At 25.9% G+C, this 57,671-nt stretch carries 51 protein-coding genes (1 of these 51 only partly in view); 17 read left to right on the forward strand and 34 right to left on the reverse strand.

Annotated features, from left to right (window positions below; translation table 11 throughout):
* Nucleotides 1-172: 172 nt before the first annotated feature.
* Both aroF and deoD read right to left on the reverse strand, forming a co-directional pair.
* Nucleotides 173-1,216 carry a 3-deoxy-7-phosphoheptulonate synthase gene (gene aroF / locus T324_RS0100565; RefSeq protein WP_028328493.1) on the reverse strand — a complete coding sequence of 348 codons (1,044 nt, stop codon included), beginning with the start codon at nt 1,214-1,216 and terminating at the stop codon, nt 173-175.
* Between the two features lie 341 nt (nt 1,217-1,557).
* A complete protein-coding gene (gene deoD, locus T324_RS0100570) occupies nt 1,558-2,256 on the reverse strand; it encodes a purine-nucleoside phosphorylase (protein ID WP_028328494.1) in 699 nt (232 codons plus the stop codon).
* A gap of 111 nt (nt 2,257-2,367) precedes the next feature.
* On the opposite strand from deoD, the gene T324_RS0100575 reads away from it, so the two are divergent.
* Entirely contained in the window at nt 2,368-2,928 is a 561-nt protein-coding gene (locus T324_RS0100575) for a DUF4416 family protein (protein ID WP_028328495.1), read from the forward strand.
* Nucleotides 2,929-2,935: 7 nt separating this feature from the next.
* Here the strand turns inward: T324_RS0100575 and T324_RS0100580 are convergent, their stop codons facing one another.
* Together T324_RS0100580 and T324_RS0100585 are read right to left on the reverse strand one after the other, a co-directional pair.
* Nucleotides 2,936-5,194 (reverse strand): methyl-accepting chemotaxis protein, encoded by a 2,259-nt coding sequence (locus T324_RS0100580; RefSeq protein WP_028328496.1) that lies wholly within the window; start codon nt 5,192-5,194, stop codon nt 2,936-2,938.
* Between the two features lie 265 nt (nt 5,195-5,459).
* Nucleotides 5,460-7,709 (reverse strand): methyl-accepting chemotaxis protein, encoded by a 2,250-nt coding sequence (locus tag T324_RS0100585; RefSeq protein WP_028328497.1) that lies wholly within the window; start codon nt 7,707-7,709, stop codon nt 5,460-5,462.
* A 163-nt stretch (nt 7,710-7,872) separates the two neighbouring features.
* Here T324_RS0100585 and T324_RS0100590 point away from each other — a divergent pair, with 163 nt between their 5' ends.
* Both T324_RS0100590 and T324_RS0100595 read left to right on the forward strand, forming a co-directional pair.
* Entirely contained in the window at nt 7,873-9,360 is a 1,488-nt protein-coding gene (locus T324_RS0100590) for a hypothetical protein (RefSeq protein WP_028328498.1), read from the forward strand.
* 10 nt (nt 9,361-9,370) lie between these two features.
* Nucleotides 9,371-10,267 (forward strand): patatin-like phospholipase family protein, encoded by an 897-nt coding sequence (locus T324_RS0100595; RefSeq protein WP_028328499.1) that lies wholly within the window; start codon nt 9,371-9,373, stop codon nt 10,265-10,267.
* A 56-nt stretch (nt 10,268-10,323) separates the two neighbouring features.
* On the opposite strand, the gene T324_RS16380 is transcribed toward T324_RS0100595, so the two are convergent.
* The 4 genes from T324_RS16380 to T324_RS0100615 form a co-directional block, all read right to left on the reverse strand.
* Complete coding sequence (locus T324_RS16380; protein ID WP_051436759.1) at nt 10,324-10,926, reverse strand: DUF3226 domain-containing protein; 603 nt, start codon at nt 10,924-10,926, stop codon at nt 10,324-10,326.
* Nucleotides 10,919-11,896, reverse strand: coding sequence for an AAA family ATPase (locus T324_RS0100605; protein WP_028328500.1), 978 nt, complete (start codon nt 11,894-11,896; stop codon nt 10,919-10,921). Before T324_RS0100605 ends, T324_RS16380 begins: the two co-directional genes overlap by 8 nt.
* Nucleotides 11,897-11,998: 102 nt before the next feature.
* Nucleotides 11,999-13,213: an HsdM family class I SAM-dependent methyltransferase gene (locus T324_RS0100610; protein WP_028328501.1), complete on the reverse strand. Its 1,215-nt coding sequence runs from the start codon at nt 13,211-13,213 to the stop codon at nt 11,999-12,001.
* Nucleotides 13,214-13,224: 11 nt separating this feature from the next.
* The gene (locus tag T324_RS0100615) at nt 13,225-13,938 is read right to left on the reverse strand and encodes a hypothetical protein (RefSeq protein ID WP_028328502.1); all 714 of its coding nucleotides are present in this window, start codon (nt 13,936-13,938) and stop codon (nt 13,225-13,227) included.
* A gap of 148 nt (nt 13,939-14,086) precedes the next feature.
* Between T324_RS0100615 and trxA the strand changes: the two genes are divergently transcribed.
* Nucleotides 14,087-14,404: a thioredoxin TrxA gene (gene trxA, locus T324_RS0100620; RefSeq protein WP_028328503.1), complete on the forward strand. Its 318-nt coding sequence runs from the start codon at nt 14,087-14,089 to the stop codon at nt 14,402-14,404.
* Between the two features lie 58 nt (nt 14,405-14,462).
* Here the strand turns inward: trxA and T324_RS0100625 are convergent, their stop codons facing one another.
* Complete coding sequence (locus T324_RS0100625) at nt 14,463-14,978, reverse strand: GNAT family N-acetyltransferase (protein ID WP_028328504.1); 516 nt, start codon at nt 14,976-14,978, stop codon at nt 14,463-14,465.
* Nucleotides 14,979-15,065: 87 nt separating this feature from the next.
* Between T324_RS0100625 and T324_RS0100630 the strand changes: the two genes are divergently transcribed.
* From T324_RS0100630 to T324_RS0100655, 6 genes are all read left to right on the forward strand, one after another.
* Nucleotides 15,066-16,883 (forward strand): glycoside hydrolase family 10-like protein, encoded by a 1,818-nt coding sequence (locus tag T324_RS0100630; protein ID WP_028328505.1) that lies wholly within the window; start codon nt 15,066-15,068, stop codon nt 16,881-16,883.
* Between the two features lie 62 nt (nt 16,884-16,945).
* Complete coding sequence (locus tag T324_RS0100635) at nt 16,946-17,653, forward strand: hypothetical protein (RefSeq protein WP_028328506.1); 708 nt, start codon at nt 16,946-16,948, stop codon at nt 17,651-17,653.
* A gap of 11 nt (nt 17,654-17,664) precedes the next feature.
* Nucleotides 17,665-18,852 (forward strand): cyclic nucleotide-binding domain-containing protein, encoded by a 1,188-nt coding sequence (locus T324_RS0100640; protein ID WP_028328507.1) that lies wholly within the window; start codon nt 17,665-17,667, stop codon nt 18,850-18,852.
* Nucleotides 18,853-19,001: 149 nt separating this feature from the next.
* Nucleotides 19,002-20,147 (forward strand): cyclic nucleotide-binding domain-containing protein, encoded by a 1,146-nt coding sequence (locus tag T324_RS0100645; RefSeq protein ID WP_028328508.1) that lies wholly within the window; start codon nt 19,002-19,004, stop codon nt 20,145-20,147.
* An 89-nt stretch (nt 20,148-20,236) separates the two neighbouring features.
* Entirely contained in the window at nt 20,237-21,394 is a 1,158-nt protein-coding gene (locus tag T324_RS0100650; RefSeq protein WP_028328509.1) for a cyclic nucleotide-binding domain-containing protein, read from the forward strand.
* Nucleotides 21,395-21,417: 23 nt separating this feature from the next.
* Nucleotides 21,418-22,617 carry a cyclic nucleotide-binding domain-containing protein gene (locus T324_RS0100655; RefSeq protein ID WP_028328510.1) on the forward strand — a complete coding sequence of 400 codons (1,200 nt, stop codon included), beginning with the start codon at nt 21,418-21,420 and terminating at the stop codon, nt 22,615-22,617.
* 3 nt (nt 22,618-22,620) lie between these two features.
* Here T324_RS0100655 and T324_RS0100660 read toward each other — a convergent pair whose 3' ends face one another.
* Both T324_RS0100660 and T324_RS0100665 read right to left on the reverse strand, forming a co-directional pair.
* Nucleotides 22,621-23,343, reverse strand: a complete 723-nt coding sequence (locus T324_RS0100660; RefSeq protein WP_028328511.1) for a TlyA family RNA methyltransferase — start codon at nt 23,341-23,343, stop codon at nt 22,621-22,623.
* Nucleotides 23,340-24,851 (reverse strand): hypothetical protein, encoded by a 1,512-nt coding sequence (locus T324_RS0100665; protein ID WP_028328512.1) that lies wholly within the window; start codon nt 24,849-24,851, stop codon nt 23,340-23,342. The genes T324_RS0100660 and T324_RS0100665 overlap by 4 nt, the downstream gene beginning before the upstream one ends.
* A 155-nt stretch (nt 24,852-25,006) precedes the next feature.
* Here T324_RS0100665 and T324_RS0100670 point away from each other — a divergent pair, with 155 nt between their 5' ends.
* A complete protein-coding gene (locus tag T324_RS0100670; RefSeq protein ID WP_028328513.1) occupies nt 25,007-27,304 on the forward strand; it encodes a DUF3536 domain-containing protein in 2,298 nt (765 codons plus the stop codon).
* Between the two features lie 5 nt (nt 27,305-27,309).
* On the opposite strand, the gene T324_RS0100675 is transcribed toward T324_RS0100670, so the two are convergent.
* From T324_RS0100675 to T324_RS0100695, 5 genes are all read right to left on the reverse strand, one after another.
* On the reverse strand, nt 27,310-27,765 hold the full coding sequence (locus T324_RS0100675) for a hypothetical protein (protein ID WP_028328514.1): 456 nt from the start codon (nt 27,763-27,765) through the stop codon (nt 27,310-27,312).
* A 3-nt stretch (nt 27,766-27,768) separates the two neighbouring features.
* Nucleotides 27,769-28,197, reverse strand: a complete 429-nt coding sequence (locus T324_RS0100680; RefSeq protein WP_028328515.1) for a SoxR reducing system RseC family protein — start codon at nt 28,195-28,197, stop codon at nt 27,769-27,771.
* A gap of 13 nt (nt 28,198-28,210) precedes the next feature.
* Nucleotides 28,211-28,795 carry an SAM-dependent methyltransferase gene (locus T324_RS0100685; protein ID WP_028328516.1) on the reverse strand — a complete coding sequence of 195 codons (585 nt, stop codon included), beginning with the start codon at nt 28,793-28,795 and terminating at the stop codon, nt 28,211-28,213.
* A gap of 96 nt (nt 28,796-28,891) precedes the next feature.
* Entirely contained in the window at nt 28,892-30,295 is a 1,404-nt protein-coding gene (locus T324_RS0100690; protein ID WP_028328517.1) for a tetratricopeptide repeat protein, read from the reverse strand.
* 82 nt (nt 30,296-30,377) lie between these two features.
* Complete coding sequence (locus T324_RS0100695; RefSeq protein WP_028328518.1) at nt 30,378-33,017, reverse strand: calcium-translocating P-type ATPase, PMCA-type; 2,640 nt, start codon at nt 33,015-33,017, stop codon at nt 30,378-30,380.
* Between the two features lie 521 nt (nt 33,018-33,538).
* On the opposite strand from T324_RS0100695, the gene T324_RS0100700 reads away from it, so the two are divergent.
* The 3 genes from T324_RS0100700 (at nt 33,539) to T324_RS0100710 (ending at nt 35,701) form a co-directional block, all read left to right on the forward strand.
* Nucleotides 33,539-34,531, forward strand: coding sequence for a hypothetical protein (locus T324_RS0100700; RefSeq protein ID WP_028328519.1), 993 nt, complete (start codon nt 33,539-33,541; stop codon nt 34,529-34,531).
* A 121-nt stretch (nt 34,532-34,652) separates the two neighbouring features.
* Nucleotides 34,653-34,877, forward strand: coding sequence for a hypothetical protein (locus T324_RS0100705; RefSeq protein ID WP_028328520.1), 225 nt, complete (start codon nt 34,653-34,655; stop codon nt 34,875-34,877).
* Nucleotides 34,878-34,891: 14 nt separating this feature from the next.
* The gene (locus tag T324_RS0100710; RefSeq protein WP_028328521.1) at nt 34,892-35,701 is read left to right on the forward strand and encodes a pyridoxamine kinase; all 810 of its coding nucleotides are present in this window, start codon (nt 34,892-34,894) and stop codon (nt 35,699-35,701) included.
* A gap of 10 nt (nt 35,702-35,711) precedes the next feature.
* Here T324_RS0100710 and T324_RS0100715 read toward each other — a convergent pair whose 3' ends face one another.
* A complete protein-coding gene (locus T324_RS0100715; RefSeq protein ID WP_028328522.1) occupies nt 35,712-38,453 on the reverse strand; it encodes a tetratricopeptide repeat protein in 2,742 nt (913 codons plus the stop codon).
* A gap of 88 nt (nt 38,454-38,541) precedes the next feature.
* On the opposite strand from T324_RS0100715, the gene T324_RS0100720 reads away from it, so the two are divergent.
* Nucleotides 38,542-39,630, forward strand: a complete 1,089-nt coding sequence (locus tag T324_RS0100720) for a glycosyltransferase (protein ID WP_028328523.1) — start codon at nt 38,542-38,544, stop codon at nt 39,628-39,630.
* A 4-nt stretch (nt 39,631-39,634) separates the two neighbouring features.
* Here the strand turns inward: T324_RS0100720 and dnaJ are convergent, their stop codons facing one another.
* The 12 genes from dnaJ to dnaA form a co-directional block, all read right to left on the reverse strand.
* Entirely contained in the window at nt 39,635-40,765 is a 1,131-nt protein-coding gene (gene dnaJ, locus T324_RS0100725) for a molecular chaperone DnaJ (protein ID WP_028328524.1), read from the reverse strand.
* Between the two features lie 64 nt (nt 40,766-40,829).
* Nucleotides 40,830-41,126 carry a DnaJ domain-containing protein gene (locus T324_RS0100730; RefSeq protein WP_038374911.1) on the reverse strand — a complete coding sequence of 99 codons (297 nt, stop codon included), beginning with the start codon at nt 41,124-41,126 and terminating at the stop codon, nt 40,830-40,832.
* A gap of 11 nt (nt 41,127-41,137) precedes the next feature.
* Nucleotides 41,138-41,827 (reverse strand): YoaK family protein, encoded by a 690-nt coding sequence (locus T324_RS0100735; protein WP_028328526.1) that lies wholly within the window; start codon nt 41,825-41,827, stop codon nt 41,138-41,140.
* 225 nt (nt 41,828-42,052) lie between these two features.
* Entirely contained in the window at nt 42,053-42,874 is an 822-nt protein-coding gene (locus T324_RS0100740; RefSeq protein ID WP_028328527.1) for an ankyrin repeat domain-containing protein, read from the reverse strand.
* Nucleotides 42,875-42,897: 23 nt separating this feature from the next.
* Nucleotides 42,898-43,530, reverse strand: a complete 633-nt coding sequence (locus T324_RS0100745) for an ankyrin repeat domain-containing protein (RefSeq protein WP_028328528.1) — start codon at nt 43,528-43,530, stop codon at nt 42,898-42,900.
* Between the two features lie 27 nt (nt 43,531-43,557).
* On the reverse strand, nt 43,558-44,463 hold the full coding sequence (locus tag T324_RS0100750) for an Rpn family recombination-promoting nuclease/putative transposase (protein ID WP_028328529.1): 906 nt from the start codon (nt 44,461-44,463) through the stop codon (nt 43,558-43,560).
* A 58-nt stretch (nt 44,464-44,521) separates the two neighbouring features.
* Nucleotides 44,522-45,370, reverse strand: coding sequence for an ankyrin repeat domain-containing protein (locus T324_RS0100755; RefSeq protein ID WP_028328530.1), 849 nt, complete (start codon nt 45,368-45,370; stop codon nt 44,522-44,524).
* Nucleotides 45,367-45,780 (reverse strand): ankyrin repeat domain-containing protein, encoded by a 414-nt coding sequence (locus T324_RS0100760; protein ID WP_028328531.1) that lies wholly within the window; start codon nt 45,778-45,780, stop codon nt 45,367-45,369. Before T324_RS0100760 ends, T324_RS0100755 begins: the two co-directional genes overlap by 4 nt.
* Before the next feature lie 111 nt (nt 45,781-45,891).
* A complete protein-coding gene (gene dnaK / locus T324_RS0100765) occupies nt 45,892-47,796 on the reverse strand; it encodes a molecular chaperone DnaK (RefSeq protein WP_028328532.1) in 1,905 nt (634 codons plus the stop codon).
* An 81-nt stretch (nt 47,797-47,877) separates the two neighbouring features.
* A complete protein-coding gene (locus tag T324_RS0100770; RefSeq protein ID WP_028328533.1) occupies nt 47,878-48,087 on the reverse strand; it encodes a hypothetical protein in 210 nt (69 codons plus the stop codon).
* A 24-nt stretch (nt 48,088-48,111) separates the two neighbouring features.
* Nucleotides 48,112-48,726, reverse strand: a complete 615-nt coding sequence (locus tag T324_RS0100775) for a nucleotide exchange factor GrpE (RefSeq protein ID WP_028328534.1) — start codon at nt 48,724-48,726, stop codon at nt 48,112-48,114.
* A gap of 607 nt (nt 48,727-49,333) precedes the next feature.
* Nucleotides 49,334-50,725: a chromosomal replication initiator protein DnaA gene (gene dnaA / locus T324_RS0100780; protein ID WP_028328535.1), complete on the reverse strand. Its 1,392-nt coding sequence runs from the start codon at nt 50,723-50,725 to the stop codon at nt 49,334-49,336.
* A gap of 1,218 nt (nt 50,726-51,943) precedes the next feature.
* Here dnaA and T324_RS0100785 point away from each other — a divergent pair.
* Nucleotides 51,944-53,296: a UDP-N-acetylmuramoyl-tripeptide--D-alanyl-D-alanine ligase gene (locus tag T324_RS0100785; protein WP_028328536.1), complete on the forward strand. Its 1,353-nt coding sequence runs from the start codon at nt 51,944-51,946 to the stop codon at nt 53,294-53,296.
* Between the two features lie 10 nt (nt 53,297-53,306).
* Nucleotides 53,307-54,065 (forward strand): DUF4261 domain-containing protein, encoded by a 759-nt coding sequence (locus tag T324_RS0100790; protein WP_028328537.1) that lies wholly within the window; start codon nt 53,307-53,309, stop codon nt 54,063-54,065.
* Nucleotides 54,066-54,086: 21 nt separating this feature from the next.
* On the opposite strand, the gene T324_RS0100795 is transcribed toward T324_RS0100790, so the two are convergent.
* From T324_RS0100795 to T324_RS0100815, 5 genes are all read right to left on the reverse strand, one after another.
* Entirely contained in the window at nt 54,087-54,539 is a 453-nt protein-coding gene (locus tag T324_RS0100795) for a hypothetical protein (RefSeq protein WP_028328538.1), read from the reverse strand.
* 60 nt (nt 54,540-54,599) lie between these two features.
* On the reverse strand, nt 54,600-56,000 hold the full coding sequence (locus T324_RS0100800; RefSeq protein ID WP_028328539.1) for an ABC transporter permease: 1,401 nt from the start codon (nt 55,998-56,000) through the stop codon (nt 54,600-54,602).
* Complete coding sequence (locus T324_RS0100805) at nt 56,000-57,040, reverse strand: ABC transporter permease (RefSeq protein WP_028328540.1); 1,041 nt, start codon at nt 57,038-57,040, stop codon at nt 56,000-56,002. Before T324_RS0100805 ends, T324_RS0100800 begins: the two co-directional genes overlap by 1 nt.
* A gap of 121 nt (nt 57,041-57,161) precedes the next feature.
* A complete protein-coding gene (locus T324_RS0100810; RefSeq protein ID WP_028328541.1) occupies nt 57,162-57,590 on the reverse strand; it encodes a hypothetical protein in 429 nt (142 codons plus the stop codon).
* A gap of 67 nt (nt 57,591-57,657) precedes the next feature.
* Nucleotides 57,658-57,671: the 3' end of a sialidase family protein gene (locus T324_RS0100815; protein WP_028328542.1), read on the reverse strand. It continues 1,111 nt past the right edge of the window; 14 of the gene's 1,125 nt are visible here — the last part of the coding sequence; its start codon lies off the right edge, out of view; the stop codon is at nt 57,658-57,660.

Consider the following 57,671-nt stretch of genomic DNA (forward strand, 5'->3'; position numbering starts at 1 on the left):
CTGTTTGCTGTTTGCTGTTTGCTGTTTGCTGTTTGCTGTTATACTATTCATCTATTTATTATAATTCTAATATATAAAAATGTCAAATATACATAAAAAATATAATCACAATAGATAAATAAAATCATTTATCTATTGTGATATTGATTAGAATATATAATTAAGTAAAATATTATTTAGTGTAAACTCTTCCGTTATGCTTTTCTTTAATCTTATCAACTGTATCAGATATCATATTAACAGATTCCATTATATCTTGAAAAATATCAGGCTTTATAGACTGAGCACCATCACATAAAGCATGTTCAGGATCATTATGCACTTCTATTATCATACCATCAGCACCTGCAGAAATAGCAGCCAAAGTTAGAGGAAGCGCCATCCACGATTTGCCGCTTGCATGAGAAGGATCTCCTATAACAGGTAAATGACTTAAACGCTTTATAGCAGGTATAGCTGAAACATCAAAAGTATTTCTAGTATAAGTTTCAAAAGTTCTTATACCGCGTTCGCATAATACTACATTTTCATTTCCTTGATTAAGTATATATTCAGCACTCATGAGCCATTCTTCTATTGTATTTGCCAAACCTCTTTTTAATAGAACTGGTTTTTTTAATTTTCCTACCTCCTTTAAAAGTTCAAAATTCTGCATGTTTCTTGCACCAATTTGAATCATATCCACAGTATTATCAAATTCTTCTAAATGTCTTATAGATACTATTTCACTAACTATAGGTATTAAAACTTCTTCTTTTGCAAGTTTCAATATTTTTAATCCGTCAAGTGCTAATCCTTGAAAAGCATAAGGAGATGTTCTTGGTTTGAAAGCCCCTCCTCTAAGTATTGAAGCTCCTGCTGCTTTAACACTCTTAGCTATACTTATTAATTGTTCTTCACTTTCAACAGAACAAGGACCAGCAATAATTGTAGGTCTTCCCTCACCTATTTTTACTCCGCTTACATCAACTATGGTATCTTCTTTTTTAAAAGCTCTATTTGCTCTTTTAAATGGTTCTTGAACTTTTAATACTTTTGATACTCCAGGTAAAGATGATATTAAATCTCTATCTATTTTAGAAGTATCGCCTACCATTCCTATTATTGTATAATCAACACCGATACTTTTATGTATTCCAAGACCTGCAGTCTCTAGTCTTTTTACAATGTTATTTACATGCTCCTCTTTAGCATTTGGTTTCATCACAACTATCATAATATAATTCTCCTTAAGTGATTAATAGTAGATAATTAATATTGATTAAATTAAAAATGTATGTTTGTTTTAAAATAGAAAAATAGATACTCTGGCGTCTTAAACGCCATAATAGAAGAAGTAATAAGCGTAGATGCTTTTAAAATTATTTGAAAATAAATTACCTTTCATAATTTTAATTCTATATTAAAAAATAAAAAAGTCAAATGATATTTTATTTTTTTAATTTAAAAAGCAATAATTTATAATTATATATAATTGATTTTTATAAGCAAAATATTATTATAAAAAATAAGTATATATTAAATATTTTATATACTTATTTTTATAATAACTATAATTTAAGCTAAAGATAAAGCAACTTCCATCATATTAGTAAAAGTTTTCTCTCTTTGTTCAGCAGTAGTAGCTTCTCCAGTAACTAAAGAGTCAGAAATAGTTACTATACAAAGAGCATTAACTCCTGCATAAGCAGCATTCATATACAAAGCTGCAGCTTCCATTTCAACAGCTAGTACTCCCATTTTAGCCCATTTAGATGTTGCATTGTTTGCTCCATAAAATACATCAGATGAAACTATATTTCCTACATGATAATTTATTTTCATTTCATCAGCTTTATTAACTGCCTTTCTAAGCAATTCATAACTAGCTATTGGAGCATAAGTACCAGGAAGTTCATATTGAGATGCATAATTAGAATCAGTGCATGCTCCCATACCAATAACTAAATCTCCAATATGAAGTTTATCAGATATAGCACCAGCTGTACCAATACGTATCAAATTTTTACATCCATAAAAGTGTATAAGCTCATAAGTATAAATACCGCATGACGGCATACCCATTCCAGTACCTTGAACAGAAACTTTTTTTCCTTTATATGTGCCAGTAAATCCAAACATATTTCTAACTGGATTATATTGACTAACATTTTCTAAAAAATTTTCAGCTATAAATTTAGCTCTTAGAGGATCACCAGGTAAAAGTATAGTTTCTGCAATATCACCCTTATTCGCTCCTATATGAGGTGTAGACATACTTCAAATCTCCTTTCAATTAAATTATTTTTTTTTACATTATAAGCATAATATAGTTTATATCAAGTAAATAGATATTGAATATAAATGAAAATAATGTAATATAATAACATGAGTAAAGTATTAAAACAATCTAAAGCTGTGCTTGTTATGGCATTAATGTATAATGATATTAATGTGTATAATTCGGCATTAGAAAAACTTATAAATAATTTTGGAAATATCGAAGTTATTAGCGATGAATACTTATTCTCACATTCCATTTACTACAAAGAAGAAATGGGAGAATCTTTAAACAAAAGATTTATAGTATTCAATAACATGATAGAAAGAGATTATATAAGTAATGTAAAAAGAATTACGGATAATATAGAAAAAGAGTATTTAGATAATTATAAAAACCGCAGAATTAATATCGACCCAGCAATATTGACATTAGAAAATTTTATTCTAGTAACCAATAAAAATTTTACACATAGAATATATTTGAAAGATGGAGTGTTTGCAGATTTAACTCTAATATACAAAAAGAAAAAAGGATATACAGAATTAGAATGGACTTATGCTGATTATTCAAGTAATGAAACTAAAACTTTTTTAAATAAAATAAGAGAGCTGTTCTATAATAGACTTATAGAAAGCTCTCCATTTGGTTCTAACTGGAACAATTAAAGCATAATTATGAATCTTTTATTCCAGCAATTTTTACAAACTCTTTATCCCATACACCAATATGCTCTATCAAAAGTTTTGCTAAAAGTTCAGCAAAATCAATGGCCACTTTATGCCAATCATTGCTAGATTTAAATGCTTTATATTGATCATCTATAGCTTTTTCAAATTTTCTATGCTCTTCAAAATGTTCTTTTATCTTATGGTATTTATCCTTATGTTCCATTTGTATCTTTTGTTCTTCAGAAAAATGGTATTTTGTATAATTAATAGCACCCTTAAATGCCTCATCAACATCTTCTTTAACACCATTATATAACGCGGAATGCACTTTATTAGCATACTCTATTATTTGAACATGTTGTCCATCTATAACTTTATTGTGAGTATAATATTGATCAAGCCATTCTAATTTTCTAGCCCCCAATTTGAAGAAACTCATAGCATTAGATAATTCTTCCATTTGCTGTTCAAGTTCTTTAGAAGATTCATGCATTGATGAAACCAATGAACTATTACCTTGAGTTTGTGCATCCATATTAGACATAGCATTATTTATACTATCTATACCTATTAACTGCTCTTTTGTAGTATTAGCCATATCAGCAATAACTCTTGTAGTCTCTTCTATTTTATTCTCAATATCTTCAAATAAAGTTCTGGACATATTAGCTGAGTCAGTTGCTTTTTTCACTTTCTCATTACTTTCAGAAATAAAAGATGTAATATTATTAACAGAGCTTTGTGTTGTCTGTGCCAAATTTCTAACTTCCGAAGCTACAACTGCAAAACCTCTTCCTTGTTCCCCAGCACGAGCTGCCTCAACAGAAGCATTTAAAGCAAGTATATTAGTTTGAAATGCTATATCTTCAATAAACTTTACCAAACCGCTTATTTTCTGGCTATATTCAAAAGCCTGACTTGTATTTTGTGCAGTCTCAGCAATTATACTTCCAGCTTCCTCAACAGCATTTCTAGCATTTATCATCATATCATTAATTATAGATGCATTATCTGCTGTTTTTCTTATTGTACTAGAAATTTCCTCTGTAGCTTCTGCTGTCTTTTCCAAATCAGCTGCCTGACTTAATGTTCTACTTGCCAAATCCTTATTTGAATAAGAAAGAGAATAAGCAGTTCTTTTTGTCAAAGCGACATTAGAATTGGCAACATCTATAATATCTCTTATAGAGCTTTTCATATTATCAAAACTTTTTATAAGTTCTCCTACTTCATCTCTTCTCTTGAAATATTTATCATTAATACTAAAAGTTAAATCACCTGTAGAAATTAAATTAGCAACTCTTAATGCTTCTTTTAATGGAGATGTCAATCTTCTAGTAAATAAAACTATAATGGTAGTGACAATCAATATTATAACTATACAAAATAATATTGAAAATAAAAATGTAGCAGATAAAGAAGAATACAATTCTTTTTCTAACATAGTTATTATAATATACCATTCTGTATTATCTATATTATAATATGATATTAAATACTTTTGCTTATCTTCTGATTTGTAATGAGTGATTCCATTCTTGTTTTTTATAACTTCATCATAAATTGCTTCATCAGAAGTAGTCAATAATTTTGTTTTATCCTGATCTGCTAAAATCTTTTTTGAACTATCTATAATAGATAGTTTTCCACTTGTACCTATTTTAGTATTAACTATAAATCTATCTATTAAATAACCCCAATCTACATTTCCAGTCAATACACCTATAGTTTTACCTGTACTATCTTTTACACCTCTCCATATTCTATAAGTAGGATTTCCAGTAGCTACAGATTTTGCTATGCTATTTTCTCCTCCGGAATTATATCCTGATGAAACAAATTTTTTCCATCCTTCATCATTTTGATCCATATAAACATTATTTAAAATTCCATTTTCAGAATCTATTATGGCTCTTCCATTTAAATCCAATACTATAAAATTAACAAATGAATCTCTTGAACTTTTAAAATACTTTAAAGCTTCTTCTGCTCTTAATCTTAAATTAGTATCTCCTGGATTTTGAAGAAAAGTTATTAATGATTCGGATGTAACAAAATTAGCCATAGATGAGTTATTATCTTCCAACCATAATGTAATAAGATTTTTATATGAAATAGATGTAGATTCAAAACCATTATTAACGGCATTGTCAATAGATCTCATGCTAAAAAATAATACAATGGAAATACTTAAAAATATAGACAATATTATTGTAGTAATGAATAAAAAAGGTATTTTAAACCTTAGACTATATATTTTCATTTCTTATCCCCGTAATACTATTATATTATAAATAATATCACTTATAAAAATAATTTCAATATAATAATTATAGCTTATAAGTAATAAATATTATTTAAATATAATAATTAGTAAAAAACATTGTCATAAAAAAAATTTATTATTTTACGTAATAATAATAACAAAACTTTTAAAAAATTCAAAAAAAATTGCTAAAACTTAATAGTTTTTAATAAAATAATATATAAAAGTATAAGATATAATACAATTTAGACTATGATATAAATTATTTGTCATATATTCCAGCAATCTTTACAAACTCTTTATCCCATACACCAATATGTTGAATAAGCCATTTACTTAATATATCAGCCATATCAGATGCAGTAACTTTCCAATCATTTGTTGAATCAAGTTCCTTTAGTTTTGCTGTCACCAAAGATTCAAAATTTCTATGCTGCTCAAAATGCTCCTTTATCTTTTTATATTTATCAGAATTTTCTTCTTGAAATTTTTCCTCATCAGAAAAATGATATTTAGTATAATCTAAAGTCATATTAAAAACATTCTTTACTCTTTCAAAATCATCCTCATATATAGCTGAATATATATCATTAATAAAATTTACTAAATTCATATGCTGTTCATCAATATAAGAGTTATTTGTATTATAATGATCAGACCATTCTAAACGTCTCACACCAGTTTTAAAAAAGCTCATAGCACTGAAAAAATCATTAGTCTGTTTTTCAAGTTCACTCGAAGAAGTTTTCATCAAATCTACAAGATGAGCATTTTCTCTAGTTTTAGAATCTATATTAAGCATAGATGTATTTATTTTATGTACATCCTCTTCTTGTTTATGCATTGTATTAACCATATTTTCCATAATAGCAGTTGTACTCTCTATCTTTTTTTCTATATCAGAAAATAATTTCTGAGACATATTAGCAGAATCTGTTGCTTTTCTAATTTTATCATTACTATCTTCTATTAAAGAAGTAATGTTTTTAGCAGATTCAGAAGTACTTTGAGCCAAGTTTCTAACCTCTGAAGCTACAACAGCAAAACCTCTTCCCTGCTCTCCAGCACGTGCTGCCTCAACAGAAGCATTTAAAGCAAGTATATTAGTTTGAAATGCTATATCTTCTATTATTTTAATTATATCTCCTATTTTTTTACTAGATTCAAAAACGAGAGATGTATTTCTAGCTGTATCATTTATAATAGAACCTGCATCTGATATATCATTTCTAGCATTTATCATACTATCGCTTATTGATTTTATATTGCTTGTTGATTCTTCTATAGCTGATGATATATTTTTCATAGAAACACTTGTCTGATTTATATCAATTGCCTGAGATGTTGTTCTGTCAGACAGATCTTTATTAGAATAGTAAAGAGTATATGCTGTTCTCTTTGTATGAGATATATTAGAATTGACAACTTTAATAATATCTTTTATAACTATTTTCATTTTACTGAAACTATTTAAAATGTCTCCTATTTCATCTTTTCTATTTAAATATTTATCCATTATAACATTTGTAAGATTACCGTTAGCTATTAATTCTGCTTCTTTTACAACAATATTTAATGGTTTTATTAAACTGTTGGAAAATAACCAAACTATAACTATAGAAAACACTATCAAAATAACACTTACTATTAAAGGAAGTATAAGCATAAATTTTACAGGAGCATAAAGCTCTCTTTCCCCTATTGTAACTACAATATACCAATGAGGATAAATAATAGGATTAAAATACATCATATAAAGATATCCATCATCACCTCTAAAATGCTTTATTCCTGTCTTTAATTCAGTCATATTATCAAGCGGTTTAAAATCTTTTATATTAGTTAATATTTTAGTTTCATCAATATGTGCAATAATATTCTTATCTTCATCTACTATCATAATATTTCCAGTTTTGCCTATATTATAATTAGCTATTGAATGACGCATAAAATCTGCCAAATCTATATGATAAGACAAAATTCCTATTATATTTCCATTAGCATCATTTATATCAGAATACATTTTAAATACTGGTTTTCCTGTTATATATGATTTTGATACTCCCATTTTCTCATTCTTCAAATTTTCATTATACATATAAAAATCAGGATCTATTCCTTGATTGTAATTGATTAATGAATCATTATCAGAATCTAATAAAGCCTTACCTTCTGTATTTAATATAACAAAGTGAAGAGATGACTTTCTATAATTTTTAAATGATACCAAAGCATTTCTTGCTAATATTGTATTCTCCTCATTTGGATTTAGCAAATAATTTACCACACTGTCATTAGTAGAAAAAGTATCTACTATAGATTGTTGTTGTTCTATCCATAGATTAGCTGCACTTTCATAAGCAACAGCTGTTGATTCAAATCCATTTTGAGCCGCTATATCAACAGACTTCAATGATATTAGAAACATTATAATAGTTATTACCAATATTGATAATGTAATAGAAAGTCCCATAATAAGCGGTATTTTAAATGTTAAACTATTAAGTTTCATTTTTTAACCCTTATTATAAAATTTGTAAGGTATTATATCACATTAACAAATAAAATCAATTAGAAAAATGAATAACCTGTCTATAATAATCTAATTGTATAAAAATAAAATAAATTGTATAATACAGTAGTTCACTTTATCATTTATGTTAATTGGAGTTATTATGAGTTTAATGATACCTTATGAAAATGAAATAGATGAAAAAGATAAAACAATAATAGAAGAATTTATACTAAACAATATAAAAGAATATGAATATAACTCAGCAAAATTAACGGAATTAACAATAGAAGCGGTATCATCTTTAAGTGCCGGAAAATCTAGAACAGAATTTTTAGCTAATCAGGGATTTTTTAAAAATATATTCAATTCTATAACAGGACAAAATAGAAAAATAAGAGGTGAAATTGACTATAATTATGCTATAGTAAAAAATGCATCTTTAAAAATGATAGACTATTTGGCTAAACAGAATAAGATAACCTATGAAGGTCTTATATATATTAATAATAAATTAAATAATATAGAAAAAAATATAGAAGAGGAACTTCTAAGTATATGCATAAATGTAAGAGAGTCTTTCAATTATATATTAAATAAAATAAACAATGAATCAAACAGAATAGACTCTTTAGAAAGAAAAATACAACTATTAGAATTCAAAGCCTCAGCAAATATATTAGAATTCAATGAAATAAAATATACAGATATGGACTGTATAGAAAAAATTATCTGTCTAAGTAATGATATGTTTTCAAAAATATGTTATTCAAATAGTAATGAGGATGCAATATCAAGAGAACATATTTATATGATAAAGGCTATACTTACAGATTTTAATATAAATATAAATCAAAATACAAAAATAATATATATATATAAAAAATTAATAGAGAAGCCAATATTTATAAATAAACTTATGGAAAATACAAATGAAATTGAAATTCCAGAATATGTAATACCAATATTAAGCGGTGCTAAAAAGATATATAAATTAGATAATGAAGAAAAATATATTATTAATGCCTTAAGCAAATATAATGATAATATCAATGATATAAAATTAAACTTAATAAGTGAATATGGAATCAATATATCAAATTTTGATTATAATTCTGAAATAAATAATTATGAACTTATAATTCTTATAATGAATGAACTAAAATTAACATCTAAAAAGACTCAGCTTCCAATAAACACTATAGCAATTAACATAAATGACAGACTAGAGCTTGCTGAAAAATATTTAAAAGAAAAAAAATATAAAAAATCAATAAGAGAATGCGACATAATACTTTCAAAAGGAAATAATAAAAAAGCAAATGAAATAAAAATAGAAAGTATGTATAAACTTCTAATAATACAAACTAAAAAATATGATGCTCCAATATGTTATAAAGAAATAGCAAAAATATATCTAATAAGAAAGGATTATGAGAATACATTAAAATATTTAAATAAATATTTTGACTCCTATTCATCAAATAAAGAAATATATAAATATAAGCAAAAATTAAAATATCAATACCAAAAAATTAAACAGTATAAAGATAAGATAGAGAAAAAATTAGAAAAAACACCTGATAAAAATAAAAAAGAATATTTAGATTTTATAAATGATTTTTGGGGAGTATATTTAAGTAAAATATAGGAGCTTTTCTATGAAAAAAATAGGTTTAGTTTTAGGAGGAGGAGGAGGACTTGGAAGCTATCAAATTGGCGTTTGGAAAGCTTTAAGAGAATATAAAGTAGATGAAATGATTACTGTAATTTCAGGTACCTCTGTAGGAGTACTCAATGCCTGCTTAATCGCTCAAAATAATTATGATATAGCAGAATATATTTGGACTAATGAAATAGAAGATAAAATACTTTCCAAAAAGAAAATAGATAAAAATAATAATTTTATATCCTCTCATGGTATATTTACAAGAGAAGGTTTAATAGAAATAATTGAGAAATATTTAAATATAGATATTATTTCAAATTACAAACATTCCATATATGCTGCTGCAGTAAATTTAAAAAAAATAAATATTGAATATTTTAAATTGAATGGTAAAAGTCATAAAGAAATAAAAGAAATTATGATGGCAACAAGTGCAATACCTTTAATATTTGGAAGACAAAACATAGGCGGAACAAATTATATAGACGGAGGAGTTGAAATACTACATGGTAATAATCTGCCTATAACACCCCTATATAATGAAGATTGTGATGAAATAATAGCTATTAATTTATATAAAGATGCTGCTATAGAAAAAAATAAAAATTTCAAAGTTTATGAAATAGTGCCTAGTAAAGATATAGGAGACTTTTTTAGCGGTGCTATGGATTTTTCTCTTGAAGGCGCTAGAATGCGTCTTGAAGAGGGATATAATGATGCAAAAAAATTATTAGAGCAAGTATCTGCGATGGGAAAAACTCAGCTGGAAATAATGGAAAACAACAGCAGAATGTATAAAGATGAACTTAATAATAAAATAAGAAATAAACAATTAAAAGACAAACTACATGATGCTATAGATAATCTAAGAATTAATGATGAAAAATAAATTAAATATTTATTTCAGCTAATTGTTTAAAATATATAAAAATTCTTTTAAATCATTTAAATATTATTATCTAAATCCCATATATCTTTTTTCATAGCATACTCAAAACTGCAGTATTTACTAGATTGTTTCTGTTCATATTTATTACAAGTATCAAATCTAATATAATTATTTATATAGAACTTATCAAAATCTTTATCGCTTATATTTTTATTATGGACTTTTAAACATTCTCTCCAACTCTCTAAACAGTCAGCAAAAACAGAGTCAGATTTTTTTATTGATTTTAATACTGTTTCTAATTCACCATATCCATTTACATTCATAATATAACATGCAAAATCAACATCGAGTTTAGAAGATTTTTCTAATTTATTTATTGATGTAAGCTCCACATCATCACATACTTTTTTTAAAGCATTATTTATAAACTCAATTCTTTTATCTATGCCTTCTCTGTCAGCATCTAAAATAATGCCTATTCTATCGTATTTATCAAATTTTATATCTTTTAGTTTTTTATTAAGGTTGTTTATGCCTTCTAAACATTCAAATTCACAAATACATTGAACATTCACATTATTAATATTATAATATTCAATTAATCTTTCTATAAAAAATTTATCATTCTTACTTTCAACTATTATTAAATTATTCACCCCTAAACTCTCCATTATTGAGAAGTGCATATCCCAGCTGCTCATTATCTCTGTCTTTTATATTGATAAGACCTGTTTTTTTGTTTCTATAAAACTCTAAATATAATCCATCATTGTCTTTGTTTTCTTTATTAAAAGCCTCTATACATTCCTTTGAATGAGTAGCTGCAAATACCTGACAATTAGCCTCTTTGGATATATCAAAAATTAATTTCCATAACTTAGGATAATTTGTATAATGTATGCCGTTTTCTATTTCATCAATAAATAAATATCCGTCCTTACTAGCCCATATAGCACAAATTATAGCAATATATCTATTTATACCCTCACCAAATGAAGATAATAAAACAGGCTTCTCTCTGTCTTTTAATTTTAATTTCAATGTTACTTTATTATTATTAAAAATTTGTCTAATACCAATAATATTTTCATCAAATATTTTTAATGAATTATCAATATAATCTTCTTTACCTAAATTAGTTAATTGACCATATAAAGATGCAATATATTCTTCATCAGCTTTAAAAGAATGTATAAAATGATAATCATCTTTAATTATAATTTTATCATTACAAAAATCGTATATATCTAATTCAAATTCACTATAACCAACAATTAAATTAAAATAAGGAGTAGTAATCATTCTGTTTTCTTTTGAAGGATCTTTTATATATATTATTTTTACATTTTTATTATTAGTTTTAATATTGATAATATATTCATCATTATAAAAAAAATCTATATCAATATCATTATTTTGTCTGCTTTTAATCATTTGTCTCATATTAATATGAAGCTTCAAAGCATCTTCTGAATATACTGAAAGATTAACTCCTTCCATAAAAGAAGTTTTTCCTACATTGTTCTGTCCGCCTATTAAATTAACTCTTTTAAAACCATCAAATTCTAATTTTTTAAAGCATTTAAAATTTTCAAAAGATATGTTTTTAACAAAATGATTTTCCATTACTGCCTCTTAATATTTTACATAAAATCAATTTTATGTTTTAGAATTATTATTGTCAAGATACAATATATATTTGATAAATAAAAAATATATAGATTACATTTAAATAATCTTTATAGGAAGCAGTCTTTCTAATTCTGTTTTTGATATTTGAGTATTGCCTGTTATAAGACTCAATACCTTTATATTATTTTCATCATTTAAGGCATTATAAATATATTCCAATGTGTAATTTTTATTATAACTGCTTAGAGGATATATTATATTAACATGGTTCTCGCATACAAATTCTTTTTCTTTTACTATAGCTGCTTTTATATTAATGTTTTTATGGGAGCCTGTTATTCTATTAACAGCTATAACATTGTTTTTTATTATTAAATCTTTTGAAATATTTTTTATATACTGAAGTTTTCTTTTATTTGGTATAACTATTTTTCCATCAACTATATTAGATGAATATATAAGAGGTATAGCATTATTTTTATCGTCTGTTAGATTTTCTCTATATTTATTCCAAGCAATGCTTCCTGTTTTTACCTCATAGCCTATTTCTTTTAAACTTATAGTATCTTTATATGCTTTATTTAAAAATGCTTTATCCTCTGTAAATATTGTAATATCATTTTTTGAGAATATATATTTTTTATTTTTATGAGTATTAGTTTTTTTGAGTATTAAAAGCATAACCTTTTGATTAGCCATATAAAAATTATCAGAACCTTCAACAATATTCAAATATTCAATACTGCCATGATTCATTATATATTCTCTTAACTTGCTGAAAAAAGCTCCATTATTCATAGAAGGAGGCACGACATAAGCTAAATATCCTCCGTCTTCTAAAAGATCTAAACCTAATTTTATAAATATAGAAAATATGTTAACTCTTCCGCTTATTATATCAGAATGTTTTTTCTTTAATTCTTTATCGGGCTTGAATTCAAAATATGGAGGATTTCCAATAACATAATCATATCTAATAGATTTATCAGTATCAAGCTTCAAAGTATCCAAGCATTTTATATTAGCATTATTTATCAATTTTTTGGATATAGCAACTAAACTCTCATCAATATCAAAACCGTATAATTTAGGATTTTCAAAATATTCATTACATGACAAAAGAAACTCTCCGCTTCCGCATGCTGGATCAAGTATTTTAGCATTATCTTTTTTTTCTGAAATAGATGTTAATTCTTTTAAAAGCAAATCTCTTATAGTTTTAGGCGTGAAGTATTGCCCTAATTTTTTTCTTTTTTCTATATCAGTATTTTTTAAATAGTCAATACTTTCTTTAGTATAGTCTTCTAACATATATAATTCTCTTAATCCAAAGTAGCACAAAAATCTATTACATTATTTTCACATTTTATTCTATCTTCATGTAAAAAATAATCTATTTTTGCATTTTCATTTATAGTTTTATTCTGTTCATAAGCACGTCTAACATAAACATTAAATCCTCTATCAAATTTATATGCAAATAAATTATTCTTGCTTTCTTTTTTCATTTTATTTTTAAAATTATCTTCTAGTTTCTTTATCTCTTCAAAAAACGATATTAATTCATTTCTCTCATTCATAGGAAGCACATCATCTCCTATAAAGAAAGTAACATCTCCCCTGCCGTAAGAACCAAATATATAAATAGCATTAGATTTAGGAAGATTGCTATTCCACATAGGACTAGATGATTTACCGCTGCTGTATTTTATTTCTATAGCTATAATTTTTTTAGCTGTAAATATTAGAAAATCTGGAAAATTCTGACTGCCATAAGGCTGGCATATAAAGCAGTTCTCCATACTCTTATCTTCTAAAACATAAATATTATCAATTACTTTATCAGAACTTTTATCTAAAATATCACTCTTTATAGACGAAAGTATATTTTTCATATCCTTATCATCATGCATACGTCTATTAAATCCATGACGTTTCAAAGAGGTTTCAAATCTGTCTTCAAATTCATTCCCCTCTTTGCTTTTCAGCCATTCTTTCTTGTTTTTTTTAATATCTATAAATATTTCACTGAGCATCCGCTTAATATATATAAAAAATTAAATATTTTCAAGTATAATATCATTATAATAAGGATTTATTTAAAAATTAATCATATTTTTACTTGACTAACGACATATTTTTTATATAATGTATATTATAAAAATATATTTATGGAGTTTTATAATGCAAGAATTAGATAAAGATAATTTTGATGAAAAAGTAATAAATTCTAAAGAATTATGCTTAGTTGACTATTTCGGCGATACTTGTGAGCCTTGTAAAGCATTAATGCCTCATGTACATGAATTAGCTAAACAATATGAAGGTAAAGTTCCATTCTATTCTTTCAACACTTCTAAAGCTAGAAGATTAGCTATTCGTGAGAAAATTTTAGGACTTCCTACTATTGCTATCTACAAAGATGGTGCTAAAGTTAAAGAAGTTACTAAAGAAGAAGCTACTATTGAAAACATTAAAGCTATGGTAGATAGTATGCTATAATATTGATTATTATTTTTGAAATAAAGGGACTTTTTTAAGTCCCTTTTTTAATTAATATCTATAATTGCTTCCATAACCAAACATCAGGTTTTCCTATTCCATTAGCATTTGGAAAAATTCCAACTATTTTATATCCATTCTTTTGATAAAACTCATAAGGATGATTGTTAATATTTTTTATGTTTTTAATTATATCTCCTATATATGTATTATTAAAATCAAATTCATGCAGATTAGTTTTACAGTATTCATCATCAGAACCAAGCATAATATTTAATGCATTTTTTTCTTTAGCCATTCTTTCAGCCTCTTTAAGCAGCTTTGTTCCTATACCCATATTTCTGTAACCTTCTTTTATAACTAAAGGATGCAGTTCTAATGTTATATAAGAATACATTTTCAAAAGTCCTGCATACCCTATTAATACATCATTTTCAATATATCCAATAGAAATAAATGAATTATTTATAATATCAATTGCAGTACTTTCACTATAAGTATTTCCAAAAGCCTCTGACATCATCATAGATATATCTTTTGAATAAAAAATATTTTCTTTAATATCAATAAACATAATAATACCTCTTTTTTATATATTGACTGTTAACTTCATTAAATATATAATCTATAAAACTTATATCAATACTTAAATAAAAAAACTATGAAGAAAATTATTATATTAATATCATTGTCAATTTTATTAGTATCATCATGTCAAACATTAAATATATCAGTACCTGATAAACTAAAAAGCATGCTGATAAAAAATATGAAAGAAGACAGAAGTTTAAACCCTATGTACAGAGAATTCAGAGCAGCATGGTTTTCAACAATTGCAAATATAGATTGGCCTGTAAAAGGAGGAAGCGAATCAGAACAAAAAAAACTTATTATAAAACATCTAGATACTTTATATAAAAATAATTTCAATGCTGTATTTGTGCAAGTTAAACCAGATGCAGGTGTAATATTTCCATCAAAAATAAATCCTACTACAAGATACTTCTTCGGATCAAAATCAAGTGATGAAAGAGATGATTATCCTTTTAAAACAGATATGTTGAAATTTATAATAGATGAAGCGCATAAAAGAAATATAGAAGTGCATGCTTGGTTTAATCCATATAGAATATCTGCAACATACAATCCAAATGAAAGCTACAGTAAACAATTTTCCAAAAAAAATTTTATACATACATATGTATCAAATAATCTAAAACCTGTATATTGGTATGATAAAAGGCTATATTTGGACCCTGGAGAACCATTAAGTGCAGAATATATAGTAAACTCAGTTATTGAAGTTGTTGAAAATTATGATGTAGATGGAATACATTTTGATGATTATTTTTACCAGAATGCAGCCAGAGGAAAAACATATAAAGATTGGCCTGATTCTTCAAGTGCAAATAGATATGGTCCAAAATTAGGATATAATGTAAAGGATACTTCTTACGATAATTACGGAGTCAATGGTCTTTATGCTTGGAGACGCGACAATATAAACAGATTAGTAAATAGATTATACAAAGAAATAAAATCAAGAAAACCTTATGTAAAATGGACTATATCACCTGCTGGTGTTTGGAGAAATAAAGAAAAATTATCAGAATATGCGGGAAGTAAATATGGAAGCGATACGAAATCATATAATCCAAATTTTGATGCTTTGCATGCCGATGTTCTTTTATGGATGCTTAACGGAGAAAAAACATCTAGTCTTAATAATGCCACAAGAAAAGATGGATTAAATAGAATGTATATAGATGCTGTAATACCTCAAGTATATTGGAGTTCATACCACAAAACAGTTCCTTTTGATACAATAGTTAAATGGTGGGTTAAAGAGGCAAAGAAATCAAGAAATGGAAATATTGCGGACATATATATTGGACATGCTCTATACAAAATGGGAAGCGGAACAAATATTGAACCATGGAAAAATAAAGAATTAATATCTGAACAAATAGATTATATTAGAAAAATAGGCAGTGGATATATAAAAGGTTCTTCATTTTTTACAATGCATAGCATGTACAAAAATGATAGAGATAGCGGAGATTATGGAAATGAGGCTGTAAAATATATGAAAGAAAATAATTATATATTTAAAGCAATAGTACCAACAATGAATACAATGAAAGATATGAGGAAACCTCCTCTAAAATTAGAAAATCCAACTATAAAAAAAGGTTTTGGAGGTATAGAAATATCTTTTACAGATCCAAATGAGTATAAACTCGATAAATATAATACTCCTATACAATCAACATCTACATACTATGCTATATATAGAGAAACTATAGGAAATCCTGGAATAGAATTAATAGATAAAATTAGAAGAACCAATTTCAATACAAATTCAAAAGTAACTTATAAGGATAAAACTATTAATTCTAAAAATACATATATATATTATGTAACTGCTTTAGACAGAATACATAATGAAAGTGATTATTTAACAATAATAAATGACTAAATTAATAAAAAATACCTGTATAATATTTGACAAATGCAATTCTTGAAATATACTATTAATATATGGTGTTAGAAAATTTTTATTATACTGATTACTATAAAAACCATTGGGCTAAATATGGTATTCTATTTTCAGATAAATACTTTGAAAAAGAAAAGAAAACTATATTAAATAGTAATTATTATATTATGCATAAAAAATATTTTGGCCACATTCATGAAAAAGACATTATAGGTTATGATAGAACTCTTTACAAAACAGATAATAATTCATTAATTTTTAATTATAAAAGTGATGATTCAAAAATATTTAAAATTATCAACTATAATAATGATAATGAATATTTTATTTTTAATAGAGATTTATCAGGATTCTCAATAATTGACTTAAATAATAAAAATAGAGAATTTAATTTTTATAATAATAAAATAATTAATAATGATATAGATAACTCTGCAAATGGAATATTAGTTTTTATAGATTGTGAATATTTAAATAATCAAATATTATTTTATATATTCTATCTATCAAAAACAGAAAATGGGGCTTTCAAAAGAGTTTTTACATATTTATTATTCGATTTTTCAGATGATATATTGAATAAGGAAGTAAATACTATTAAATTATTGGATATTAGAGACATAGTTTTAAAAAAATACAATCATAATTTAGATATGAATTATAAAGCTTATTTTAAAGATAATAATCTCATAACAGTAGAAGATATGATAAATAAAAAAACATTTGAATTAAAAAATAATGTTTATTAAAGGTGTATTTTATGACTAATTTTAATATCATTGAGTTTAAAAAAGATTCAGCAATATATGTAGCAGGACAAAATCCACAAGATGTATTTTATATAATAAAAGAAGGTACTGTTATAGATAAAAATTATGTTATAGAGAATACTAATTTTGAATTTACTGTAGGTGATATTTTAGGGCTTGTTTCTGGTATATTAAGAGAGCCTTATTATTCTACAGCTATTGCTGCAGATGATGTAAAATTAATAGAAATAAAAGTTAATGATATTTATAACATTGAAGATACTAAAATAATAGAAAATATATATAAATATTTAGTAAAATTTATGGAAATATGGCTTGGAAAATATTTTCATAAATTAGCAGAAAGTTTAAATATTACATCATATAAAGAAAATGATGCTTTGGAAATAGCTAAAATATATGAAGAACAAGGATATACTCCTGCTGCTTTATATATGTATAAAAAAATCATAGAAATGTTCCCTAACAATGATCATACAGAAATAAATAATAGAATTTTAGAAATAGAAAAAAAAGAAAATATAGAACCTCCTTTACAGATAAACTATAATTTATATGAATATAGAAAAGGAAGCTGCATTTTTTCAGAACTTGAAAGTAATACAGACTTATATGTTATTAGAGATGGAAAAGTTGGTGTTTATAGTGTATTTAATGGAAGATTGATAACAAGAATAATATTTGATTCAGGAAATATTATCGGATACAAGCCAATACTTGGAAATAAATTACTTCTCACAACATGTATAATATTGGAAGATACTGTATTGCAAGTTATAAATAAGCAAGATTTTCTTAAATTAGCATTAAATAACTCTAAAATAGAATATCATCTTGTAAATATCATGTCAAGAAGAATATATAATACTGTAATAAAAGCATATAGTATCAGTATAAAAAGTGTGGTAGGAAAATTTTACAGCATGGTATATTCACTTGCTAAAACAGAATTATTATTTAAAAACAATAAAGAATTTCTTGAGCTGCCTTATACAGCACATGATATATGTGTAATGGTTGGAATCGAAGATAGAGACTATGTAAAGAAAGAAGTACAAAAAACTAATGTTATGGTATTTTCAAGAACAGGAAAAATAATTATACCAAATTTAGAAAACTTTTTTGAAGAATATGAATTATATAGAAAGAGAAATTCTACAGCAAATATAAGCCAATAAAATAAAAACATTTTTGACAATACTAATCGAAATATGTTCTCATATTTAAAGAAATTCAAATAAAAATGAATATGAATGATCTATTAACATTGACATAATTATTCTATATATTATAATGCTAGCGATTAAAAATTGTAAAATGGTAAAGTATGTCAATAGAATTTAAGCAGAAAGATTTAATATTAAAATCAGGTGATAAACCTGAAAACTATTTTTATATCATTACTGAAGGTAAAGTTGTATCGTATAATAATTTTTACGAGCAATACAAATTTTATTCCAAGAAGGGATATATTATAGGATTAGTATCTGCTGTTATAAAAGAAGCACACTTTGAAACCATAGAAGCAGTTGAAGATACTGAAGTAATAAAAATTAATATAGACAGTATTGTAAATATAAATAATAAAAATTTAATAAATAAAATATACAAACATTTATATTTGGTTTTAGAAACATGGCTAAGTAAATATTATACTATATTAGCTAAAAATAAAGTAGATTTGTATAATAAAGATAGTATATTAATTATAGCTAATATTTATCTCAATAATGGTTTCCAAGATGCTGCATACAAAATATGCAGAGACTATATACAATTATTTCCAGAAAATAAGGATATAGAAGAAGCAAAAAAATTATTAAAAGATATAAAACCTATAGAAGAACCACAATTAATAGATAAAAATGTATATAAATTTAAAAAGGGATATTGTTTATACTCTGAACTTAATACAAGCGATTTAATATATATGGTTAAATCAGGAAAAGTAGCTATATACAGTATAGTAAATTCTAAACAAACAATGAGAATTATTTATTCAAGTAACTATTTTATAAACGGATATAAACCTATCTTAGAATATGCCCCCCTACTTACTACAGCAATAGTGCTTGAAGATTCTGTAATAGAAATTATGAATAAAGAAGAATTATTGACAAAATTGGATATGGATAAAAATTTAAGACTAAACCTTATTAAAATTATTTCCATAAAAATTAATAATGCCGTTTTAAAAATAAAAGCAATAAACGCAAAAGATATAAAATCTAAATTAATAATAATTATATATTCTATCATAAAAATAGAACAATTATTTAATGATTCCACATCTATAACCCTATCTTATAATATAGATAATATTAAGAATATGCTCAATTTAGAAATTGATTTAGATGAAATATACACTGAATTAAAAACAATAAAATATATCAAATTTAATAAAAATTCTGATACAATAGATGTAACCAATACTATAAAATATATAAAAGAGTATGAAAATTACATAAAATAAATTAATAAAAAATCATTAAATAAGTTGTATTTTTAGAAAAAGGAATTATAATTATAACAAATGTAAGTAATATTATAATTTTTTTGACAATGAATGATTATAAAACACTAAAATTTCCTAAATCATCTTTGATATATGAAGAAGGCAATTATCCAAATGATGCCTTTTATATCATAACAAAAGGAAAAGTAGTATCTTATGCAAATAATTCAGATAAATATAATAATGAATATAATGTAGGAATTATAATAGGTTTAGTTAATCTTTCAATAAATGAGCCTTATTTTGTCAATATGGAGGCAGTAGAAGATGTAGAAGTTTTAGAACTTCACATGTCTGATATAAGAAATATTAGTAATAGCGATTTAATAAAGAAAATATATAACTATCTCACATTAACACTTGAAACATGGCTGTCAAAATATTACATTAATTTAGTGAAAAATAAAGTAGATTTATACTATAAAGAAAGTTTATTTACTATGGCGGATATATATAAAGAAAATGGATTTACTGATGTAGCTTACAAATTATATAGTGAATATATCGAAGATTTTTCTTATGATGATAATGTAAAGACAGCAAAAAAGGAAATAGAGAAAATAAAACCTGTTGGAGAACCTGTTAAATTTCTTGATAATGTGCATTTATATAAAAAAGGGGCTTGCATATACACTGAAAATAGGCAGAGTGATCATTTATATATAATAATGTCCGGCAAAGTAGGAGTATATAATATTTTAAATGGGAAACTGTTAATAAGGGAAATATATACAAAAAATTACATATTAAGCGGCTATCCATCTAACCTTGATTATAAACCATTAGCTACAACTGCAATTGCTTTAGAAGATTCATACATAAAATTATTAAGCAGAGAAGATTTTTTAGAGATGACAATAAAAGACTCACAATTAAGAACATATAATATAAAAATGATGTCTATAAAAGTTGTAAACACTCTATTAAAAATAAGAGCTATGGAAGAAAAAAATATAACTTTAAAACTATTTATAATAATATCATCTATTTTAAAAATAGAAATACTATTTGAAGAAGCAAACAGCATAATATTATCACATACTGTAGAAGATATTATGAATTCTATAAACTTAGAAACAGATAATATATTTAATGAATTTAAAAAAATAAACTCTATAGAAATAATAAAAAATAAATATATAAGTGTTACAAATATAGATAATTTTTTTAGGGAATATTATGAGTTCCAAAAAAATAACTATTAATATAATAAAAATGGGTTAAATATATGTTAAGTTATAAAAGTATTAAATTTAGTAAATCATCAACAATATTTGTAGAAGGTCAGGAACCTAAATATACTTTCTTTATTATTAAAAAAGGAAGTGTAATAGTATATAATTATTTTGCTGATAATTATAATGTAGAATACAAAGAAGGTGAAATAATAGGTTTATTTAATGCTGTATTAAATGAACCATACTTTGCAACTGTCAAAGCGGTAGAAGACCTTGAAGTTATGGAAATGAGTATTTATGAAATAGAAAAAATAAATGATAAAAATCTTATAAATAAAATATATAACTATCTTATTATAAACATTGAGAGATGGCTTAATAGATATTATTATTTTTTACATAAATCTAATAACGAATACAATAACCATAATAATAGAAAGAAAAAACTAAACATTATAGAGATGGGAAAAATATACTCTAATAATGGATTTTTTGATGCTGCTTATAAACTATATCAAAAATACATAGAATTAAATAATGGAGATGAAAATACTATAGATGAAGTTTCAACATTATTAAAAGATATAAAGCCTTTAGAAATGCCAGAAAAATTAGATGAAAATATTTACAAATATAAAAAAGGTTTTTGTTTGTATACAGAACTTCAAAGCAATGATTATTTATATATTATAAAAAATGGTGAAATTGGAGTATATAATATATTTGACTCTAAGCAGGTTACAAGAAGAATATTATCTGATAATGATATTTTAAATGGATATAAGCCTATATTAAAGGAACAGCAATTATATACAACAGCTATCGTTCTTAAAGATTCAATAATACAATTAGCGAAAAAAGAAGAATTAATGGATTTAGTTGTAAATGATAGAACTCTAAGACTATATTTTGTTAAAATGATGAGCATGAGAGTATATGGTACTATATCAAGAATAAGAGCATTTAACTCTAATAATACAATTACTAGATTTGTTATTATAATAGAGGCATTAGTAAAAACAGAACTTCTATTTAAAAATCTTGATAGAATAACTTTTCCATATAATATAAATGATATATGCAGTATGATTGGAGTAAAATATTCAAGCGATATTGATGATGATATAAAGAAGATAAAAGCATTGGATATATCAAATGACGGATATTTAATAGTTACTGATATAGAAGAATTTTATAAAGAATATGATATATATAAACAAAGAAGTACATATAAATTAGATAATAAATAAATATTATATAATAAAATGTGCTAAATATTCTATATTTCCTTTTGAGCCTTTTATTGGAGATACTGTTCTATTAATTTCTTTAAATCCGCATTTTATTATTCTTTCTATTGCATTGTTTAGAATTTTCTCTCTCAAATTATCATCTTTAATTATCCCACCTTTTGAAACATCTCCTTTTTCAGCCTCAAACTGAGGTTTTATTAAACTAACCCAAAATTCTAAATCATATAATTCTTTATATATAATTGGAGCAATTTTAGATATGGAAATAAAGGAAACATCACTTACAATAACACTTGGTATTTCATCATTAAACATTTCTCTTTTAATATCTTTAGCATTAAAATCTTCTATGGATACTACCCTATTATCATTTCTAAGTTTATAAACAAGCTGATTATGCCCTACATCTAATGCATAAACTTTTTTAGCCCCATGCTGAAGCAGACAATCAGTAAATCCTCCGGTAGATGCTCCTATATCCAAACATATTTTATTCTCTACAGATATATTAAAAGATGAAAAAGCCTTATCTAGTTTATCACCAGCCCTAGATACATATTTTCTATTTAAAACAACTTCTATAATATCTGTATCTTTTATCTTTTGTGCTTTAGAAGTTACTTTAACACCATTTACAAATACACATCCTGCAAGTATTATATCTTGTGCTTTAGACCTGCTTTCTGTATACCCATTAATATGTACATATTCATCTAATCTCATTCTAAATTTATAAAAGATTTAATAACTGTAAGAGCATTTTTTTGTTTATCTCTTGTATTTACTTTAAATACTACCTGAGTATGATTATTTGCTAAAATATTAGAAGTTAAATATACTGACTCTAAAGATTCAGAATACTCATCTATTCCATATAAATCTAAATCTTGGCTGAATTCAAAATATAATGCCATCTCATTTTGTTTAGCAATATTTGCTTTATCATTGCCCAAAGATTTAGCAGGAGGCTCTCCATTAACTATAGAATTAACAACTTCATCATTGTTACTCATATAAAAAATAGAATCCTTTATAAGACAGAAATATCCTCCTATAGTATATATATCATTGGTAGAATCTTCAGCTAAAGCTTCTAATATAGTTTTTACCGCATCATTATCAGTTATAGAAGCAGAAAAAAATACAGCAGGTGTTTGATCAACATCTGAAGAAGGCATATCCCAAACAGACACAAATATATCTCCTGCTAAAAGTTCTATGAATTTATAGATATCTATTCCATATTCCTCTAATTCATAAAATTCTTCTACAATAGGTAAATTATTAATATCTCCCATAACATTTTTAAGGTAATTTGATAATTCTTTACTATTAAATGCTAATGAAAAGAATCCATAATTATTTTCGCCATTAACAAAAGAGTATATATTATCAGCTAATTGCTTTTTCAATAAAGAAGTATCATAAGGATAATTAGGAGTGTAAGTGTCAATTACAACATCAGCATTTCCTTTATTAAAATTGATTTTTGCAGTTAATATAGCATCTTTATAACCATCTCTTGATATACTATTATAACTTCTTCCAAGAAGGAATTTAGCAAAATCGCTGTTATCATCAGATAATAAAGATAAATTATCCCAAATATGACAATCATTATTTTCTTTTTCTAAAGAAATGAATTTTTCATCTTCTAGAGGTGTATTATTTAAAAATATATAATTTGCTACAGAAGTAATATATTCTTTATCTAATTCTTCATCATACCAATATGTATCTTTCAATTTTACAGTAATTGTAAATATATCATTATTCCATGAAATTAAATTATAATCATCTAAAGCTAAATACTTATAAACAGCTTTATCAGAAACAGATACAAGTTTATCTTCTTGACTAGCCATCTTTATCATTAATTTATCTAATTCAGTAATATTTTTAACATCTAATATTATAGACATTTGCTGATAACCATTAAAGAAAACTATTCTTGAAGTTTTGGAAAAATCTATATAATCATTTAATCTATTTGTCATAACCTCAGCAACGAAAGGATCATTTCTATATTCCAAATATTTATCTGCATATCCTTGCATAAAAAAGTTATTTAATACTTTTTGTAAATTAACCTCTGCTTTCTCTGCTAAAGTATTGGCATTAAAAGAAATAACACTGTCAACATTACTAGGTATATATTTTTTATCTACAGCATAAATAAAATTGCTCAATATCAATAAAAATGATAATGCTATTAATACCACTCTCTTCATAATAAGAGACTCCTTAAAAAAACAATATGATATATTATATTAGACTGTAATTAAAAGTCAAGCATTAAAAAACATACCTATAATGTAAAAAATCCTTGCAAATAAAAATAAATTATTTATAATCATAGAATATTTTAGTTTTAGGAAGTATAATTATGAGATACTTAATACTGCATGGACATTTCTATCAACCTCCAAGAGAAAATCCATTTTTAGGAGAAATACAAAAGGAAGCAAGTGCAGCACCATCTCATGATTGGAATGAAAGAATAACAAATGAATGCTACAGTCCTAATGCATATTCCAGAATATTAGACGGATATGGAAGAATTGTAGATATGTCAAATAACTATGAATATCTTAGTTTTAATTTTGGACCTACTCTATTAGATTATATAGCTAAAACAAGAAAAGATTTATTAGAACGTATAATAGAAGCAGATAAAAAAAGCATACAAAGACTTGGATACGGTAACGCTATTGCACAAGTTTATAATCATATAATACTTCCTCTTGCAAAAAAAGAAGATATGAGAGTGCAAATAAAATGGGGTTTATACAACTTTGAAAAATATTTTGGAAGAAAATCCAGCGGAATATGGCTATCAGAAACAGCTATTAATTTAGATGTTGTTGATGCTTTATGTGACTGCGGAGTAAAATTCACAATATTATCCCCTTATCAAGCACATTATGTTAAAAATATACAAACTTTAGATGTTTCCGGGGGTAAAATAGATACTTCCAAACCTTATTGGCTATACGGACATAATGGAAAAAGAGTAATTGTATTTTTCTATGATCCTTATATATCAAATGATATAGCATTCCAGCATTTGCTTACATCCTCAGATAAACTTGCTGAGAGAATAAGAAATGCTTATGGAGAAAGAAGACTTGTGAATATAGCTACAGATGGTGAAAGCTATGGACACCATGAACCTTTTGCTGATATGTGTTTGGCAAGATACTTCAAAGAAAATGTTATCTATGACGGAATTACTCCTATAAATTATGAATATTATTTAAATATGTTTCCTCCTACAGAAGAAGTTATACTTCATGAAGGTACAGGAGGAAGAGGTACTTCTTGGAGTTGTTCACATGGTGTGGAAAGATGGAGAAGCAATTGCGGATGCGGAGGATGGGATGGATGTGATTTATCTTGGAGAGGTCCTTTAAGAGATGCATTTGATATATTGAGAAAAATGCAGGATAAATTATTTAAAACCTTCTTGGACTTTACAGATGAAACAAAAAATTCTTTAAGAGAAGAATATGTACGTGCTATATACAATGATTTTGATGCCAAAGATTTATATGAAATATGCAGGAAATATATATCATTTAAAGAATTTATATTCTTAATGGAATCTTATAAATATTCTTTATTCTCTTATACTTCATGCGGATGGTTCTTTGAAGATGTATCAAGACTTGAACCTATTAAAAATATGCAGTATGCAGAGCAGTCATTCCATTATGCAAGAATGCTTGTAAAAGATAAGAATGTTACATTTGTTGATGAGGCTCATAAAGAATTTTTAGAAGCACTTGAAAAATCAATAAGTAATAAACCAGAACATCATACTGCAAGATACTTTTATGAGAAGGAAGCTAAAGTTGATGCCTTCACTAAAATATATGTAATAAATCACTTTATATTTAATCTTATAGCTAGTGAATATAGAGAAATAAATATAAATATTTTTAAACATGAAATTAAAGCAACAAAAATAGAAAATAATTATGTGGAAGGAGTACTAATAGATAATATAGCGCCTGATATATATTTCAAAGTAAATATTCTGCAGGAAAACCATGAGTTTAAAAATCAAATTCAAATATCTGAAGTTTATGAAAATTTAGATAAAAGCACTATCTATACAATGTATTTAAAAGATTTAACTTCGGATATAAGAGATAAATTAGCAGACCGTCTATTTAAAGATGATATTAAAAATCTTGATAATTTAATGCATCAAATATATCCGGAATACAGAAAACTATTTACATACTTTAATTTAAATAATATAACCCCAGATTATGATTATAGAAGAATAATGGGTGCTATGGCTTCTCCTATACTTAGAGAAAAAATAATAAATAATGGCAGAGATGCTTATGATGAAGTTTCTGAAAATTTAAAAGATGCAAGAAATGCCGGAATATTTATATCAAACAGCGGTATATCTAGCTTAATCGGAGATAATATAAAAAATGCATTGAATGATTTATACGAAACAGGAAATGCAAAAATAATATATGATCTTCTTAGAGATATAAAATTTCTATCTAATAATGATATGCCTATAGATAGAAATACTTTTGAAAATATATTCTACAAAATATTATTAAAATATAAATCAGGAAATATTAAGTTTAATGAAGAAGAAAAAAATCTCTTCAAAGAACTTGGATATTGGCTTAATTTTAATATGGATAATATATAATTTTTTTAATTTTGTTCATTAGTATTTTTCATTATCAAGCTGCCGTTAATTAGGCTTAATATTACTGTAAATGAATTGTTGGTGTAGCAATCAACATTTATTCTAATAACTCTGCCTGATTGAGATGAGTTTTTTGCAAGCTCTACTCTTCCATCAGCTTCTTTTCCAAAATTATAATTAGTAGTTATATAATACCCTTCATTTTTCCACAAATAATTAGCATATTTTACACTATGCGTTAAAACATCATCAACATTATCAAATGTTAATATTTTAATTTCACCTTCTTCTAATTCATCTATTCTTGGATGAATTTTTAATCCTGTAATCTTATAAACCGAAGATATAGAATCATTACCTATACTATACAATTCATCATAAGGTTTATTTTTAGAAATAACAGTATATGTTATTACTGCAGAAATAATAATTATTATTAAAGTTATTACTATTTTTTTCATATTTTACTCTTTATTCTCAAAATTTTCTATAACTTCATTTTTACAAATAATGCTTGCTATTATTTTATCATCTTTTTTAAGTTTCCTAATACCTAATATAACATATATAAAAAATACTATAAATGAAAATATAGGACCTAAATTATGATTAATACCAGCAAATTTTGAAATATATTCTCCAATAAAGTATCCTATTATAAGACAAATTAAAGGTATAATATATACAAAAAAATTAGTGCCTTTTTTTAAATCCTCAACTTCTATAACAACACTATCACCTTTTCTTGCATTTATATTGTTAAAAGCTCTTAATACAATAGGTTTTCCCTTAGAACATATAGTACACCCATCACAGCTTGCACTTCTTTGAAGCTCAACCTTTGCTATATTACCATTATATGTTTCTAAAACTAAAGCAAATTCTCTTTTCATAACAATATATACCTCAATAATTTAACTTCCTAAAATTCTTACAAAATAAAAATACTTCCCTGCTCTCATCTCTTGAACTCTTAGGTTTAAATACATTGACGGATTCAAAATATTCACTAAGTTCTTTTTTAAACTCATTTAAATCCTTACCGTCAAATACTTTTATAAAAAAATTACCTTCATTCTTTAATACATCTTTAGCCAAATTAAATATAACCTTACATAGAGAAATAGATCTAAAATGATTTGTTTCTCTGTCTGAAGTTGTATTAGGCATAGCATCGCTCACAACAACATCAAATTCAATATCATTAAAAGTTGAAGAATCCATATCCTTTATATCGCCAAGTATGAATGTAAACTTCTGATGTGAAAAAGAATTGGGAAGTATATCAACTCCTACAACCGAACCACTTTTTAATATTTTATTAAGCATATATTGGCTGAAAGACCCAGGAGAACATCCCACATCCAATACTCTATCAGATGATTTTATAAACTTAAATTTATTCTGTGCTTCTTCTAATTTAAATACACTCCTAGCTTTATAATTTTCCTCTTTAGCTTTCTTAAAATAAAAATCTTGTACTTTTTTCATCTAATTATAAAATATTCCTATTTAAAATATTAAAAAAGCAATAGAATAATTATCTATTGCTATAAAACAAAATAATAATAAATAATTTATATTATTTTACAATACCCAATTAAGTTTTTCTTCTGTCTTTGTTACTCCTACAGGTAAATTAGTAAGAGCTGCTTTTTCAACCAAATTCTCTAATCTTTTTATACCAACTATATCTATTCTTGACATAGCAGCATATCTTATAGCATCCGGACTCACCATAGCACATGTAATTAAAATACAATTTGGTATATTAGCATGAGCTCCATATTCATATAATTGAACAAGCTCATCATTAAATATAGGACTGTATAAAGTTCTAAAATATACTATCTTCTTAGGAGAATGCACGCCTTTTCCTTCTTTAGAAAATACTATCAGGTATTTTTTATCTGTAATCTTAACAGAATATGGTATAAGACCCAAAGATGATACTATTTTTAAAGCATAATTGACAAATTCATCTCCCTCTAATTTAAAGAACTTTTTAATATTCTCACTATATTTAGATTCTTTGTAAGTATTTAATTTTTCATTGGCATCCTTATAATTAGGATCTATTACTATAATACCTTCCAATATTTCTATAGATTTGTTAACATTACCTACAGTATCATAGCATTCTGATAAAGTATAAAGTATAGATAAATTCAAATCTTTATCATAACTCTCATGATTTATAGCATTTTCTAAAGTGCTTATAGCCATTTCCATATTATTTAATTTTATATAGCATAAACCAATCTCATATAAGGATTTAACAGCATATTCCTTATCCTTAGATGAAATAGTATAATATCTAATGGCATTTTTATAATCTTCTCTTCCTTTATAAGCTCTTCCCAAATTATAATTTAGCAGTACATCATCCTGATTCTTTTTTAAGATATTATTCATTATAGATATAGCATCATTATAATTACCAATATTAACAAAACAAAAAGCTTTGTATTTTAAAGCTTCCGGATCATTAGATTGAATATCTAAAGCCTCATCAAAATATTTTATTGCTGTATCATACTGTCTATTTTCATAATAAATAATACCTATCTCAGATGATACTATTAATTTATATTCATCAAGCTTTAATAATGTAAGATATTGTGCTAAAGCCTCTCCTTTTCTATCTATTTTATTTAATGCTCTAGCTAATGATAATACGGTTTCAGGAGAATCATCTCCATCATCTATGGCATGTCTGTATTCTACTATTGCAAAAGAATATTCTTCCATATTGGCATAACAATTACCTATCATAGTATGGAGTTTAGCTCTCTTGATACCGGCCTTATCTTTTGATAATATATCTTTAAGTTTTAACAAGGCTAAATCATTTTTACCTTCAGATAAAAATTTATTAACCTTGTCCATATCCGAACCTTTCTTATTCAAAGCTCCAAATAAAAACTTTTTAACAATTAATAACAGTGTCACAAATACACATAAAAATACTATAATGTAAATATTATTCATACTCTATTCTTTAACTCTTAATTTAATATACTATATATAAATTCGGAATTATTTTCAATAAATTAAAATAATTTTTTATAGTTTATTTTCTTGCTATTAATCTTACAAATATTTTAAAAATCTCAGCAGCTAATATAACTATTAAAGAAATTCCAATAATCTTTATCCATGTATTAAAACTTAAAGGAACAGTATTGAAAAATCCTCCGGCATACTGAGTTACCAATATTTGTAATATAAAAGTTCCGCCCATACTTAAAAGCATTAATTTATTATTTAAGAAATACTTAAATACACTGTCGAATCCTAATTCTCTGCTATTAAATGAATTAAATATCTGGAACATTACAAACATAGCAAATAAAACTGTAGACTGTTCTGCTTCTGCAACTTTAAGTATATTCAATTTGCTTTGAAGCATGAATAATATAATCATAATAGTAGCTGAAAATACTATTTTAAATATCATCTTTTTAGTTACAATGCTTGCATTTCTTTTTGTAGGCATTCTTTTCATTAAATTATCTCTTATAGGCTCAAGTCCCAAAGCAATAGCAGGAGGTCCATCCATAATGATATTTATCCATAATAACTGTATTGCAGAAAATGGAGATTTAAATCCTGTCAATGTAGATATAAGAACTACTACTACAGAAGCTAAGTTAACTGTAAGCTGGAACTGTATAAATCTTTGGAAATTGTCATATATTCCTCTACCCCATTGAACAGCTTTAACTATAGTAGCAAAAGAGTCATCAAGAAGAACTATATCACTAGCCTCTTTTGAAACTTCTGTACCTGTTATACCCATAGCAACACCCACATCCGCATTCTTAATAGCAGGAGCATCATTTATACCATCACCTGTAACAGCAACAACATTACCCATTTCTTTTATAGCATTAACAACACGCATTTTTACTGTAGGAGTACTTCTTGCTATAACTGATATTTTACTTAGATTCTGCTTCAATGTATTATCATCCATAGCATCTATATCTTTTGCTTCAAGTACAATGCTGTTTTCATTAAGTATTTTTAATTCCCTGGCTATTGCTGTAGCAGTAACAATATTATCACCTGTAAGCATTTTTATATTTATTCCTGCACTTCTGCATTGCTCAACAGCATCATAAACCTCTTTTCTTACTGGGTCTGATATAGCAACAAATCCGTCATATATCATATTGCTTTCTAATTTTTCTCTGACATTTTCAACATTATCATCAACTATTTTATGAGCAAATGCTATTACTCGCTTAGCTTCATTTTGAAATTTTTCTATTGCTTCTTCTATGCCTTTTTTTTCATCAGCACTTATACTACACATAGCCATTATTTTTTCCGGACTTCCTTTAGTAAATACAATAGTTTCATTATCTATTTTAGCAACAGTTGTCATGTTTTTAGTATCTGATGAGAAAGGATATTCATATATAGTTTTTGATTTTTCTCTTATTTCTTTATAATTATAATTAGACTTACTTGCAGCAACAAGCAATGCACATTCTGTAGGATTACCTAAAAACTTAGCTTGTCCGTCTTTATAATCAACATCAGCAGTAGAGTTTATAGCAAAGTTTTTTATAATTTTTTCATTCTTTATATTTTCAGGCTCTATATATTCACCATTAGCAAATAATTTATTTAATGTCATTTTGTTTTCTGTAAGAGTACCTGTTTTATCAGAACAAATAACATTAACGCTTCCTATAGTCTCACAAGCAACCATTTTCTTTACTAATGCATTCTGTCTGGCCATTTTTATAATATTAATAGAAAGAGAAACAGCAACTATTGTAGGCAAACCTTCCGGTACAGAAGCAACTATCAAAACTATACTTGTAATAAATGCCTCTGAAATAGTTGTAAAATTAGCATTACCTGTTCTAATAAAATTAATTACTTGAATTATAAATACTATAGCTGCAGCAGTAATACCGAACATAGCTATTCTTTTACCTAACTGAGCTAATTTTTCCTGCAAAGGTGTTGTAGTAGTTTTAGTCTTAGATAACTCTCTTGCTATCTTACCAAATTCGGTTGCATCTCCAACTGATGTAACTATCATTTTTCCGTTTCCTGTTGTAACAAATGATCCGGAATAAGCCATATTTACTCTTTCAGCAACTGGAGTTTTTTCATCAGTCAATACCATTTCAGCATCTTTTTCAACTGGTTCGCTTTCACCTGTTAAAGCAGATTCATCAATATTAAGAGATACTGTTTCAAGCAACCTTCCGTCAGCTGGAAGTTTGTTACCTGTTTCTATAAAAGCAATATCTCCTACAAGTAAATCTTTTTGATTTATTATTTCTACCTGCCCTTCTCTTATAACCTTAACTTTAATATCTTCGTTAATACTATTTAATGCTTCAAATGCCTTAGCACTTTTACCTTCCATAACTATGGTAATTGTTATAGATAAACTTATAGCCAAAAATATACCTAAGCACTCTAAAAAATCAGCATGACCTCCATTAAAATAAGCAACTGTATTAACACCAATAGCAATAATACCTGCAAATATCAGCATTAATATCATAGGTTCTTTTAATGACTCTAATATTTTCTGAATTAAAGTAGCACCTTTTTCTTTGGTAAAACTATTAGCTCCATATTTTTCCAAACTCAATTTTTGCCCTTCCTTGGTTAAACCGATTTTAGGGTCAACATTAAGTTCTTTTATAATGTCATTTTTGCTTCCTAAAAAACTGTTCATTATTTACCTCTCATTTAATTATTTTATAAAAAGTGCATAAAAAAAGACTCATGCATAAATAAACTATCAAAGCATTAAAATACTTTAAAAGTTTATTTATACTTGAGTCTCATTAATTAAGGCTAGCCAAACTCTAATAATTCAAGAGCTGCGATGTTGACTTTGCCACGTAAAATAAATTACGTCAACTACTCCCTCATGAGTATTTGATTATGAACTTTATTACGTGGTGTATAATAACATATAGTAAAAATAATGTCAAGAAAAAATATTTTTATTTTATAAAAAAACTTCCAATGTAAAAAAATATATAATAATGTACTAAATTTCCTTATTAGTGTAATATAATTCTAAAAAAGTATATATATTGTATTGATTTTTTATACTCTTAATATATCATTTTTATATAAAACAATAAATTAAGGTAATTATTGTATGCTGTATATATGTAGCAATTCCTATAATTTCCTAACAAACAATATATTTTGAGACAGAAACAATAATTAGTTAGGAGAAAACTAATGGTTAAGAATTCAATAATCATATCTGCTATATTGTTTATATTAAGTTGTTCAGCATCAATAACAGATCCAAGTGAATTAAATATTGGAGATGGAAGTCTTATACATCCAGATATAGCTATTACAGATCAAGCAACAATAAATAGATTTTTAGAACAGCGTAATGGTATTTACTATGCCACCTATGAAGATGGAAGTCTTGATATGAGATACAGAATTGAAGGTACTGAAATATACAGCGGATATGGTACTCAAATCAATGCTATTAGAACATTATTTGGAACTAAACTCCAAATATACATAGAAGGCAAATCTAGCGGAACTGGAGCAGGATATGAAATGAATGATGAAATGTTTACTTTTAATTTTGGTCCTGATGGAAATATATATCTTTTTGCCAATGCTATCTTTCATAAAGACACATATTCTTCCCAAAAGGGATATACAAACAAAATAGGAGAACCTATAAATGGTTTGATAGCTGAAACCGGAAACTACTATTATTATGATTATGATGATACAAAAAAATATTATATACTTATTGATGGAGCAGGACAGGTTTATATTGACAATAATTTTAATATTACATATTCAAAAGATTATTATAATGGAAATGTATTAACAATATCATATACTCAATCAGGCGGAACTACAAGTAAACAAGATTTACATTTCTATAATGATAAATTAATATTTGGTAATACATGGATTAATAATCAATTACAATATGAAAAATTGAAAAAATATGATATATTCACTCCATATAACGGCACATATTCAGAAGGAAGCACAACTTTAACAGTATCTTCTTCTAAAGTAACAATAACAGGAGTAACTTCCGGAACACCTGTTATGTCTGGAAATACTTTAATTGTATATCAATATTCTTCAAGATATCCTACAAAAGAGCATAAATTTGTATTTTCTGCAGATAAACAAACTGTAACATATACAACTCCAGATGGAAGCAAATCTGTATTGACTAAAAAATAAGTATATATTAATATTGTATAGTATTTGCTGATTTAATATTTTTATTAAAATAATTGAAAAAAAATCGATTATATGTTATAAATTATTACTAGGTAGGGTAAAATTCTTTTTGGAGAAATAAATGAAAAAAGTTAAAAAAAATCCATTTCAAAAAGAAATTGAGAGAAAATATGGTACTTCCGGATTTGAGCTTCAATCTTTCATGACTGGGAGTAAGAAAATGAAAGTAACTAAAGAAGAAATAGAAGATAGATATGATATTTCTCTTGATGAGTTTTCATATTTCGCTAGAATAGCTGGTTATAAAGTTCTTGCTGACAGCAAATCTCTTATAATATTTAAATAAAAAGAATATATCAAATGAAAAAAGACTTAAATGTATTGCTTTTAAATGATTTATGTTCTTATGGTAAGGCATCACTTACCGTAAATATTCCTATACTATCATATTTTGGAATTAAAGTTTCTCCTCTTATTAGTGTACTTCTTTCTAATCATACAGCATTTGAATCATTTTGTGCATTTAATTTAACTGAACAATTAGAAAAAATCGTAGAAGAATTAAAAATAAGAAATCCTAAATTTGATGCTTTCTATGTAGGATGGATCGCTTCTGGAAAACAGCCTGATATTGTAATAGACATAATAAAAAGTTTTGATATTAATACTATTTTGATAGATCCAATACTTGGAGATAATGGAAAGCTGTATCCTTCTATGTCATATGAACATGTGAACTCTATGAAGAATATAATTAAATATGCAGATATAGTAACACCTAATATTACAGAATTGTCGGTTTTATTGGATAAAGATCCTTCCAAAACATATAGTGAAGAAGAAGTTAAAGAAATGGCTGAAGAACTTTCTAAAATGGGGCCTAAAATTGTAATAGTTACAAGTGTTACAAAAGATGATAAAATAGGATGTTTATGTTTTGAAAATAACAATATAATTACAAGTTATTATCCCAAAATTAATATAAGCATACCAGGTACAGGAGATGCTTTTGGTTCTTCATTACTTGGATATATTTTACAAGGAAACAAAATAGAAGATTCTCTTAAAAAAGCCACTAAATTTTTATACGATTCAGTATATGCTTCTGTTAAAGATAATGATGACAGACTATACGGAATCTCAATAGAAAAAAGATTGAGTTTACTTTAAAAACTATTTTTTATTCTAAAAATTTATTCTGTATATATTCTATATTTGTTATTAATTCTTTTCTAGTATTTAAATCTTTTCCCCATACTGCCTTAGATAATGCTGTTTGATAATAATTCAAAGCTTCTTTAAGTAAATTATTAGTGTTTTGATCTATATAACTCTCTGCTCTAAATTTATAAATATCACCTAATAATTTATATCCGCTGCAGTCATCTGTAACTAGTTCCAAATAATTTAAAGCATAAATTTCAGCATTTTTATCATCTTTAAAATTATTAAAATAAACTAAAGCAGCTCTATAATTTGCCGCAGCATAATTTTTTCTTATTTTTATTATATATTCATAAGTATTTAATGCATCTCTTGTTTTTCCCATAAGTTCATTTATATATCCTCTCTGATAAATATAATTAATATTTTTATCAAGAGCTATAGCATTATTTATTACATTTATTGCTTCATCATAATTTCCAATTTTAGTATATAATTTTGCTGCTGCATAAAGTCCATCAGGATATTTAATATTATCATTAACCCAATTGGCAGGCTCATCAGCAGATATATTCTTATTCAAATTAATTTCACTTTCTGCTTTATATATAGGATTAACTTTTAAATATTTTGAAGCTCTATTATAAGATAATAAAGAATAAGCATACAAAGAAGATTTATTATATATTCTTCCTAATAATAAATCCTTTCCTCCGTTAACATTAATATATTTGCAAATATTATTAATTATATTAAATCCATCTATATTATATTCTTTAATATAGCTTTCTGCCAACTTAATTCTATTTTCAATATAAGCAGGAGCAATTCTTATAATCTCTTTCATTGTACTTGACAATTCTATATAAGCACTTGTATTATCATAATAACCAATAGAATTTAAATATGAATCTATCTCCATTTCTTTTCTTATTGCAACAGCATCATAATTATTTCTATTTCTTCTCACTGCTAATCCAACTGTTTTACTAGCGCTATCATATTCATTGTTCTTATATAAATAAGCAGCATAAAGTCCGTAAGTTATAGATTCTATTTTTTTAATATATGCTACATCATAATTTTTATTTCTTAAATCGGATACATAAGCTAAAGCTTCATCATATTGATTAAATCTTGCAAACTCATATATTCTATCAGTAATTAATTCTGTATGAAGTTTTAATTCTTCTTCCCAATACTCTGTTGCTTTTATGTCTATAAAATCTATCTCTTTTTGATATTGAGATGTTTGCTTACTAGATGCTCTAATTTCTAATAATTTTCTTAAAAGTAAAACATTATTAATACTTATCTCATTAGCATTAAAAGGCTCTTTTAATATTTCTATAGCTTTGTCAATAGAACCTAATTGATAATAGGCATCAGCTATATATCCTATTCTTAACTGCTCTTCATCTCCTGTAAATGTTCTTAAAGACAATAACTGCATAATATCAACATAATAATTTTTAGATTTTAATTCATAAACCTTATCTAATATCTTATTATATTCTATGCTTTTAATTAATTCCTCTGCCTCAGCTTCATATAAAGTAACTCCTTTTAACAACTTTTCAGCTTTATCATATTCCTTTTTAAATATTAAGTTTTTACTATAATAAAGTTTATTCTCAGCTGAAATATTATACATATCTACTATTTGAGATATTATTTTATCCGGATAATAACTATATCCTGCTTCATAAAGCATAACAGCAAAAGTTTCATAAAGTCTAGGTTTATAATATGAATATTCTAATCCTGTTTCCAAAGTCTTTACAGCTGCTGTTTCATTATTCTCATATAAATATATTTGTGCCAAAATAGCATAAGCTTCATCAAAATCTTTCTCTATAGAAATTAGTTTTGTTAATATGGATTTTGCTTTTGCATAATCTCCCATGTTAAAATATGTTTTACCTAAAGCTACTGATATTTCAGGATACTGCAATGAATAAGATGATATTTTATTTAAAATATTTAAAGCATTGGTATAATCTTTTTCTTCTATACTCAAATTCCATGCATATATTTCTTTTTTTATGTTGGCATTTGATATTTTACTTTGTATTCTAGCTAAATCCTCTTGATTTGAATATCTGGCATTATTATAGTTGGCTATAGCATTATTATATTGATTATTAATTAAATCTATGTCTCCTAGTCCTTCATAACCATAGCCTGATTTTTTACATAAATCAAAATAATAATTTCCACTTTTTATATCTCCATTGATTAAAGCAGCATTACCAGCTAAAAAAAGCCATCTAGGATTATTTGAAATTTTATATGCTGTTACATAAGTTTTTAAAGTTTCTTCATATTCATTAATAGTCTCAAAAAAATTTCCAGCTAAACCATAAACTCTGTCATAACTATCTTTATCTACATGTAATGTTAATAATTTAGTAAAATCTAATGAAGCATAATATAAATCCGCATTTTTATAATAAGCTAATCCTCTTGTATAATATATATCATAATAATTTGAATAATTATTTTCTAAATCATTGCATAAAATTACAGCATCAAAAAATTTACCTTCTTCTATTAATTTTTTAGCTTTATCTAATTCTTTATTTAATACAAATTTTGTTTCCTCATCAATATTTATTTTATTTTCTTGTATATTTATACTATCTAAAGATATATTTAAATTTCTATCTGACATCACTTTATGATATTGTAAAATATCTCTGGAATATGCCGAAACATATAATGTAAAAATTATAAGTAATACTTTTATTAATTTCATAATAAATCCTTTCTTATTAAGAATAATATCGGAATTGGATTTGCTATATTTTACTTGTAATAATTAAAAATGTAAAGAGTATGTAAAAGTGAAAGAAATTATTATTTTAGCATCTAATATAGGAAATATAAAAAATAAATCAAATCAATTTATTTTAAATATAATTGAATATTTTTATAAATCAAATATAAAAGTTACTGTATTTTCCAAATCATTTTCTAAAAATTTTCCTGCATATATAACTAGAAAACATTTATCTACAATATTATTAAAAAAATCAGCAAATGATATTGCAAAAATGTCTGAAAATGCAGATGCAATTATAGCCGTTGATTTTCCAATGAATATAATAGCATCTATGACTAAAAATATATTGATAAAAAAAAATAGAGGAAAAGTACCTATAATAGTTTGGTATGCATTGAAGTTCCAAAACCATTTATATTTTTATGATAATAATATAGAGCAAAATAAATTAACTGATAAAGTTTTAAGAAAATTAGATTATGAACATACATCAAATATAGATATTATAATATGCGGAAGTAATAAAGTAAAAGAGAAAATATTGTATCTGCATAAAAATATAAAAAACATAGAAGTTATATATCCATATTTTTCACCGTATATATTTTTTAATAATAAGCAGCATAAAGAAAAAGAAAAAAATATTATTATTTTTTACAATAATGAAGAAAGTATATTTAAATGTACATCTGCTTATGCTCAATATTTAAAAGAAAGCGATGAGGTATATAGATTAAAAATTGTAGGCTACAATAAAGATATAATAAAAAATATAAAGAAATTGAATATAGAACAATATGTTGACTTTATAGAAGAAGATGATAATTCAAAAATAGCAAATGAAATAGAAAATTCAAAAGCTATAATAATACATGATACTAATGATTCTTTTTATACCGAATTAGTTTCTGCTTGGCATTATAAAACATTGCCTATAATAGATGAAAAAAGTTCATCTGCTGAAATTGCTGATGATGGAAAGAATGCTTTAATATATAATTCAAAGAATCCAATTTCAATAATATCAAAAATAAAAAAAATGGCCGAAAACAAAAAAACTTATGAAGTATTTATGTCATCAGCCAATTATAATCAAAACTCTAATGAAATATTAGAATTGATAAATAATTATTCATTAAGCAGCAATTAATTATTTACCAATTATTTTTATTTGGTTTTCTTAAAACAGGTTCGTCATTATTAGGCATAACCTTTTTAAGTTCATTAAATAATCTTTTCTCCTCAGAAGATAATTTATCAGGAACATCAATATTAACAACAACAAATAAATCTCCTCTGCCGGATCTGTTAATATGAGTAGCACCGCTTCCCTTTAACTTAAATACTTGTCCGCTATTTGTACCTGCTGGTATTTTTATTTTAACTTTCTTTTTATCCAATGTCTGTATATAAATGTCAGTACCCAACGCAGCCTGAACAATGTTTATACCAACCTCTGTTATTAAATCTATACCATCTCTAACAAAATATTGATGCGGAGAAACATGTATATATAAATATAAATCTCCTGAAACACCTCCGCCTATTGCCTCACCCTCTCCGCTGATTCTAAGCTGAGTATTATCATCAATTCCTTTAGGTATATTAACAGATATTGTTTTATTCTTTTTAACTGTACCAGTACCTTTACAATTTTTACAAGGAGTAGTTACTATAGAACCGCTGCCATTACATCTGCTGCAAGTTCTTCTAACACTAAAAAATCCTTGTGCCATTCTAACCTCTCCGCTTCCTCCGCAAGTAGGACAAGTTTGAGTTTTAGTTCCTGGTTCTGCTCCTGTTCCATGACAAACATCGCAAATATCTTTTTTATCCAGCTTTATTTCCATTTTTTTGCCAAATACAGCATCTTCCAATGAAAGTGTTACATCATGTCTTAAATCATTGCCGCGTCTTTGAGATCTTGAACCTCTGCCTGAAAATCCGCCTCCAAAGAATGAACTGAATATATCATCCAAATCTCCAAATCCGCCACTTCCGCCAAACATTGATGAAAAGTCAAAACCTCCTCTTCCATAAGCATCAGCAAAATCACTATGAACTCCTTGGAAACCAAATTGATCATACTGAGCACGTTTCTTTTCATCAGATAATATTTCATAGGCTTCTGTAGCCTCTTTGAATTTCTCTTCCGCCTCTTTATTACCAGGATTCCTATCCGGATGGTACTGCATAGCTAATTTTCTATATGCTTTCTTTATTTCATCACTAGTAGCTGTTTTTGCAACTCCCAAAACTTCGTAATAATCTCTTTTTTCTGCCATTTATTATATCCTCATATAAATTTACTCTATACAAAATGAAAATATATAAAATATTCTCAATAATTTATTTTTTGCTTTTAGTGAAAATTAAACCTAAACCAAGACCAAGTACGGCCAAACCTCCAATAAAATATTTACTATTAGCTAAATATTTTAAATTATATTCCATACGCTTTTTTTCATCAGATAATATTTCATAAGCCTCAGTTATATCTTTAAATTTTTCTTCTGCATCTATATTACCAGAATTTCTATCCGGATGATATTTCATAGCTAATTCTCTATAAGATTTTTTTATACTTTCAATATTAGAAAATATATTAACATTAAGTATTTTATAATAATCTTTTTTATTATTCATAAATATACCTCTTAATCAAAAAACATCAAACTTTCAACAACTAATAATAATCCGGAAGCAATCCATATAGACCTAATACCAAACATATTAGTAAAAAAACTTCCTAAAAAAGCACCAAAAGTAAATGAAAAAAGAATTGTTAAATATATAAGTCCATTTTTTAAACCAGTCTTATCTCTATTAAATAAAAATCTAAATAAATTATCCGAAGCCGATTTTAAATTACCTGTACACATATTAGTAACATAAGCAAGCCCTTCAACCTTATTGAAAGTTATCATCAAAGTTGCTGACATAAATGATATAACACTAACAACTATAATATTTGAAACACCTTTATGTAAAAAACCAACTATAAAAAGTATAATAGCAGACATTAGTATAATAACATATTCCAATTCCATTAACTTCTTTTTATTTAAAACTTTTTTTATATATAAAGCAGTCCAAATACCAACAATAAAAACGGAAATAGGTATTAAGTAATGCATAGTATCCATAAATTCTTTCTTTGCAAAATGCATAGCAAAAAATATCATATTTCCAGTTTGAGCATAACCAAATACTCCATCTCTGGTAATATAAGTATAAGCATCAACAAAACCGCCAACTAAAGTAAGTATTGAAGCTACATATATAGTTTCAGTTGTATGCATCGATTCATTTTTTCTTTTTATAAAAGCAATTATACTATTTTTCACTTTTTAACCCATTTATTATTGCTAAATATTATAACACAAAAATACATTTTTAGAAATATTATAATATATTTTAGCTTATATAAATTTATAATTTAGTATCTTCTCTATATTAGCATAGAAAATTGTATATACAAATTTTTATCTTACTTATTAAAAAATAATTGTACATCTATTATATAAAAAATAATCAAATAATAAAAGAGCAAATTTAAAATATATTTTTAATTATTCATCTCCATTAGATTTTAATAATTCAGCAATTTCACTGTTTCCAAACTCCAAAGCATAATTAAAAGCTGTTTTATTATCTACATCCTTTTTATTAATATTAACTCCTTTATCTAGCAAATATTTTACAACTTCTAAATAACCATTCGCACAAGCATACATCAAGGCTGTTCTTCCGTCTGTATTTGCTTTATTAATATTAGCACCTCTTTCTATTAAATATTTGGCAGCATCTAAATTACCATTTGCACAAGCATATATTAAAGCTGTTCTGGAAGATGTATCCTCTTTATCAATATCAGCTCCTCTTTCTACTAAATATTTAATTATATCTAAATTGCCATTCTGTGAAGCAGATATTAAAGCATAAGTATTTTTAACATCGGCTCCTTGTTCTACTAAATATTTAACTATATCTAAATGTCCGCCCAATGAAGCATAACTTAAAACATAACTATCTTTTATATCAGCACCTTTTTCTATTAATAATTTAACTATTTCTAAATGCCCATTCTCTGAAGCATAAACTAAAGCATAATTATCTTTAATAAAAGCTCCGTTATCTATCAAAAGTTTTAATACATCTAAATGTCCATTTAAAGAAGCATAATCCAAAGCCATTCTGCTGTCTCTGTCTTCTCTATTTATATCAGCACCTTTTTCTATTAACAATTTAACTATTTCTAAATGCCCATTAAAAGAAGCAAAAATTAAAGCTGTATACCCATCTTTATCCTCATAATTAATATCGCATCCGGATTCTATTAAATATTTTACTTTGACCAAATCTCCGTTTTTTGCTGCCTCTAATAATTCCATATATATTTCCAAAAATTTAATTATCAATAATTTTTCAAAAGATTAACTATTTCTAAATGCCCATTTTTTGAAGCATCACTCAAAGCATGCCTATCATTTTTTATATCAGCACCTTTATCTATTAAATATTTAACAACCTCTAAATGTCCATTCTTTGCAGCATTGCTTAGAGGTGTTATTCCATATTTATCACCTATTATATTTATATCTGCTCCCTGTGAAACTAGATATTTTACTATATTTAAATGTCCGCTTCCTGCAGAGTACAGCAAAGCAGTTCTGTAGGAATAATCTCTCATATTAACATCTGTTCCTAATTCTATTAAATATTTAACTATATCAAAATATCCATTTTCTGAAGCATACATCAAAGCATGCCTGTCATTTTTGAATTCTGCTCCTTTATCTATAAGCAGTTTTACAATTTCTAAATAACCATTCTTAGAAGCAGAACTTAAAGCATGTCTATCATTTGAAACATCATACCCTTTATCCAATAAATAATTCACTATTTCTAAATATCCGTTTTCTAAAGCATACATCAAAGGAGTTTTATAATAGTCATCTTCTGTATTGACATCATATCCAGATGATATTAAAAATTTTACTTTTTCAAAATCATTATTTTTAATGGCTTCTAATAATTTCGTATTCATAATAAAAAATAAGAACTAATTATAAAATTACAACTTAGAAATTTCTTCCGTACTTAAACCCGTTATTTTACTTATCAAATTTATATCAAGATTTTCATTCTTCATATTTTTAGCTAAATTATATTTTTCTTTTTCAATACCTTTTGACATGCCTTTTTCTTCAGCTTTTTGTAAATCTAATTTAATACTTTTATCAAAGAAGTATGCATCTATTTCTCTTTTTTTATACTTATCAATTACAGGACTATTATTAACAAAAGTATTACATTTTTTTTCTACTTCTTCAAATATTGTATTTTCTTTTATTAAAACAGACATATCTTCTCCTTTAAAAAATTTTATCCAAGAAACAAATTCCTTATTCAATTTATCAAAGTCTTCAATTTGTGGAATATTATCCAAATTAAATTTTGGCAATTCTATAAAATGAATCTGACAATGATCAGTTAAAATTCTATTATTATTTAATTCTTTTAAAACATAACAAGTATGAAGTTTATTTTCATAAGATAAAATCAAATTGGTAATATTAATACTAGCAACAACTTTTAATTCCTCATATTCAGAACCTCTATTCAAGCTGCTGCTGTAATTATAAGCCCAATAATATAAAGCTCTTTTTATAAAATCTTCATTTCCTCTAGCCTGAATTTCTATTAAAACAACGATGCCTGTTTCTGTTATAGCTTTTATATCAACAATAGATTCTTTTTCATCGTAGTTTTCTGCAATATTAAACGGATTAAGTATTTCTATTTCTTTAAAAATTTCAAAATCTGAATCTTTAAATACTGAATTAATAAAATTCAAAGCTATATTTTCATTTCCAGAATAGGAAAATAAATACCTTAAAAATAGATCATTAATTCTATTTAAATTATTTATAGTTATAGGTTCATTTAATATTTGTTCTAATTTTTTTAAATCTTTCATAATAGTATTATACTAACATTACAGTAAATTGTCAAAGAACAAAAATTTAAAATATATTTTATTCTATAGCCCCTTTTGATTTTAAAAATTCTGCTACTTCTGAATGCCCATTTTTCACAGCATATCTCAAAGCAGTTCTACCCTTTTCATCCTTAACATTTATATCCGCTCCTGAATCTACTAATAATTTTACTATTTCTAAATGATTATTCATTGAAGCAAATATCAAAACAGTAACATCTGCTATATTTTTTAAATTAATATCTGCACCAGAATCTATTAACAACTTAACTATTTTTATATGACAATTTTTTGAGGCATACCATAAAGAATTACTATGTTTTATTAAATCACTTCCTTTTTCTATTAAATATTTTACTACATCAAAATGCCCATTCTCCGAAGCATATACTAAAGCAGTATCTCCGTCTCTATTTTCATTATCAATATCTGCACCTTTGTCGATTAAATACTTAACAATTTCCAAATAACCATTATTTGCTGCATACATTAAAGCCGTTTGATATCCATTGTCTTTTATATCAATTTTAGCCCCATTATCAATTAAACATTTTACAATATTGTAATGTCCATTTTGTGATGCATTCATTAAAGCCGTTTCGCCTCTTTCATCTTGAATATCAACATCTGCTCCCTGCTCTATTAAATATTTCACTATTTTTTCATGTCCGTTCATAGAAGCCATAATCAAAGCATCAGTATTTTCAGCATTATGCTCTATCAAATATTTAACAATTTCAAAATAACCAAATCCTGAAGCTGTATTTAAAGGAGTATTACCATATCTATTTTTTATATTGATATCAGCACCATTTGATATTAAAAATTTTATTCTATCAAAATCGTTCTTTTTAATAACTTCTATTAACTCAACATCTTTTTTCATACTGCTCCATTAGCTTTTAAAAATTCAACTATTTCTGAATGCCCATTTTTTAAAGCAGCCATCATAGCTGTGTTTAAATCATTAGCCCCTGAATCTATTAAAAGCTCAACCATTTCAAAATCTCCAATATAAGAATAATAAATTATCATTAATCTATATATGCATTGTACATCATTTACGCTATAATAAAATAAAACATTATTATAATCTAATTTTAATTTAGTTTCTGCATTAGAAGCACCAGTTATAATAAGCTCTTTTACTATATCTCTATGACCTTTTAATAATGCATATTCTAACGCTATATTAAGTTCATTATGTTCAAACTTTTCTGTTGTTTCTAATATGTTTTTTACTTTCTCTAAATCTCCAAGTCTGGCTGCTTTTACTAATTCTATATTTCTTTTCATTAATAATCCCCCTATAAATATTAAAAATATAGGCGGCTGAAAATCAAAACTTAAAAATTAACTTCCAACCGCCCATTAGACTTTATATATTCAACTTTTACTTTTTATCTATTATTTATTATCATCAACAACTTCATAATCAGCATCAACTACGCCGTCATCTTTTCTGCCTGATGATTCTCCGCCTGATGATGATTGACTGCCTGCATCAGGCTGTGCTCCTGCTTGTTTATAAAGTGCCTCTGAAGCTTTGCTCCATGCTGCCTGTAAATCATCTGTAGCTCTTTTAATACTATCTGTATTATTAGATTCTACTGCTGATTTTAATGCATTCATTTTTGACTCAATCTCTGATTTATCAGAAGGCTGTAATTTATCGCCGTTTTCTTTCAACAATTTTTCTGTTTGATAAATCATGTGGTCAGCATTGTTTTTAGCTTCAACTTCTTCTTTTTTCTTTTTATCTTCCTCAGCATGTTTTTCAGCATCCTGAACCATTTTATTTATTTCATCCTCGCTTAATCCGCTTGAAGATTCTATTCTTATTTTCTGCTCTTTACCAGTACCTAAATCTTTAGCTGTAACATGTACGATACCGTTAGCGTCTATGTCAAATGATACTTCAATTTGAGGTACTCCTCTTGGTGCAGGAGGTATTCCTACTAAATCAAATCTTCCAAGCTCTCTGTTGTCATTAGCCATTTTTCTCTCACCCTGTAATACTCTAATAGTTACAGATGATTGATTGTCTGCTGCTGTAGAGAATACTTGTTTTTTGTTTGTAGGTATAGTAGTGTTTCTGTTGATTAAAACAGTCATTACTGAACCTTCTGTTTCAATACCAAGTGAAAGCGGAGTAACGTCAAGAAGAAGTACATCTTTAACATCACCTTTAATGATACCGCCTTGTACTGCAGCTCCCATTGCTACTGCTTCATCTGGGTTTACACTCTTATTTGGTTCTTTTCCAAAGATGTTTTTAACTATTTCCTGTACCATAGGAACTCTTGTTGAACCGCCTACAAGTATAACTTCATCTATATCGCTAGTAGAAAGTCCTGCATCTTTCAATGCTTTTTCACATGGTATGCGTGTTTTCTCTACTAAGTCTCTAATTAAATCCTCAAATTTTGCTCTTGTTAAAGATACATTCAAGTGTTTAGGACCTGAAGCATCAGCTGTCAAGTATGGCAAATTAATATCAGTTTGTAATGAGCTTGAAAGTTCTTTTTTAGCTTTCTCGCCTGCTTCTTTTAATCTCTGTAAAGCCATTTTATCATTATTCAAGTCAACACCTGTATCCTTTTTAAACTCATCTATTAACCAATCAATAATAGCTTGGTCGAAGTCATCACCGCCCAAGTGAGTATCACCATTTGTACTTTTTACTTCAAATACTCCGTCAGCTAATTCAAGTATAGATATATCGAAAGTACCGCCGCCCAAGTCATAAACTGCTATTTTCTCATCTTTCTTTTTCTCCATACCATAAGCTAAAGCTGCAGCAGTAGGTTCGTTTATAATTCTCAATACATTAAGTCCGGCAATACGTCCAGCATCTTTAGTAGACTGTCTTTGGCTATCATTAAAGTATGCAGGTACTGTAATAATAGCATCAGTTACAGTTTCACCTAAATATTCTTCTGCTGTTTGCTTCATCTTTTGAAGTATTCTTGCACTTATTTCCTGAGGAGTGAAGTTTCCTTCTAAAGTTTTTATTTTTACTTTTCCGCCGTCTTCTAAAACTGTATAAGGCATTCTTGAACGCTCTTCTGATACTTCAGCATAAGTATTACCCATAAATCTTTTAATAGAGAAGATTGTATTTTCTGGGTTAGTTACCATTTGGTTTTTAGCAGGCTGACCTACTAATATTTCGCCTTTATTTGTAAATGCTACTATAGAAGGTGTTGTTCTGTTTCCTTCTGCATTTGTTATTACTACAGGTTTGCCGCCTTCCATTACTGATACGCATGAATTTGTTGTTCCTAAATCTATTCCAATTATTTTACTCATTATAAATTTCTCCTTTAAATTATTTAGTTGTTTTTAATATTAAAAATTAATACTATTATAAAAATTATTTATTTATTGTTATTAGTCTTTTGTCAGAACACTAACAACATACTCAGTATGACCATTACCTAAATGAGAAGTAGTAAGGTCAACATTTATCACTTCTTTGTCTTTAATGTGATTATTTATTGCATCACTTAAATCCTGCAGTACACCATTTATATGCTGTATATTTGCTTTTTTATCACCCTTTGGTTCATAATAAGCTCTAAAAAGTTGAATATGTGCCATAAAATCTCCTAGTTAATTTATTTATTAATTAGAGGCAGCCTGCGGTTTTCCGACTACTACCTTCGCTGTTCTCAAAAGTTCATCATTCAATTTATAGCCTTTAGCATATACTTCCACAACTTGTTCTTTATCAATATTAGGAACTTCTATCATAGTTAATGCTTCATGTACATTAGGATCAAATTCATCGCCCTCTTTTAATTCTATTTCAAAAACCCCATTATCATGTATAAAGTCTATAAATTGTTTATGTATTAATTCTATTCCTTTAAAATATTCGCTTCCCTGAATATTTGAATCTTTTTCCAAAGATTTTAAAGCCCTTTCAAAATTATCCATAAAATTCAAAAGTGACAATAATAAATCTTTATTAGCTCTTTTAATACCATCTGCTTTTTCTTTGGCAGTTCTCTTTCTAACATTTTCCACCTCTGCCATTGCATACATATATTTATTTTTCATATCAGCAGATTCATTTTCTAACTCTTCTATTCTTTTTTTCAAAACAGCTACTTCATCTTCTTCTGCATTATTATTATTTTCTTCTACACAGCCTTCCTCAGAATTATTATTTTCTATTTCTTCTGTTTCAGAATCTTTTTCAATATCATCATTAGTTTCTTTTATTTCTTCTTCCATTTAATCTCCTTCTAAGGATATTTATTTTATCGCACACTTATATATATGCAAAAAACGTGCCAATAACACTCAAATATAATATATATTTCAAAAATATTAAAATTATTACATACTAAAATCTAAAACAAATGCTATCAAAACTATTAATAACATTATAAATATATTTTGTTTAATATGTAAGACAATTACATTTTTAGCATATATATATACAATATATTTACTTAATATTCATATATAAAGTATTATATTAAATTAAATGAAAGTCAATATGTAAGAGTGATTACAGGAAATTAATAATTTTTATATGTTCAACATTATATAACTATAATCATTAGGCATATTAAATAGAATTAATTTGTATATTTTTTATACACACACTATTATAGATTTTGTATTATTTTAATACAATTAATTAAGACTTATATATAAATATCATTATATTCAACATATTTCAATAAAAAATGTTTAAAAAAAGCATCACCCTGAGAAAACACTGCAGGGTGATAAGGAGGTTTATGAAAAATTGTATTAATTTAACAATACTATTAAATTATATAAAAAATCACATAAAAGTCAATAATTTTTTTTTATTTTTATTTATATGAACTTATGAAATAGATGATATAATTTCATTAATTTCTGAATATATATGAGATCCGCTTTTTAATTCATCTTTTACTTTATCTCTGGCATGTATTATAGATGCATGATCTCTATTAAATTCAAGCCCTATTTCTGTAACAGACTTTTTTGAATATTCGCATGCTAAATATATAGCCACATGTCTAGCCTTTGATATAAATTTAGTTCTATCTTTACTTTCAAACAAAGACATTTCTATTCCATAATAATCTGAAACTAATTTCTTTATTTCTTTGACAGTAGCATTTTTTAATTTAGGCTTATTAGTAAAATAATCTTTAAATATACCCATTTTGTCGCATTGCTCAACATCCAGGGTTATTTTCATTATATCTCTTACAGATAAATATGCCCTTATAGCACCTTCAATCTTTCTAACATCTGTAGTTATATTTTCTGCCATATATTTCATAACTTCATCATCCATAGAAGTATGCAAATCTATTAATTTCCTTTCTATAATGGCAAGTCTTGTTTCATATTGAGGAGGTTCTATTGAAAGAATAAGACTCTTTTCAAATCTATTTTTCAATCTGGCTTCTATATTCCTTAATTCTTTAGGAGGCTTATCACTTACAAACACCATCTGCTTTCCTGCACTATCCAATGCTTGGAAAATTTCAAATAATTCTTTTGATGTTTCCTGAGCACTTTCAAGCAGCTGCAAATCATCCAATAAAAGCATATCCAAAGATTTATATTTTCTTTTAAAAACTTCTGGTTTCTTATTTTGAAGACTATATACATATTCATCTCTAAAACCGCTGCCGTCTATATAAAAAACTCTTGAGCTTGGATTAGAATCTATATAACTATTTCCTATTGCCTGAAGTAAATGCGTCTTTCCTATTCCAACACTTCCGTATATATAAAGAGGGTTATATTCTTTTCCGGGATTTGATGATACATATTTAGCTGCTTCAAATACATATCTGTTATTATTGCCTTGAATAAAATTATCAAATTTAAAATATTCATTCAAATTTGATTTTATTCTATTATCTGTAGCTGTTTCAGAAAAAACTTCTTTTTTATCAATTTTCTCTGAATATTCATTTTCATTATTTAAAATATTTATACTGTCAATTTTATCAATATAGTCTTTTACAAGTTCTGCATCAACTTTTACATCTATATCAACATCAATTCCAGCTTTATTTGATATGAATTCTTTTATTCTAGGCAAAAAATCTTTTTTTATATGTGTAGAAGCAAAATCACCGGAACATATTATAGAAGCTTTATTTTCATCATCAACTATAAATACACTTCCCTTTAACAAAGCAACAGCTGTAAACTCATTATCTTCATTTATAATATCTAAAAAATCATCCCAATATTGTTTTATATTTTCCATCTAATCATCTTCAATATATATTTCAACTACTTTATAATCGGTATTTATATTATAAAAATAATTGTACAACATACTTGTTTCAAAAGTAATCAATAAATATTTATAATGTTTTTTATTCTAATATTTAAATTTTATAATATGGCTTTTCCACATATACATGATTAATTTTTTTACACGTATAAAGACAGTTCCATTTGTAAAAAAACATAAAACTATGCCCGCATAAGAGAACCACATTTTTATATACTGAAAATTTTTAAGTTTGTCAATTTTTTTATTGTTTTCAACCGCACCGCTATAGGCTAACTTCGTAAAAGAACCATTGTAAAGCGTGCCTTCAGCAGGCGAAAGTAGAATATAAAAATTACTATTAAATCATAGTAATTATGTTTTACATGCAATATAAATTTAATAGTGAAAAATTAGATAATTTAGCCAACGCTTTGAAAATTAAAATTGCTTAAATTTTTTCAATTAAAACTAATATATTTATAAATGTTATTTTTGTATTTTAAATATTATCAAAAAAGTTATCTATATTTAGATATAATCCATTTAAAATAAATATTAATAAAATTCGTTTGTGATTAACCTCTAATATATCATATAAAAAATTACAATCAAAATATAAAAAACTCTGCCAAGCTTTTAATACCAACAGAGCCATTAATCCCACTTTCCTGTATATCCAGAAACAGTTTATTAAAACCGCTCTTTAAGCTATAAGCAACAGGGTATTGAGACTAAACTCTGTAAATCACTATTTCACACCAAACATTATTATTCTAACACTAAATACTAATATGTCAATTAATATTTTTTCATATTCATATATAAATAAAATTACATATCAAACTTGTTTCAAAAGTAAATCAATAAATATTTATACTATTTTTATTTTTAGTATTTTAAATTTTATAATTGAGGATTTCCACACTCTGCATACCCATATGGTAACTCAACTTCTTTTGGATACTGTCAGGTGCATACGAAGTACCCCTGCAGTGAGAAGCAAAGAGACAGCAACTTTATACATTAAAATCAATTATTACACAACATATAAAACATTATATTATAACTTAAATCATATTTATAATGATGTAGCTAATTTTACCAAGTAGTTTTGAAACAAATCTAATAATAAATTATACTTATTTACAATTTTTTATTTATATGGTTTAATTATGTTAACAATATAATTAAATTGGAAATATTATTATGGGTAAAACTTCATTAAAAGATATAATTACAATAGCAAAAGAATTAAATTCTAAATGTTCTAAAAATATAGAAGAACTAGATTTAAATAAAGAATTAGAAATATCCACTGACAGCAGAGATGATTTTGACAGCGGTAAATTATTTTTGGCAATAAAGGGTGATAAGTTTGACGGAAATAAATTTGCATTAGAAACTTATAATAAAGGATGCAGATATTTTATTTTAAGCGATGAAAGCATAAAACTTCCTGATGATGCAGCAGCTTTTTATACAAACGACACCATACTTTTCTTTATAAAACTCGCTAGAGAATACAGAAGAAGATTCAATATACCTATGATATCAATAACAGGAAGCTGCGGAAAAACTACTACAAAAGAATTAACTCATCTCTTTTTATCTACAAAATATAAAGCATTAAAAACAGAAGGCAATTTAAATAATGAAATAGGAGTTCCTAAAACAATATTTAATTTAGATAGCGGTTATGAAATAGCAGTTATTGAAGCTGGTATGAATCATAAAAATGAATTATTAAGAATATCTGAGGCGATAGAAGCTAATACAGTTATAATAAATAATGTAGAGCCTGTACATATTGCACATTTAGGTTCTATAGAAAATATTGCTTATGCTAAATCAGAACTTTTTAATCATACTAGAGAAAATGCTAATACTGTAATAAATAAGAACACTAATTGTGTTGATATATTAAAAAAAGAAGCAGAAAGAAACAATATAAAAAATATAATAGAAGCTGATATAAAAGAAATAATAAAAAAAGATGATAATACATTTGAATATAAAGGAATAACTTTTAAACATAATCTAATTGGAGATTTTAATTTGCATAATGTATTATCAGCATTAAAAGTAGCTGAACTTTATGATGTTGACTTGCAAAAATGTGCGGATATATTGATAACCTATGAATCTCAAAAAAACAGGATGCAAATAACTAATATAAAAGGATGCAATGTAATAAATGATTGTTACAATTCAAATCCTGCTGCATTAAAAAATATGCTTAAGTTTTTATCCCAAAGAAGCGAATCAAAAAAGATTGCTGTAATAGGCGATATGCTTGAAACTGAAACTGAAAACTCTTCTTATCATAAAAATATAGGAAATGTTATAAATGAATTAAAAAATATAGATGTTGTTATAGCAGTAGGAAAGCATTCAAAAGATATTTATGATACCATTAATTGTGAGAAATATCATTTTGACAATGCTCAAAGTACCTTAGAAAAAGTAAAAGAGTTTTTGCAAGATGATACAGCGATGTTAATAAAGGCTTCATTAGGTATGGGGTTTGCGGTTATAATAGATAATATAAAAGATATATAAAGGCCTAAATATGAACAAATTAATACAAAATAATTATATAATAGCCTTCATATTGTTAGATGATAAATATGTTAATGACTTTTCATCACAGTTAAACAAAGATTGGAATATAGATATAACGGTAGTTTCCCATAATAATAAAAACACATTTACAATAGATAATATAGATTTTGAATATGAACTTGCCCCTTTCAATGTGCCTGATAAGGAAGCAGAAATATTAATAAATTATAATGATATTAGAGAAGAAACTAAGCAAAAAATATTAAATCATAAATCCTTTTTATCTATTAAAGTTAATTCTTCAAATACAAAGTTCAGAGATATGGCTTTAACTTTTAGTAAAGTTTGTTACTCTATAATAAATCAAAATAACGTATCCGCTGTTTTAATAGGAGAAATAAATCTGCTTATTTCTAAAGATACATATTTATTTGAAATGAATGAATATATAAAAAATAATAACTACTTTCCAACTTGTTTATGGGTAAGAGTTGATATTTTTTCTGACGGCAACGGCAATCATGCTTATACTGAAGGACTTAAAAATTTTGGTAAATATGAGATTATGGCTTATAAAACTGTAAGAGAGGCTGACAGCATAATCAGAGTACTTATGATATTATCAAGGAGCATTATAGAAAATAATTTGAATCTTGAAGACGGCAACACTATGCAGACAGATGATGATTATATAGGAATGTTTAAATTCTTTGATAATAAATTCATTATGCTTGAAAAGAATTTAAAAGATTTAAAGAAAAATTAAGAATGAAATTATATATAATTACTACTTTATAGCCTTGTTTCTCATAAGAATTAAAGATAAATCATCAATACCATTTTCATTTTCAGTAAATAGAGAATAATATATATCATTAACATTCCAATATGCAATATACTCTTTTTTATCATTAGTTTCTATATTTATTTCTACATCTGTTTCTTCGTCAATATTTTTTCTATATTCTTTAAGATTGCTGTAAAAAGATAATAGTTCATCTAAATTCTTTGAAGCTCTATAATAATAATTAATGTTATTATAATCAAAATTTGCTTCTGCTATGGTTTTATTAACAATAGCATATTTAACATTTAGAGAGTTTTCAGGAGCAGGCACACAATAACCCAATACAGAAAAAGATTTGGTTGAATCAACAGGAACAACTTCAATTTTTCTATCATTATTAGAACATGATACAATAACAAATAAAATTACAAATACTAATTTTATAATATGCATAATTATCCTTGTATTAAGAATTATTAAAAATATATTAACAATATTTAATCAAAAAATCAATTATCTGCTTCTTAATTTAGGATGAAGTATTTTATCCAAAGCAAAACCCAAAAATGCAAATGACATACCTAAAATTGCAATCAAAATTCCTGGAGGTATTATCCACCACCAAAGCCCTGATAATACAGCAGAACCTTTCATAGCATCATGAAGAATCTGTCCCCAAGTAACTATAGAAGCATCTCCAAGTCCAAGTAAAGATAATGAAGATTCATAAACTATAGCAGAAGGCACAGCTAAAGCCATGGAAGCAAATGAAAATGGAAGAAGCAAAGGTGCTAAATGATTAAATATTATTCTAAAATGCCCTGCTCCAATAGTGCGTGCTGCCTCAATATATGTTTCTTCTTTAAGCTGCATAGCCATTGAACGAACCGTCATAACAGATCCAGTCCAAGAGAAAAATATCATCATGCTTATCATAGTCCATATACTAGGCTTGAATATTGCACTCATAACTATCATTACAGGTAGAACAGGAATCCCTATAAATATTTGATAAATAAACTGCATAACATTATCAACAAACCCTCCGAAATATGCAGATACTATTCCGTACATTACACCAATTATAACAGATATGAAACTCGTAGCTATACCTATAAACAATGCCCATTTAAGTCCTGATACCAAACCAGAAAATATATCACGCTTCATATTGTCAGTACCCATTATTCCGGACATAGAACCAACCAATACCATATAAGGTTCTTCAAAAACAGAATTATCTTCAGAAAATACTGCTGTAACTTCAAATTTATAAATACCTTTCAATGCTTTAAAATTTTTAGCCATATCATCTTTTTTAGTATTAAAAAGTATCTTCATAGGATTAGTTGTAAGAGTATCAATTTGTCTTGCTAGTATTCTAGGCACAGAATCTCTATAAAACCTAAATATTCTATTTTTTGAATCATTGAAAGCTGATATTCTTAAATCGCCGTTTATATTATGTAAACTATCAGAAAGTGTAATTACAACTCCGTCCGGTCTTGTTACATTCCAAATTAAACCTGTTGAACTATTGACGTTAGCATGAAAAATTAAATCTACAGGTGATTTGTCAAATTTATAATCATATTCAAATATTGCTTTATAAGTTAATTTATCATCTGTATAATTAGTTTCAATACTTATAGGCTTAATATCAGTTGTAATTGCTGACTTTTCCTTTTGAAAAAAGTTAAGCCATTCAGGAGATGCAGAAGCCGGATTATCCTGCCAATAAGTTATATCTCTCCATCTTTTTGGTGCCTCTTTATATGTTAAAATTAAAGGTTCAAATAACGAAATAAGTATTGCCAAAAATAATATGCATAATCCTACAACACCTGTTTTATCTTTTTTAAACTCATTAAAAAATTCTATTAATGGAGCAAGTTTTTTACTAATATTATGCATTACAGCTTGCCTCCAACTTTTATTCTAGGATCTAAGAATCCATAAGATATATCAAGAACAACTAATCCAAATTGATAAAGTGCTGTAGTTATTGCCAAGTTTCCCATAAGCACAGGTATATCATTTTGCTGAACTGATATCCAATATAGATTACCCAAACCAGGCCAAGAGAATATACCTTCAAATATTATTGATCCTGCAATAGAACCAAGAAGCCCCAATAAAGTTATAGTTACTATTGGAGGAGCCGAACTTCTTAATGTATGTCCTAACAATACAGATTTTTCTGATATACCTCTGGCACGTGCTGCCATTATATAATCTTCCTGCAATGTAGATAATACTATATTTCTAACAACAAATGAAAGTCCCCAAAAACCTATTAATGTTAATGTAATTAAAGGCAAAGACATATGCCATAACATATCCAAATAATACATTATTCCAGTGAGTGTTGGTATTGAATGAACGCCTCCCGAAGGAAACAAATTAAATTTATAAACCAATACCATTATTAGTATCATTGAAAGCCACCAAGTAGGCATACCGTAAACTATCATTGTAATTATACTTGTAGTTCTATCGAATAATCCGCCTGCCTTTCTTGCCTTTATGAGACCTATTATTAAACCTATTATCATTTGTATAACTGATGCTGTTGTAAAAAGTATTATAGAACGAGGGAGTGCCTCTCCTATTATTTTTATAACATCTCTATTTCCATTTGAATCCATCATAATTGCAGACTTACCAAATTGAAATGTTATTGTATTTATAGCTCTTATAAATATTCTCTCGCCTATGCTTCTATTAAGCCAGTATATATCATAATAGTATGCTCTTCTTTCTTTTATAAAATTTTCAACATCTTCAGTACGCATATTGCTTAAGCCTCTAACTTCAGCATTAATGGTTTCTTCTATCTGTGATTTTAGAGTTTTTTCACTAACAGTATTAAATATAGCAGATGACATAAACATAAGTATAATAAACATGATTATGCCTTTCAATATGCGTTTAATCACAAAATAAGTAAACATAATACAATCCTTTCGTACCATTATACTAAAAAGAATTAAAATTGTAAAGACTTATTATGTTAATTTAATTATGTTAATTATTAAAAAATTATTAACAGAATTGTATAAAAAGTATATAATATTAATTTTTTATAACTTCTCTAAATTTGGAAATATCAAACATTCTAGTTGTTTTACTCTTTTCAAGCGAAGCACGTATTATAAGCATATTAGAATCAATTAAATTATCATAAACATAATTAGAGTCTAAAACAATAGAACTTAGCCTATCTTCACTGGCTTTGCATTCTAAATTATCAGGCAAATCATCATCAAATCTGAAAAAGGCTTTATGAGTGCTGAATACAAAATCTTTACTGTTCCAATCTATTATTACTTCTTTATTTTTATTTTCTTTATTAACTTTAATAGTTAAATATGTATCCTCACTCCAAGATGATAATTTATAAGCTAATAATCTGTAAGTAATAATATTACCGCTGTCTATAATTTCCCATTCATTACCTTTTATCTGATAAACGCTAGGATCCATTATATCCTTATCATCCATATAAAACCCTCCAAAATTATTATTGATACTAATTATTATTTAGTTATATTTACTTTATACTATATTTTTAATTTAAAGTAA

The sequence above is a fragment of the Brachyspira alvinipulli ATCC 51933 genome (genome assembly GCF_000518245.1).
Classification (GTDB): Bacteria; Spirochaetota; Brachyspiria; order Brachyspirales; family Brachyspiraceae; genus Brachyspira; species Brachyspira alvinipulli.

What these genes read in the sequence shown, in the direction of transcription:
- aroF (WP_028328493.1), bottom strand. Translation starts at nt 1,216, where the DNA reads ATGATAGTTGTGATGAAACCAAATGCTAAAGAGGAGCATGTAAATAAC.
- deoD (WP_028328494.1), bottom strand. Translation starts at nt 2,256, where the DNA reads ATGTCTACACCTCATATAGGAGCGAATAAGGGTGATATTGCAGAAACT.
- T324_RS0100575 (WP_028328495.1), top strand. Translation starts at nt 2,368, where the DNA reads ATGAGTAAAGTATTAAAACAATCTAAAGCTGTGCTTGTTATGGCATTA.
- T324_RS0100580 (WP_028328496.1), bottom strand. Translation starts at nt 5,194, where the DNA reads ATGAAAATATATAGTCTAAGGTTTAAAATACCTTTTTTATTCATTACT.
- T324_RS0100585 (WP_028328497.1), bottom strand. Translation starts at nt 7,709, where the DNA reads ATGAAACTTAATAGTTTAACATTTAAAATACCGCTTATTATGGGACTT.
- T324_RS0100590 (WP_028328498.1), top strand. Translation starts at nt 7,873, where the DNA reads ATGAGTTTAATGATACCTTATGAAAATGAAATAGATGAAAAAGATAAA.
- T324_RS0100595 (WP_028328499.1), top strand. Translation starts at nt 9,371, where the DNA reads ATGAAAAAAATAGGTTTAGTTTTAGGAGGAGGAGGAGGACTTGGAAGC.
- T324_RS0100605 (WP_028328500.1), bottom strand. Translation starts at nt 11,896, where the DNA reads ATGGAAAATCATTTTGTTAAAAACATATCTTTTGAAAATTTTAAATGC.
- T324_RS0100610 (WP_028328501.1), bottom strand. Translation starts at nt 13,213, where the DNA reads ATGTTAGAAGACTATACTAAAGAAAGTATTGACTATTTAAAAAATACT.
- T324_RS0100615 (WP_028328502.1), bottom strand. Translation starts at nt 13,938, where the DNA reads ATGCTCAGTGAAATATTTATAGATATTAAAAAAAACAAGAAAGAATGG.
- trxA (WP_028328503.1), top strand. Translation starts at nt 14,087, where the DNA reads ATGCAAGAATTAGATAAAGATAATTTTGATGAAAAAGTAATAAATTCT.
- T324_RS0100625 (WP_028328504.1), bottom strand. Translation starts at nt 14,978, where the DNA reads ATGTTTATTGATATTAAAGAAAATATTTTTTATTCAAAAGATATATCT.
- T324_RS0100630 (WP_028328505.1), top strand. Translation starts at nt 15,066, where the DNA reads ATGAAGAAAATTATTATATTAATATCATTGTCAATTTTATTAGTATCA.
- T324_RS0100635 (WP_028328506.1), top strand. Translation starts at nt 16,946, where the DNA reads ATGGTGTTAGAAAATTTTTATTATACTGATTACTATAAAAACCATTGG.
- T324_RS0100640 (WP_028328507.1), top strand. Translation starts at nt 17,665, where the DNA reads ATGACTAATTTTAATATCATTGAGTTTAAAAAAGATTCAGCAATATAT.
- T324_RS0100645 (WP_028328508.1), top strand. Translation starts at nt 19,002, where the DNA reads ATGTCAATAGAATTTAAGCAGAAAGATTTAATATTAAAATCAGGTGAT.
- T324_RS0100650 (WP_028328509.1), top strand. Translation starts at nt 20,237, where the DNA reads ATGAATGATTATAAAACACTAAAATTTCCTAAATCATCTTTGATATAT.
- T324_RS0100655 (WP_028328510.1), top strand. Translation starts at nt 21,418, where the DNA reads ATGTTAAGTTATAAAAGTATTAAATTTAGTAAATCATCAACAATATTT.
- T324_RS0100660 (WP_028328511.1), bottom strand. Translation starts at nt 23,343, where the DNA reads ATGAGATTAGATGAATATGTACATATTAATGGGTATACAGAAAGCAGG.
- T324_RS0100665 (WP_028328512.1), bottom strand. Translation starts at nt 24,851, where the DNA reads ATGAAGAGAGTGGTATTAATAGCATTATCATTTTTATTGATATTGAGC.
- T324_RS0100670 (WP_028328513.1), top strand. Translation starts at nt 25,007, where the DNA reads ATGAGATACTTAATACTGCATGGACATTTCTATCAACCTCCAAGAGAA.
- T324_RS0100675 (WP_028328514.1), bottom strand. Translation starts at nt 27,765, where the DNA reads ATGAAAAAAATAGTAATAACTTTAATAATAATTATTATTTCTGCAGTA.
- T324_RS0100680 (WP_028328515.1), bottom strand. Translation starts at nt 28,197, where the DNA reads ATGAAAAGAGAATTTGCTTTAGTTTTAGAAACATATAATGGTAATATA.
- T324_RS0100685 (WP_028328516.1), bottom strand. Translation starts at nt 28,795, where the DNA reads ATGAAAAAAGTACAAGATTTTTATTTTAAGAAAGCTAAAGAGGAAAAT.
- T324_RS0100690 (WP_028328517.1), bottom strand. Translation starts at nt 30,295, where the DNA reads ATGAATAATATTTACATTATAGTATTTTTATGTGTATTTGTGACACTG.
- T324_RS0100695 (WP_028328518.1), bottom strand. Translation starts at nt 33,017, where the DNA reads ATGAACAGTTTTTTAGGAAGCAAAAATGACATTATAAAAGAACTTAAT.
- T324_RS0100700 (WP_028328519.1), top strand. Translation starts at nt 33,539, where the DNA reads ATGGTTAAGAATTCAATAATCATATCTGCTATATTGTTTATATTAAGT.
- T324_RS0100705 (WP_028328520.1), top strand. Translation starts at nt 34,653, where the DNA reads ATGAAAAAAGTTAAAAAAAATCCATTTCAAAAAGAAATTGAGAGAAAA.
- T324_RS0100710 (WP_028328521.1), top strand. Translation starts at nt 34,892, where the DNA reads ATGAAAAAAGACTTAAATGTATTGCTTTTAAATGATTTATGTTCTTAT.
- T324_RS0100715 (WP_028328522.1), bottom strand. Translation starts at nt 38,453, where the DNA reads ATGAAATTAATAAAAGTATTACTTATAATTTTTACATTATATGTTTCG.
- dnaJ (WP_028328524.1), bottom strand. Translation starts at nt 40,765, where the DNA reads ATGGCAGAAAAAAGAGATTATTACGAAGTTTTGGGAGTTGCAAAAACA.
- T324_RS0100730 (WP_038374911.1), bottom strand. Translation starts at nt 41,126, where the DNA reads ATGAATAATAAAAAAGATTATTATAAAATACTTAATGTTAATATATTT.
- T324_RS0100740 (WP_028328527.1), bottom strand. Translation starts at nt 42,874, where the DNA reads ATGGAATTATTAGAGGCAGCAAAAAACGGAGATTTGGTCAAAGTAAAA.
- T324_RS0100745 (WP_028328528.1), bottom strand. Translation starts at nt 43,530, where the DNA reads ATGAATACGAAATTATTAGAAGCCATTAAAAATAATGATTTTGAAAAA.
- T324_RS0100750 (WP_028328529.1), bottom strand. Translation starts at nt 44,463, where the DNA reads ATGAAAGATTTAAAAAAATTAGAACAAATATTAAATGAACCTATAACT.
- T324_RS0100755 (WP_028328530.1), bottom strand. Translation starts at nt 45,370, where the DNA reads ATGAAAAAAGATGTTGAGTTAATAGAAGTTATTAAAAAGAACGATTTT.
- T324_RS0100760 (WP_028328531.1), bottom strand. Translation starts at nt 45,780, where the DNA reads ATGAAAAGAAATATAGAATTAGTAAAAGCAGCCAGACTTGGAGATTTA.
- dnaK (WP_028328532.1), bottom strand. Translation starts at nt 47,796, where the DNA reads ATGAGTAAAATAATTGGAATAGATTTAGGAACAACAAATTCATGCGTA.
- T324_RS0100770 (WP_028328533.1), bottom strand. Translation starts at nt 48,087, where the DNA reads ATGGCACATATTCAACTTTTTAGAGCTTATTATGAACCAAAGGGTGAT.
- T324_RS0100775 (WP_028328534.1), bottom strand. Translation starts at nt 48,726, where the DNA reads ATGGAAGAAGAAATAAAAGAAACTAATGATGATATTGAAAAAGATTCT.
- dnaA (WP_028328535.1), bottom strand. Translation starts at nt 50,725, where the DNA reads ATGGAAAATATAAAACAATATTGGGATGATTTTTTAGATATTATAAAT.
- T324_RS0100785 (WP_028328536.1), top strand. Translation starts at nt 51,944, where the DNA reads ATGGGTAAAACTTCATTAAAAGATATAATTACAATAGCAAAAGAATTA.
- T324_RS0100790 (WP_028328537.1), top strand. Translation starts at nt 53,307, where the DNA reads ATGAACAAATTAATACAAAATAATTATATAATAGCCTTCATATTGTTA.
- T324_RS0100795 (WP_028328538.1), bottom strand. Translation starts at nt 54,539, where the DNA reads ATGCATATTATAAAATTAGTATTTGTAATTTTATTTGTTATTGTATCA.
- T324_RS0100800 (WP_028328539.1), bottom strand. Translation starts at nt 56,000, where the DNA reads ATGCATAATATTAGTAAAAAACTTGCTCCATTAATAGAATTTTTTAAT.
- T324_RS0100805 (WP_028328540.1), bottom strand. Translation starts at nt 57,040, where the DNA reads ATGTTTACTTATTTTGTGATTAAACGCATATTGAAAGGCATAATCATG.
- T324_RS0100810 (WP_028328541.1), bottom strand. Translation starts at nt 57,590, where the DNA reads ATGGATGATAAGGATATAATGGATCCTAGCGTTTATCAGATAAAAGGT.